Below are 57,671 nucleotides of genomic sequence, written 5' to 3' on the forward strand. Positions count from 1 at the left end.
GGTGACAGCGGTCGCCGAACCGATTGCGCTTGGCCTGCTCAAATCGCCTGGTGAACTCGGTGCCGATATCGTCGCCGGCGACGCTCAGAGCTTTGGTTTGCCCCTCGCCTTTGGCGGCCCCTATGTCGGTTTTTTCGCTGTTCGGCAGAAAGATGTGCGTGGCATGCCGGGACGCCTGGTCGGTGAGACCACAGACCTTGAAGGACAGCGCGGCTTCGTCCTGACCCTGGCGACTCGCGAGCAACATATTCGCCGTGAAAAAGCGACCTCGAATATCTGCTCCAACCAGGGCCTCTGCGCCCTGATGGCAACCATCTTTATGAGCCTGCTCGGTAAACAGGGCCTGCGCGAGATGGCTGAGCAGAACCTTGCCAAAGCTGCATATGCCCGTAAACAACTCTCAGGCATAAAAGGCTTCAGCCTGGTCTTCGATGGGCCTGCTTTCAACGAGTTTGTTGTCCGCTCCGAAGCGCCGGTCGCAGAGGTTCTGTCGCGACTTGAGGCGGCTGGGATTCTGGGTGGTATCCCACTCGGTGAGGATTACCCTGAAATGGCGGATTGTTTCCTGGTTTGCGTAACAGAGCAGAATCAGCGTGAAGAGATTGACGCGCTGGTCGCTGCACTGCAGGGAGGTGCAGCATGACAATCGTAGGTACCAGTGGGCTTGTCCTCAACGAAAAGCTGCTTTTTGAACATTCTGACCCGGGTCGCAAAGGCTACAGCCTTCCAAAGCTCGATGTGCCGGCGGCTGAACTTCCGAGCGATCTCTGTCGCGAAGAAATTGATGGCTTCCCGGAGCTTTCCGAGGTTGATGTCGTTCGTCACTTTACCCGACTGTCGACCTGGAACTATGGCGTTGATTCAGGCTTCTACCCTTTGGGCAGCTGTACCATGAAGTACAATCCCAAGGTCAACGAGGCCGTTGCCCGCATCCCGGGTCTGGCCGGCATCCATCCGGCAACGCCATCGCACCTGGCCCAGGGAACTCTGGAACTGATGCACCGTTTGCAGGTCGATCTGGCAGAAATTTCCGGTTTTGCCAAAGTAACCTTGCAACCGGCTGCAGGTGCTCAAGGCGAGCTGGCGGGTATGCTGGTGATTCGAGCCTGGCACGAAGCCCGCGGCAGCAAACGCAGCAAGGTTCTGATTCCTGATACGGCTCATGGCACCAACCCGGCGACCGCATCATTGACCGGCTATGATGTTGTGCCGATCGCTTCCGACGGGGTGCTCACCCTGGAAGAGGTTGAGGCGCACATGGATGATAGTGTGGCTGCTTTGATGGTCACCAATCCGAACACTCTCGGTCTTTTTGAAACCAACATTGAAGAGATCTGCAAGCTGGTCCACGAACGCGGTGGTCTGGTTTATTGTGACGGTGCCAACCTCAATGCGTTGATGGGCATTGCTCGCCCGGGTGATATGGGCATTGATGTGATGCACTTCAATCTCCATAAGACCTTCTCCACGCCACACGGTGGAGGTGGTCCTGGCGCCGGTCCGGTTGGTGTGACCGAGGAACTCATCCCTTATCTGCCTGGTCCGGGTGTCGAGTTTGATGGCGAGACGTATCAGATTGAAACACCCAAGACCGATTCCGTTGGCCGCATGCTGGCGTTTCATGGCAATGTTGGCGTTATGCTGCGTGCTTATGCCTATATCCGCAGCCTGGGCGGCGAAGGCTTAAAACACGCCAGCGAGATGGCGGTTCTTAACGCCAACTATGTGCGAGCCCGACTGGAAGGTGTTTATGACCTCCCGTATACATCCCGTTCCCTGCATGAAGTTATTTTTTCAGACAAAGACCTGGAAGGGGGTTGTCATACCCTGGATGTCGCAAAGCGTCTGATTGACTATGGCTATCATCCACCGACCATCTACTTTCCGCTGGTGGTGAAGGGCGCGATCATGATTGAGCCGACCGAAACGGAGAGCCAGGAGGTGCTGGACGAATTCTGTGACGCCATGATCGCCATCGCCGGCGAAGCTCGCGATAATCCTGAACTGCTCCTCCAGGCACCGGTTCGTTCGCGGGTGAGACGTTTAGATGAGACGACAGCCGCGCGCAAGCCGAAGTTGCGTTGGCAAGAGACGACGTGATCGAAGAGTTATGAATGCAATGTAACTAAAAATGGCCGGCCTGATAAAGGCCGGCCATTGCTTTTCTCACAAGTTGATAATTAAATCGAAACGCAGCTCGTTAAAGTAAAACTTATTTTGGATAGGTGCCGTAAACCTCAATGACACCTTGTTTGTCAAATAACAAAACCTCGTAAGGTTCAGCCTCTCTGCCGGGCATCTCCATGCCTGGAGAACCTATCGGCATTCCGGGTACACTCAGGCCGATAACCTCGGGTCTTTCCTGTAACAATCGAATCACTTCTGTCTTTGGGACATGTCCTTCCAATACGTAGCCATCAACGATGGCTGTATGGCAAGACTGGAGCTTAACCGGGACGCTGTGTCGGGTTTTGATCTCAGAGATGTTACGAACATCCTCAGAGGTCACGCGAAAGCCTGCGTCTTCAAGGTGTTGGCCCCAGCCGCCGCAGCAACCTCAGCCAGGGGCTTTGTATATTTCTATCAGAGGCTGTTGAGCCTGCTCTTCTGCCGACGTCGGTGATACCAATAAACAGGCCAGGCCGAAGGACAAAAGAAAAATAGATAGCAAGCGAGTCATTACCGATTCCTTTCCAGAGGCTTGAATATCAGAGGAATAACACATTTTTCAGGCAACAGCGATGCTGCCTAATATAACTATAGGCTATCCAATGATCAGACATCAAGTCGGCGGACAAAGGGCAGCATGCCTGCCCGGTGCTTTAGTAAATCGCCCCGGGTCGGCGACGGGAGGATCTGCTGACATTGCCGCTGAGGCGGTAATCGAAGAAGGCCATGACCTTCAACTCTTCATGTGGGTAGGCTCTTGGTAAGGGACCGTAGGTGGCGCCCTGGCGCACGGCAGTTATCGCTTCATCGTCCAGAACCCGATGCCCGGAACTCTCGAGCAGTTGCACATCGCTGATGTTCCCCCGACGATCTATGGTGATGCGTAGCAGGCAGGTTCCTTGCTGACCTCTCTGGACCGCAGAGCCCGGGTAGTTCCAAACATTGTAAACGTTGGTCCGGAACCTCCGCATGAAGGAGTGAAGCAAGTCCTGTTGACTGTCCATCCATACGGTATCGCCTCGTTCGACATCAGCTCGGTATTTGCGCCGCCAGTCACTTTCAATTTTAGACAGGGCGGCAGGTGAAATCTGTGTAAGGGTCTGCAGGTCGGGAACTTCCCGGGACGGATTCTTTTCGGGCTTCTGTTTCCAGCCGTCCGGCGTGAATGGTAACTCAAGATCAGGTTCGGTTTTTTTCTCGACGACTTCTTTGCGCGGCTTCGCTTGCTCTTTAGGGGGAGCCTTCGGAGCAGGTTTCGGAGAACGTACAATTTTTTCGCGATCTTCCGTGTCTTGTGCTTCGGGCGCCATCTCTTTTTCGACGACCTGATCCTTCTCAGCCAAACGTTTGGCCGGTTTCTCGCGAGGTTTCTCCAGCTCCTTGCGGATCGGCAGGTCGAGTTCACGTTCCTGCTGTTGGGGTGGACGTACCTCGACATATACCGGCTCCGGTAGGGCTTCTTCCGGGAACAGCTTGTCTTTGGGCAGTAGCAGCAAAAGCAGGTGCAGCAGCAGCGAAAGCAGTATGAACCCGGTAATGATTCGGTTTTGTCTTTGTTCGGACGTCATCTTCCCTCAGTAAATAAACATCTTATTGTAGTACACTTTCACTGGTTTCTGCCACCATGGAATAAGCGGATTCTCATAACTTTCTGACAGGGAAAGAAGTTGACGCCTTAGAAACCATCCGGTATATTTTTCATCTTTAATAAAATCAATATTGTACTTAAAGGAGCAGATTATGCATCTCGTAGACCAGATCAAAGCCAAGGCTCGCACGAGTCTCCAGACTGTTGTCCTTCCGGAAAGTTATGATGATCGTATGATTCAGGCTGCGGAGCTGATCACCAAGGATGGTTTGGCAAAAGTCGTTTTGCTCGGAGACGCCGCTGCTCTTGAAACAAAAGCCGGTGAGCTTGGTGTCTCTTTGGCCGGAGTGGACTTGATCAATCCGAAGAATGCCGCGCAACTCGATGATTATGTCGCAGAGTTGGTGAAGCTGCGTGAGAAAAAGGGGCTGACGGCAGAACAGGCACGTGAAATCCTGACCGGAGAAGACAACCTCTTCTTTGGTGCGATGATGGTTCGTAAAGATGATGCGGGTGGCATGGTCGCAGGTGCCTACAACACCACCGGTGATGTTCTACGTGCAGCCTTTCAGGTCATTGGCACCGCTCCGGGTATGAAGACAGTCTCTTCCGTCTTCCTGATGGTAACCAAGAACCCCGATTTTGGCGAGAACGGTGTCTTGTGTTTCGCTGACTGCGCGGTGAATCCGAACCCCAACGCTCAGGCCCTGGCAGAGATAGCTATCTCCACTGCGAGCAGCTGCAAAAGCTTCCTCGGTGTAGATGCCCGTGTTGCCATGCTTTCTTTCTCCACCAAGGGGAGCGCCAGCCACGAAGATTGTGACAAGGTTCTCGAAGCTCTTGAAATCGCCAAACAGCTTGCCCCTGATCTGCAGATTGACGGTGAGCTTCAGGCAGATGCAGCCTTGCTGCCCAAGGTCGGCGAGAAAAAAGCTCCCGGTTCAGCTGTGGCCGGCAAGGCCAACACCCTGATTTTTCCGACACTTGATGCTGGTAATATTGGCTATAAGCTGGTCGAGCGTGTTGCCGGTGCTGAAGCGGTTGGCCCAATAGTTCAAGGCTTGGCCAAGCCGGTCAACGATCTTTCACGTGGTTGCTCTGTCGATGATATCGTCTCGGTCTCGGCGATTACAGCAGTGCAGGCGCAGGGCTAGTCTTTCCTGCTCAGGCTTCTGAAATTATTAATATTTCGTTTTGTTTTAAGGGTTGATAGCTTGCTATCAGCCCTTAACTTATGGCATTTTGTGAAGATAAAATCACACCTTTTTCCGGGGGGAAAGAATGCTTCTTTACGAACATGAAGGTTTCATCGAAGCTGAAGCGAAAGAGATTCAGCAACTTTGTCGCTCAACTTTTGCCGTCTCCTTTGGCAGCGATGCCCAGAGTCAGTATGAATTGCAGGCCTCTCTCTGCGATTATCTGGATAAAGATGAACAGCGCTGTCGCGTTGCCTTCTATGCCAAAAGCCTGAAAAAAGCCCTGATCTTTACCGTCGCCGGTCCAGATAAAAAAGCCTTGTGGAAGTACGGGCAGGAGACCCTTGTTGAACTTGGCTTCCAGCTGGAGGACGTCAATCTGAAGCTCAGTTCTGCCATGCTTGAGGTTGTTCTGCGCGATGTTCCCGGTATTGCCTCTCCCGCTGAAGCACAGCTTCAACGAACAGAACACCAACGAATCCTTGCCGATCTTCAGGCCGCCTTTGACGAAAAACCCGAAAGTCCGCAGGGGAAAAGAGCCGCCCTCAAGCTGAGTACTGAAAAACGCATACAGGATCGGTCTGGCGCGCTGCGAGAACTTCTTGAAGAGTTATTCTCTCCCCAAGAATCTGCCGATAATGAGAAGACGACACTTCTGGCCCAGATAAAAGATCTTACTGCAAGGCTGGAAGAAGCAGAAACCGCGGCTGAGTCAGCACGCTCGCAAAAAGAATTCAGCGAGGCCATTACGTCTGCTGCGGAAAAGCGCATTCAGGACCTCGAGGAGAGCTTGGTTGATGTCGAAACGCAGTCTTCAGATGTTTTAAAACAGAAGCGCAAGATTGTCGCATTGAATGGTCGCATCAAGTCGCTTGATGCCGATTTGACTTCTGTCCGAGACGCTTTGGCTGCAGAGCAGCAGAAGCAAAAACAGTTTGTTGATGATGTCAAATCAGCCAATGAGCAGATTGTTGCTTTGCAGAATGATCTTAAAGAGTCTGAAGGCCTTCGAGAGGAGGCCTTTGCTCAGCTCGGAGAGCAGGAGTCTGAGGCGACGCAGCTTGATAAGAACTGCAGAGAGGCCGAACTCCGGATCAAGGCCCTTGATCTGGAGCTCAAGACTGCCGAGCAGAGGGCTGATGGTTTCAGTGAAGCCGTTAAACTCTCGGAGGCGTTGCAGTTTCAGTTGGATAAGGCAGAGGAACAGCTTAAGGAGACGATTGCTCTTAAGGACAGTCTCCAAGAGGAGCTTGCGGTTGCTGTTGAAAAGCAAGAGACTTTGCAGAAGAGTCTTGAGGAGGCTGAGAGCCTTGGGCAGGCCAATGCTGCCAAGCATGCTGAACTCCGGGAATTGGAAGGCCTCTATGCCGAATTGGGGCAGAAAAACGAGAACTTGAAAGAAGAACTCTCTTTGGCTCTTGAAAAGTATGATGGTTTGCAGAAGGGTTTCGAGGAGGTAAAGCGCTTGAGTCAGGCCAATGCCGCTGAGTCTGCCAATCTGCAAGAAACGGAAGGACGGTACGCCGAACTGGTCAAGATGAACGAGAGCCTTCGCCAAGAATTTGATCAGGAACTTAGTGTCCGCAAGCGTTTGGAGAGAGGAGCTGCAGAGGATGATCGACGTATCTCTGAGCTGCAACAGTCTCTGAAGCAGGCTGAGTCTGCCGCTGAAGAATTAAAGTCCAGACCGGGGGTTGCTGAGCCTGAATCCTCTGCAGCGCTTGACCAGGAGGTGAAGGCGCTGACTCTTCGTGTCGACCAGGAGAAAGCTGCGAGGGAGACTCTGGACAACGAACTTCAGGAGGCTCATAAGATCATTGATTCCCTTGAAAAAATGGTCCGTGAGACAGAAGCCAGCAGTCTGGAAGTGAGCTCCCGGGAGGCTTCCACAGGGCAGGACGATGACCGGGTTCAGGAGCTGGAAGAACGACTACGATCTCTGGAGGACCAACTGGAAGGGGAGACCCTTGTTAAGAAGGCTCTGGCCAAAGAGCTTGCATCGGTTGAGAAGAAGCTTGCTGAGCAGGAAGCTTTGCTGGCAGAGGCAACGACTCTGGAAAAAGGGCAGGGTGTCGTGGAGACGGCTGCTCCGGGTGAGAATGAAAAGGTATCAACGTCCTCTAAACCCTTACCTCATGAAGTGCGGCCCACGCCCAAGAAAGGTGCTTTCTTCCGCCCGGATTGGGATCTTCAGGGATTGCCCTGCAGCTCAACAGGTCAAGTCTTCAAGGCATGGGAAACCGTCTTTAATGTCCAGATGGCTATCGAGGGTTATCCCTCACAATACTGTATGGCCTTTATGGTTGTTCTGAAGCAGGGAAAGCAGAAGAACCTTTATCTGCTCTATCGGCTGAAGCAGAACAAACACACCCTGGTCTGTATTCCGGCGAAGAGACCTAAGGATGAAGACTCTATGCAAAAGGCGATCAAGAAAGGCCTGGACTTTCTTCGAAAGAGTGGTTTTGAGATGGACGAGATGACTGCAGAGCATATCGAGAGTACTTTGGGGAGCTATTGCCAGGATTCTGATTGATGTATTGAAACGGTTCTGCCGAAGGTGCTAAGAAAAAGTAAAGGCCAGGAATTATCCTGGCCTTTACTTTTTCTGAAAAGATGAGAACTTTGCTTTTACTTACGTTGGAACTCCGAAGAAGCAAAGCTGTACTTGAAGTTCATGTGATCTGTGTAGGTCCCTTCAAGGATGGCGACAACGTCCTCGGTGAAAACCAGTTCCTCGTCAGTCGGGATGACAAAGACTTTGACCGGTGAATCGGGAGTGGTAATCACGGTCTCCGTCTTACGGGTCATGGTGTTGCGATTCTTCTCTTTGTCGAGAATGATGCCCATGAACTCGAGGCCTTCAACAGCTTTCTCGCGAATCAGAGTCCCCATTTCACCGACACCAGCAGTGAAAACAACAGCATCAATGCCACCGATCGCCGCAGCGTAGGACCCGATGTATTTCTTCAAGCGATAAGCTTCGACCTCGAGAGCGAGCTTGCAGAGTTTGTCGCCTTCTTCGGCGCCTTCGATGACATCGCGGCGGTCAGTGTATTGACCGGTAATTCCCAGGATGCCGGACTTTTTGTTCAGAACGCTGTCGATCTCCATGGGGGTGAGGCCTTCCTGTTCCATGATAAAGGCCGGGATCGCTGGGTCGATATCGCCACAACGGGTTCCCATGACAGCACCTTCAAGAGGGGTAAGGCCCATCGACGTGTCTACGGAGACGCCATTTTTAATGGCAGAGTGGGAGACGCCATTGCCGATATGCATGGTGATGATATTACAATCTTTCGGGTCTTTACCAAGCATGACTGCGGCACGCTTGGACACATAGAGATGGCTGGTGCCGTGAAAGCCGTAACGACGGACACCATATTTCTTGTACCATTCATGGGGAAGGGGATAGGTGTAGGCTGGCTCAGGCATGGTCTGATGAAAGGCCGTGTCGAAGATCGCAATATGCGGAACGTCAGGAAGAACCGACTGGGCCGCTTCAATACCAGAAATGTTAGGTGGATTATGCAAAGGAGCGAGATGCTGAACTGCTTTAATGGTCTCCAGAACGGCATCGTCTATTGTTACCGAGCAGGTAAACTTCTCTCCGCCATGAACAACACGGTGGCCGACTGCTGATATCTGGGTTATTTCTTCAAGGACACCGTATTCCTTGTCAGTCAGGATTTTGATGATCAGGTGAATTGCAACCTTGTGGTCGGGACACTCGTATTCTTCACGATAGGTCTCCCGGCCGGGGACTTCGTGAATGATGTAGGAGTCGCCTATCGTGACGCGCTCGACCATGCCTTTGGCAATGACTTCTTTCTTCTCCCAGTCGTAGAGCTGGTATTTAACAGATGAACTGCCGCAGTTAAGTGCCAGGATATCCATAAGTTGTTCCTCCTCTTTAATGTAAGCATTTTTTAGGGCGGTAAAACAAAATACTGTTTTAAAAGCGTTTTTTTAGTCATGCTTAAATTTTTGTTAAGTCAGCTTTTATAAAGGGTTACAGGTGTAAAACGTGTTGTGAGAGGGTAATGTAAGGATTACTAAATTGCAAGTTTTTTAAGGAAAACCGGGTGTCTGTTTGCTCTGGACAGAATCATTTTCTTGCGGTAAACTCCCAAAAGTTTCTGAAACATAAATCTATCGAAGAGGAGGAATATTCCATGGCTTACACAATTAATGACGAGTGTATCAATTGCGCCGCTTGCGCAGACACCTGCCCGGTTGACGCCATCAGTGAGCAGGGTGACGTGCATGTAATTGACGCAGCAACTTGCACGGACTGTGGTGCTTGTGTTGACAGCTGTCCTGTTGCCGCAATCGAAGCTCCCTAAGTACCTCTGTAATACGAGTAAACAGAAGGCCGCCCCTGATGATTTCAGGGGCGGCCTTCTGTGTTTATAGCGATAGCCCGGATTAGCCGGCGCCCGGTTTGGAGTCAACCACTTCGACGTTGATGTTAGCAAGTCCGTCAGGAAGGTTTCGGAAGACGATGGTGAAAGGGATCGACGCTCCGGCGGCAACGTTCATGTTGGAAAGGCTGTCGCCGAACTGGTTGTTCATCGCCTCTTCGATGGCTGCAAATGACATGGTCTTAAGAGCGGTGTCATCAAGCTTGTTGCCGCAGAAGACGGTCTGCTGTAAGAGCGTTTGTCCTTGAGTATCGAGAAGGACACCCTTGATCGTAATCGCCGAGCGTGTTGCCGGGTGATTGTTGACGGCCGCACCTTGAATGACCAGCATCTGTCCTGCTTCGCCGTTCACATAGGAACTTCCGAAAACGTTGATGCCGATTCTGTCTCCCGGCGAGCTGACTGGAGCTTCGCCAATATATTCCTGCAGGAAAGGCAGATACTGGCCGATGGTGTTGAGGTTGATTGCACCTTCCTGGATAAACAGGAAGCCTGCCGCTCCACCCAGAATAACGAGCAGAAGAACCAACAGAACCAGAATACGCGAGAGAGAACTCTTCTTGGGCTGCGGTGGTGCTGGCAGCGGCTCTTCATCGTCATAGTCGTCTGCAGGTGGTCTGGAAGTCTCCTGGCTTGGGCTGAAAGACTCCGGTTCCTCTTTCTGTTCCATCGACGCGCTGGAGAAGTCATCATCAGAGTCAAAGCCGGGGGCTTCTTGCTCGGGAGTGTCGCTGGCAAAATCGATCTCGCCGAATTGCAGATCATCACTGCCGGACTGTGCCGCCGGACTTTCTGCTGCTGTCTCATTATTGTCAAACTGGGGCTCTTCAAAGTCGAAGGAGGTGTCCTCATTGGCCGTCTTCTCTTCCCACTCGGAAGAGGAATCGTCAGCGAACGGGTCTTCGTCGCCAAAAGAAAACTCGTCAGGCTCACTGGTCTCCTCGCTTGCCGGAGTCGGCAGCTCTTCCTCTGCGTCACCAAAGGCGAAAGCGTCGTCGCCAGAATCGTCAGCGAAGGAAAATTCGTCTGAAGGCTCCTGCTCATCCGTGTCTTCTGCCGAGGAAAAATCTATTTTGTCAACGGCCGAGGGCTCATCCGTTGAAAAGTCGATCTCATCACTGGATGCTGATTCTGATGCCTCCGGCTCCTCGTTGAATTCAAACTCCACGGCTCCATCGGGTTCACCTGTTTCACTGAAAGCGTCGTTGAAGGCAGTCGATTCGTCTAAGGAGCTCTCTTCCCGTGGCTCTTCTTTGGCCGGAGATTCCTCTTCTGCGGTGTCTTCCCCTGCTACGCTTTCTGTGTTCTGCAGCTGACTCGTGTCAACAAAGGTGAACTCGTCTGCCAACTCGTCATTTGCAACGGCATCACCCATTTCAGATTCCAGACCGCTGAAGTCGAGAGCACTGCTTTCTTCCTGGGCAGATTCTTCCGGTGGCGCCGCGTCCTCAGTTACAGACGTTTCAGAGGGGGGCTCTGCGTTGGTTGGAGAATCCTCGGCAGGAGACTCGTCAGCAACTTTCTCCATGTTGAACGAACCGTAGTCAACCGTCTCTTCAACAGGCTCCGGTTCTGGAGGCATCACAGTGAAGACCTCCTTGCACTTGGAGCAGCGGACTTTGGTGCCGCCAGCCTTGATCTTCTCATCAGCTAAACGAAAACGGGTTTGGCATGCTTCACACCGAACAATCATTCAGTTTCTCCCTCTATATTTCAGGTGCCCTCAACGACACGAATGTCGGGCAGATCTCGATATTTTTCGTCAAGGTCCAGACCATAGCCGACGATAAAGCCGTCATCCATGGAGAAGCCGACGTAGTCGACCGGTACCTCGGTAACCCGTTGGGCCTGCTTATCTATCAGGGTGCAAATTTTCAAACTGGCCGGTTGCCGGTTGAGCAACATTTCACGAAGTGACTCAAGGGTCAGGCCGCTGTCGACAATGTCTTCTACGACCAGGACATGTTTGTCCTTGATCGACATCTCAAGATCTTTGCGGACCTCGATGATGCCCGAAGACTGGGTTGCAGAGCCATAACTGGCAAGGCGTACAAAATCGATGACTGATGGAGTCTCAACAGCTCGGATCAGGTCGGCGATAAAGAGAAAGGAGCCTTTTAGGACCGCGATCATCAAGATTTCTTTGCCGCGATAATCTCGATCTATCTCAGCGGCAAGGGCCTTGATTCGTGCAGCAATATCATCCGCAGAAAAAAGGGGCGTCAGGGATAGCTTTATTTGAGGAGTATTAGAGGTTTCCATAATCGGCTATTCTATAGCAAAGCGGTTGATTTATGTCAATTTTTTAGGCTGATGAAGTTCCAGGACGGCAGTCGCAAAATCCTATGTTATAATCTGCATCAGATTATAACTCTGTAGATAATTCTCTTAAGAGTGTAACCTGCCGCCTTGCGCTGTTTTTGTATTTCATGTCAGGAGAAATTTGATGCGTACCATTGTTGTTCTTGTCAGTCTTGCCTCTTTGTATCTCTTTACGCCTTTCGCGTTTGCCGCTCCGGATTTACACGTTGAAACGCCGACTTTTAATTTTGGTGAGATCTACCAGGGCGATAAAGTCCCTCATGTCTTTGAGTTTACCAACCAGGGGGAAGATCCTCTGCTTATTGATCGTGTTCGCAGTTCCTGTGGCTGTACTGCGGTTCTGGTCTCCGAGAAAAACATTCCTCCCGGTGGCAAAGGCGAGCTGAAGGCCAACTTCGATAGTGCCCGCTTCCGTGGCGCCATTTCCAAAACCATTTATCTCTACAGCAACGATCCTGTGCGGCCAACCATGCAGTTCCATCTTAAGGGCAATGTTCTTGAAATTGTCGCCGTCGAACCTGCACAGATAAACTTTGGCAGGGTGGAGGCAGAAAACCCCGTGACCACCAAGGTTGTGTTGCGCAACCAGGGTCAAGAAACTTTGACCCTCGGTAAGCCCCATGCTACCGCGGCGGAACTTATGGTCAAGATGCCTGAAGTTGATTTTGTCAGCGGCGCTGAAGTGACTCTCGAGCTAAAGCTGACGCCCAAACCTGGCCAGGCCCGTTTCAGCGGGTATGTTCTGGTGCCTGTTGCCGGCGTCCCCAAGAACGAGCTCCGTATTCCTGTTTACGCAACGATTAACAAATAAGTTTCACAGGGACGGCCTCATTTTATCGTTTATGGGTTGAAAGAGCTGTCATGTGGTCTATAATTGCCCTGTTTTGTCCTCGGTCGGCTAGGGGATCAGCACTCTCACAATTTTGTTCAAGGAGCCTGCATGTCTACTCATGTCTCGCCACCACAACGGCGCAAATTTCTCTTTACCATGCTCGGTGGTCTCGGTGTCCTGATCGGCGCTGCATCCGCTTGGCCCATTTTCCGTTTCCTTTCGCCTGTTGCCAGTGGTAGCGGCAACGACCAGGTTGTTGTTCCGCGAAGTGAGATCGCGGCGGGAAAAGCTCATTTCTTCGACTATCGCGGCAAGCCGGCTGTTCTTCTGCAACCGACTCCGGGCAATTTTGTTGCCTTGTCGGCGGTCTGCACGCATCTCGGTTGCGTTGTTGCCTGGCAGGATCAGGCTGGGGAGTTTCTTTGCCCTTGTCATGGCGGCCGCTTCTCTGCCGATGGCCAGGTCCTTGGCGGCCCGCCACCAAAGCCACTCGAGAACCTAGTCGTCGAGCTTGATGGCGACCAGCTTAAAGTCGGATAGGGGGAACTTATGCAACCGATAAAAATGCTGGTCGATTTCGTTGATACTCGCCTCGGCGTCAAAGATCTTTACAACAAGGAACTGCATGGCTATCTGCTGCCGCGGAAAGTCAATGCCTGGTACACCCTTGGCGCGGTGCTCCTGGTCCTCTTCAAAATTCAGATTATTACCGGCATCCTGCTCCTTATGTTCTATGTGCCGGACTCGGAAAAGGCCTTCGCCAGTGTTCAGGCCATTATGAATGATGTGCCCTATGGCTGGCTCTTCCGTATGCTCCATGCCGTCGGCGCCAACGTCATCATGATTGCCCTGCTGCTGCACATGCTCTCTGTGCTCTTTATGTCCAGTTACAAAGGTCGCCGTGAGTTCACCTGGCTGACCGGGTTTACCATCCTAAATCTGACCATGGGGCTCTGCCTGACCGGCTACCTCCTGCCCTGGAGCCAGCTCTCCTTCTGGGCGACCACGGTCGCGACAGATGCCGCAGGTGCGATTCCGGTGGTCGGAGATTACCTGGTGGAATTCCTGCGTGGTGGGGCGACCGTTGGTAACCAGACGCTGGGTCGTTTCTTTGCTTTGCATGTTGTCGGCATGCCCCTGATCCTGCTTGGCTTGATCGGCGTCCATCTCTTCTGTGTCAAGCGTCGCGGTATTTCCGCACCTCCTTTTGGAGATGATTACAAGGCTTCTGAACCACTGCCTTTCTTCGAGCATGAGAAGCATAAGGACGGAATTCCCTTTTTCCCGAACTATTTTGTTAAAGATGCCGCTGTTATTTGCTTCTTTATCGCTTTCATGCTTGCGATCATCTTTTATGCTCCAGGCCTGTTCTTTCCCGAGTCTGCTTTCCAGCCCGCAGATCCGTTTGTGACTCCTCCGCACATCAAGCCGGAGTGGTATTTCCTCTGGGCCTACCAGACTCTGAAGATATTCCCCAGTGAAATTATCGGACTGGGTGTACAGGGTGCATTTATGACATTCCTGGCGCTGCTACCTTTTATTGATCGGAGCCCTGAGAGGCGGCCGGGCAAGCGTCCGTTGTTTATCACCTGCTACGTTCTTACCATCCTTGTTTTCGTGGCGATCTCTGTCTGGGGGCATTACTCATGATTCGCACATATAGTTCTCTTTTTGTCCTGATGCTTTTTACGCTATTGGCGGCTCCTGCACTTGTGCTGGCAGCTGACACCGTGTGCATCGATTGTCACGGCGGTCAGCCTGGCCCTCTCGGTGAGCCGGTTGGGCAATGGCGCACCAGTGTCCACGCTGAGAACGGCATCTCCTGTCACGACTGTCATGGTGGCGACCCCACCGATTACGCTATGGCAATGAGTCCCGACAAAGGTTTCATCGGCGCTCCGGAGTATGCAGATGTCCCAGATTTCTGTGGCCGTTGCCATGTGGGGGTTGCCGATGCCTACAAAGGGGGCGCTCATGGACAAGCCCTTGAAGCTGGCGCGGCGCAATGCGTCGTCTGTCATGGCAATCACGAGATTCAAAGGGCAAATCTCGACCTGATCAATGAAGAGGCTTGTTCGCAATGTCATTCGTATGAGCGGGCCGCTTTGATTCGCTTGGCTCTGGTTGAAACGGATACGATGATTACTGCCACAGAAGGAGATCTTGAACGACTCTACCGTCTCGGTTTCGCGGTTGATGAGATGGAAGATGGACTTTTCAACCAGCGCAACAGTTTTCACCGCATCTTCCATGGTGTTGACGTTGAACGAGTACGAGCGGAGACTGCCGACGTGCAGGCCGAAGTCGGTAAGATAAGAAGCGAAGTCGCAGAGATCGATACAACGATCCAGGAACGTAAACTCTGGGGAAGCGTTGTGCTTGGTCTCTTTATTCTTGCCGGAGTGATCTTCCTTCTGGTGAGGAAAGCTTACGAGGAAGAAGAGCGCAGCGGATAAGAAGCTGCGAGTATAAAAAAGCCAGGGGCGCTGCATCGTGAATGCAGCGCCCCTGTTTGTTTGAAAAGGTCTCTTTGCAAAGGAACTCTAGCAGTCTTTCGGACAATCAATAACCTGGCTGCTAGGGAAGGAAGTTGTTACTGAGATCGTTGTAGGCGCGCTTGAGATTGAGCTGGATCAACTGCTCGTAGCCATCCATCTGGTGATACTGAGGCAGGTCGAAGTTTGCCAGGGTCTGTTCCAGGGTCTCGCCGCGCTCAATGTGTTTCAGGACTTCCGTCAGGAAGTCGCGAAAGAACTGACCGAACTCATAAACATCTTCACTGTCGCCGACCGGTCCATAGCCGGGGATAATCTGTTTAGCATCAATCTGCTCCAGGAAGTCGAGAGCTAGCAGCCAGTCGGTCATGTAGCCGTTGCCCATATAGCCGACACTGTTAATATAAAGTAGATCGCTGGCGAACAGAACTTCGGCTTCGGGGATGAAAACAACGATGTCCCCATCGGTATGTCCTTTACCGATATTGGTCAGTACGACCGAGACGCCGCCGGGCTTCAAGGTTAAGCCTTCGTTGAAAAACATCGTCGAATACTCCGGCTCGCGAACTTCAGAGTCGATGTTTTTCCAGGTTTGCCAACTCATCAAAACGTCTTGGTCCGGCGGAAAATCGAAATCAACATAGGTGTATCCGGCGTGATGGTGAGCCAGGATAAAATAACGAATCGGTTTCGTGGTACGGGCTGCGATAGCTCTGCGCAGGTCGTTGATGACCTCTTTGGTCATGTGAGCCCCTGCGGCAACAACATACTCTTTGCCAACGACAAAGATCGCGTTGGTTGTCGCACTGCCGCCGGGTTTGGCGATAGCCGCAAAGACGCCGGCAGACAGCGGCTCAATCTGGAAACTGTCTTGCACTGAGACGACTGCGACTGCCGATCCGATTGGAGCTGGTTTCTTCTTGGGTGTCGCTGCCAATGAGCCGGTTGTCAGCATATATGTTAAGATCAGGATGATCAGTAGTATTCGACACATATGGAGCATAATAGCAGGGATTTGTTTGTTCCGGCAACTGTCTTGATGAGCTTTGATTACCCGTTGCAAAAACCTACGAAGCAGTGGTATAAACCATCCCCTGTGCGCGATTAGCTCAGCTGGATAGAGCGCTGCCCTCCGGAGGCAGAGGTCACAGGTTCGAATCCTGTATCGCGCGCCAATAAAAACGAGAGGTTGGCCAGTTTTTGGCTGACCTTTTTTGTTGTCGTTTTTCTGTAAGGCCACAGTAAGGCCGATAGGAAAGAAAATACTTCTGAGACGGCTATGGGCCAACCACGTTTACTGTGTGTAGATACTTGATCTTAACCTCTCTATGCATTGCATCTCTCTTGCAAAGCAAAAGAAGCTTTGCAGCTGAACAACCCCGTCTGGTTTAGGGGCCTTTATATCCCCGAGTTTTTCGTTGCTCGCTACGCTTTTGCCATGGATGAGAGGTTCTGTTTGAGAGTTATTGTTGTTTTGTTCTCCAATGATTAAGACGATAACCGTTGATTAGTAGTTTGGTAGGCCTACCTGACGATTGACATACAATGAGAACATAATACGATAGCTCTATTTGATGAGAATTAGAACGCATCTGACGGTAGAAGGTGATCAAAATTACCCGGATTTAACGTCTGCCAGAAGGGTGATGGGGGGGATAACAAGTTGCCGGGGGTACTGCTTTGGGGCCCCTTCATATATCTCAGCGATGTTCTGTTGAAAAGGTGTATGGCACTATACACAAACAATCACTGGTGGGAGAGAAGTAATTTATCTGCCTCAAATATCCCTAGGTGATGTAGGAACTAGTTGCGAGAGGATTTACAATAACAGTATCTTTGGGCTTTGCGGTTTTACTGTTAATTGTGACTTATAAGATAGTTAAGTGTTTGCTGTTGAAACCTTTTTGATAAAAAACTTTTTCTGAAGCCAGAAAGCGACATGGACCAAGCCGATCAAAGCAGGGACCTCAACCAACGGGCCGATAACAGCAGTAAACGCAACAGCCGAATCTAGTCCGAAGACAGCAACGGACACGGCGATTGCCAGCTCAAAATTGTTGCCGGATGCAGTGAAGGCTACCGTAGTTGTTTTGGGATAGTCAGCGCCTACCTTGACTCCCATCCAAAAGCTAACCAAAAACATTATGACAAAGTAGATCAACAGAGGGATGGCAATCCTTACCACGTCGAGGGGGATGGAAACGATGAGTTCTCCCTTGAGGCTGAACATCACAACGATGGTAAAGAGCAACGCCACCAAGGTAATTGGACTGATTTTAGGAATGAACTTTTTCTCGTACCAGTCACGTCCACGACTCTTCAACAAGACAAATCTTGTGATCATACCAGCTACAAATGGGATACCGAGATAGATAGCGACACTTTCTGCGATCTGGGTGATAGAGACTTCCACAACGGCGCCAGCTAGACCGAACAGTGGCGGAAGTACCGTTACGAAAAACCATGCATAGATCGAATAGAAGAACACCTGGAAGATTGAGTTAAATGCGACTAGCCCGGCGCAATACTCAGTGTTTCCTTTGGCCAGTTCGTTCCAAACGATGACCATTGCAATACAACGAGCAAGACCGATCATGATCAATCCAACCATATAATCCGGATAGCCATGCAGAAAAACAATGGCTAGGATGAACATCAATATTGGGCCGATCACCCAATTTTGAAACAACGAGACGCCTAGAATCCTCTTGTTCTGAAAGACTTCTCCCAATTCCTCGTAACGGACCTTGGCCAATGGCGGGTACATCATAAGAATCAGGCCAATCGCGATCGGGATGTTGGTCGTGCCCACCGAAAAGGAATTAACAAAACCCTTGATACCAGGGGCTAACCAACCCACACCAACACCGATGAACATGGCAAGGAAGATCCAGAGTGTTAGATAGCGGTCAAGAAATGAAAGCTTCTTAGTTAGCCCGTGCTCCATAACAACCTCACTGTAAAGATAATCTAATGCACTCTAAAAATTTATCCCATAAAGCTTTACAGTCAAATCCTTGCCAAAAGCCAGGTAAAGAGTAAATGGCCACACTTTGCCAGGTGGCCATAGTTTTGTGTATTAAACAGCTTACTGAATACCTATATCAATAAGAAGCCATATTCCGTCTTAGAAGTCGTAACAAATAAAAAGGCCCCGCCACAATTTGGTGACGGGGCTAAGGTCAGGATACTGATTTATTAGAAAACAAAGGATACGAAACCACCAACTGATAAATCACTTTTATATTTTCCTTCTAACTCAAAGGACATATTTTCTGTCCTCCAAGCTAACCCACCGTAGGCTCCAAGGTTATGGTTCTCATCAATGTCCGTATCGTCTGACACGCTTGCGAAGCCATTTGAAACTTTTAAATCTAAATTTGCTGTTGATATGTAGGCTACAGGGCCAAAATAAAAAAGAGCATTATTAGCTTTTACCTGAACAGGAAAAGCTAATTCAGCATCTACAACATTTTCTATAGTAGTTGTTAAATCAAAAGCGGTTCCGCCCAAAAGAAGCGTTGTACTGTCATCGAAGGAATCGATATACGAGACCTGTAGTACTCCACCAATCCCAAAGACTTGGCCTTGGAAGAACTCATTTCTCATCCCGACAGCAAACATGAGCTCTTCATCCGCATCAAAATCCAAGTCGTCATCGTCTTCAAGGTCTGCAACACCAATTCTCGCAAAGACTTCATAATTCGGTGTACTCTCATCGCCAAAGACTGCTCCTATGTGGGCATAAGCTTGATTTTGTTCCATCTCAACATCTCCGCCACCGTCGACGTCCCATTCAGATTGGACGTAACTGTAACCTACACCAACATTTGGAGATGCGACGCCACCTGAAATGTTTACTGCCGGCGTAGCTGGCCCAATATGCTGAGCGTTAGCAAAAGATGCACACGAAACGACAACCAATAAAGTTAAAACCAACCTTTTCATGTTTTTTCCTCCTTAGATTTGTGAAACCATCACCCCAAAAAACCATGTGTACGCTGTGTCTTCAGTCTCATTCATCAAACATTTCGGTTCAATCACGAAACAAGTAATTCGTTAACTACACATTAAAGCTTGCGGCACAAAAAACCGCCGGTCAGCACAAAGCCAACAGCAGCGGTTCAGGTTCTCTTTATAGGTAGTCCTGCAAGCCTGTAGATCATTTTCATCCCCCGACAAAAACATCAAATAAGATTCTGTTAATCTACTCGCCGATAGGCAGTAAGTAAAGGGTTATTTATTGTTTATCCTCTTGCATTGTTTTGAGGTCTCCAGATTCAATAAAACACGAAATTCTTGCTGACTCTGCATTCCAGTAAAAAAGGTCACCAAAGCGTAAACCCTGGTGACCATAATTTTGTGGATTAAAGAGCTTACTGAATACCTCTATCAATAAGAAGCCGTTTTTCTTCTCGTAAGTCGTGAATTGTAAAAAAAGTGTCTGATCTTCATGGATAACATGGATGCCTTGTTTGGCAGGATTCGCATGTCCATGTTTTGTTCTTATTGCGGGTCATTTTTTCGCCACACTCTGGGCAGCGGAGATCTCGATGTAAATACCCAAAAGCCGAAACACAAATGATTAAAAGAACAAATACAGCAAGAATAAAACCTGCAACTCCCAAAAGATCACCTCCCTCGGAAAAGGCAAAGAAACAGCACAAACACTGCAACCAGGACAACTATGACGCCGATTATATCTTCCATTTAAAAATCTCCTTTTTTAAAAAAATAGGCTCAATAGAATAATTTTCACATACCCTGCATTATAACAAAAAATCCCCGCAGCCAAAGGATGGGGGAAGAGGTCTACGGGGAATGTCATTCAGGAGGCAAACAATTATCTGTTTACCCACCTATATTTTATCACTTTTCCCAACTCCTCATATATCCTTTCATTAAGTTCGACAACATAGGAATGCCCCCGGTCATAAGAAGGAGGGGCTTTCGTGTTTTATCAGTAGCTATCTATGGGATACACACCCAATTATATTCACTCACAATTTTGGATTTGTATTGCTTATATCTGGCCTAGAAAATCCTTGAACGCTTGTCTCGCTGTTATCGGGGCATCATTTGAGAAAACACCCTCGGCATAAGAATCCGTAAGTTCCACGGTGACATAAACATCTTCTGCCGCTACTATTTTTTCTATAAAGGACACATCTACAAGGTAATCTTTTGAAGACCAATTAGATGGAGCAACGTAAAAACCAGAACCAGTAAAACCCTCTGAAGTTTCAATGTCTCTCAACCTGTCAATTGAACTCAAACTCAAAGTTTCACCATCGATATTGAAATGCAACGAGGGATCATCATCAAAGATATGAGAACCACGTACCACTGCAGTAAGAATCAGTTTTTCGTTAGGCATTTTTGAACTTTTGAATAAAGCTAGTTTGATTATTGAACTATAAAGCCAGGCGGGCTCCATAATAAGCTGTTTTGAACCATCAAAACTGGATGTAGCTTGCGTGATGTGTCCTGGCGACTGCGTTCCACATGAAGCCAAAGTAACGACTGATAATATCAAACAGATAAGAAAGGCTCTTGCTATAATCATGCTCGATTTTCCTGCATTCCTGTAACGCAAATGCTTACTTGCAGTCATATCTTATGAGACAAGTAGCAGACAGTTTTAAGTAATTAACCTTCCAGCTTTCTTGCTATGTAGACCCCATAACTGTAATACGACTTGTATTTCTCATATAGAGCGATTTCAGTTTCTTCAGCAGAGACTATAGCCTGCGCTTCTTTGCTTTTGCCGTTCCTCTTGAGAAAATCACCAAAGGTTCTCTGCATGGGGCGATAATAATTATCTAGCCAGCAGTGTTCCGGCAGCAAAAAGTAAGCAATCGGTGAATAGCCGTTGTCTTCCAGAGCTTTAATCTTTGATGATGCAGTATTGATTTCTGGATATTCTTTTTCCCAGTGCGCTTGAAGCTCACAGGGTCGGCTGTTTGTACTCCAAGTAATTTCTGATACAACCAGCATGCCCCCAGGCTTGAGAAAACGACTCCACTCCTTAATGCCCTGCTCAAACCCCATATTGTAGATAGCGCCTTCAGACCAGATCACATCATATTCTTCATCACAGAAAGGCAAATCCTCCATGGAGCAAACAAGAGGATGTATTGAGTTTTCCACTTCTGCTGTTATGGAGTTTTCTTTCAAGACATCAATAAAATCTGGCAGAAAATCTACGGCAGTCACTTGAGCGTTTAACTGTTTGGCGAGCAAAATTGCTGAAGCACCAGTTCCACAACCAATATCAGCAATCTTTAATTTTTTCATCTTATCCAGCATGGCCAACGCAATGGCTTTTTCCGTTTCTTTAGCACCGCCAGGTCCTTGCCGATTCGCATGCTTATGAAGATCAATTAGAAGATCAAGCTTTTCCATTTAGGGGCATTCTCATCCTGAAAGGGCCTAAGCTTTTAGTCGTGTCAGACACCTGCCTTTGACACACTTAAAAATTCTCAGAAATCCTCTCACATTGTTTTGATGCCGTCAAACTTACAGAAATGCGAAATTCTTGTTAACCCTGACATATAGGAAAGGCCACCAAGGATCGAACCCTGGTGCCATAGTTTTGTCTTCCTGAATGTCTCTATCAATAAGAAGCCGGTTTTCTTCTCATAAGTCGTGACATTTAAGACAGCGCCCAACAATAGCATTTCATCTTCAGGGATGGTTATGCGAAGGATCGGTTGAGGGACGGGGCTGAAAATTCACAAACATTATTGTAAAGAGGAGATATCGTACTTGTTTTCTTTTAGGTGTTTGAATATGAAATTCTTTATTTTTGTTGCGGATGGAACTTCATTCTCATCTAGTGGATTTGTATGACCTTCGATCTCACTTGAGACAATCTGGCCATCCTTTAAAGAGAGACAATAGAACCTGTCTCTAATGATGACCGACACCGCATGCAAACTATAGAAAGGTGCATTGTAGTTCGACGCCATAGACAACCCATTTATCCAATCCCTTTGTTTGACAATGGTTGAGATAATGGGTTTCTTTATCCCTGCATCACTGAGGAGAAGGGGTTCTCCGTCGAGCCAGCCCGGCACCTCTAAGCCCAAATAATCAAGGATCGCTGGGGCGATGTCGATAATCTGGACATTCTTGGTTACAAGACCACGGTGCTGCTGATTAGGGAAACGTATTATAAGGGGAAGTCTCTGGTTTGCTTCCCATTTTTTTCCATGATCTGAGGTTAATATTATAAGTGTGTTCTCATACTGGCCAATCTTTTTAAGGTGCTGTACGACTTCTCTCACATTATCATCAAAATCTAAAATAGCATCATCGTAAAAATCATCCATCCACTTGTTGTCTTGCTCTTTGCCAGCTGAAAAAGTTGAATGTCGGGGGAAAAATTTGGGCCCATGGGTGCCCATTAAGTGCATATGTACGAAAAAAGGTTCCGGAGAATCTTCGATAAAATCAAAAAACTGCTTAATGCGTTCTGAGTCTGGAATACTCTTTTTCTTTTGTGTAACCATGCTAAAAGCATTGACCATATTTTTGATTCTAAAAGTGTGGAATAGGCGACCTTTGATTCGTTCCAAGGTTTGTTCAAGAAAATAAACCTCTGCCTCAAATATTTTATTAATTTTTTCGAGAATTGGGATAGTAGTTTCCTCATTAATTGTCCGCCCATTAACCATATGGAACGCTTCCCTCATGTTTAGGTCATAAGCATCACCATAATGTCTGATGCTGATATCTGCACTGCGATACCCTTTTTTGCGAAGCACACCAGGGAGGTGTTGATAGATGTGAATACTAGTGAAAATGTCCGGATTGTAGATGACTTTTGTGTTGGTTGGCAGCTTGCCGCTTAATAATGAACCAATGGAACCTGGACTATTTGAATTGTTAGTAAAATTGTTTTCGAATAGCAGTGATTCGGGCAGAATTTTTTTTATGAAGGGCGTTGTGTTTCGATGATAACCATAAGCCGACATATGGGTCGCATTCAGACCGTCGGCTGAAAGAATTAGGATGTTGGGAAATTGGTCGAGGCCTTCCTTCAAGGTCGAGTGAGTTTCCACTTCTGTATTATCTGGAACTTTTGCTAACAGATAATTTGTTACAGTAATTACTGTCGAAAGTGTGACTAATGTGCCAACAAAAAAGAAGGCTATGCGCCCCTTTGTGTTCCATAAATTCGAATTGAGCCATCTGTGAAGAGTTTGGTTTGAACAAACGAAGAGGAGAATAATTAGCAGAGCATAGATGAAACGGATTATACCTCCCGATAAGCCTACATTAAAACCAAACAGTGTGTATGTGAAGTTTTCGAAAAGTAGAAAGGCTGTCGCGGCAATTATCAATGCGGGGAGGAGAAGGGCGGTATGTCTGAACAACTTTGCACGCCATGACTTTCTTGTCGTGGTCGTAAGTAACCCAATGAAAAGTAGAGACGGTACGGTTACTAAAACCAGAAATAAAGGTGCTGTTGCCAGTACCTCAATGCTTTGTAAAATACTAAAACGAGTCAAGAATGATGGCTTCGTAATAAAGAAAAGCCATTCCATGAAAAGGTAGATATAGCTGGCCAGTATCGTGAGTAGCGTAATTCTTGCAAACTCATGTCTCATAAAAATTCCACCTGCTCTTATAATATCTCTGCAAAGTAAAGAATCCGAGTTCGTGATTCAAGAATCTCACTGCGTTGTATTGTGAAAGAATTTTTAAGGCAATTTTCGAAATATTCGACTTCATACTCGTCATGATTGCTTTCCTTGTTGCAGAGCAACTTCTTAACCATGACATCATCCTTGGTCACAAACTCTATCACCAGAGAGGTGTGCAGGCTCGCTAGCCACTGAACAAACTCTTGCAGCGGAACATTCGCTCCAATTACGATGTGGTGAATTAATGCTAGACATAGGGTGAGCTCAGGCTTACCACGTCTGGCTAGAGACTTTCTTTCCTGGCCCCGCCATCCTAAGTTTGGTGATGGGTCAGCAATATTAGCAACAAGTGGAAGGATGTTCTTGGCGTCATCATCATTTAAGGAACGATAAAGATGATCAATCGCCAAATGGTCGAAATCCAACGCGACCACGCAATCTGCATTTTCCGCGGCGATTTTCGAGAATGTTCCGGTGTTGCAACCGATATCCCAGACAAGCGGCCATCGGCGCAATGTTACGATCTCCCTTACAAATTCGGTTTTTCTACGATGATCAGAATCGCTATAGCTGTGGGTATTGGCATAACTTGACCATTCCGAGTTGGAACGCTTCCATTCCAGTCCCTGTACGAGCTTTTGAATCCGCTGTACGTTGGCCTCAATAAGTTTCTTATTGAAACATGCTTTCTGAAGTTCGACCTTTATATCTCTATCAGCATCTCCGTAACGATTTTGAATTTTGGCCTGAAGAAAGACGTTCAAAAAGATCCCGGGCCGAAGGAGATCCTTCGTGGACATAAGGTTATTAAATTGTTCAGGGGCAATCCCATCAATGCTGCCTCGGAGCCATGGATGAAAGGCCACGTCCTTGTAGGCCTGGAGAAAAAGAGGGTAGAGGAATAATTGGCAAAACTGCCGGTAACCGACCCAAGGGTCCCCTGGTTGAAGTATCTCAAAAGATGGGATGTCAATGAATACTGGTGTAGTACCGATCCATTGGACATTAAATGCAGATGAGTCCTTTAGAATCATATCCTCATCGAGAGCCGCGAGTAACAGTTCAAGGTGCAGCAGCGCAGCATTTTTTAGCATGCTAAAGGACCATTCGTAAGGATAAGAAACAAACGGGACTGCTTGATGTTTCAATACCGCTGCCCAGTCCTGAATAAGGTCTGGCGGAAAGCCCTCATCAGTCGGGTCAACTTGGGTCGTTCCCACAAGCTTCCCGGCAGCAAGAAAGTGCGGAAAAAGATTTGTCGATGACAATCTTTCCCAGTCGCAAAGTGCTTTTTTGCTCAGTCCACGGTAAATGTTGCCTCTACAATAAAACACTCTGCCGTTAGAGTCCCTAAAGGAGCTGGGTTCGACTTGGTAGTCGGTCATATATTCAAGCCCTTAATCGTGCGAAGGTGGATATATCTCAAGGGGTGCCAGCTCTGACATAAAAAGTTCTGACAGGCTTACAGCTCTGTTTTTTCATCCCCGGCATTCTTGTGTTTACTGAATTGGAAAAGTGTTTTGAAACGGTTCCAGAAAAGCTTTACGAAAATAGCTATGCCGGCAATGCCACCAAGTATTACCTGAAGAATCAAGCTCCCCGCGCCTGGATCCAAGTATGCATGGGCAGGGCAGGTTGAAAAAATGATCATATAAAACATTAATGTGGCGATTCCTGTTTTTCTCATTTATTTCCTCCTTGTTAGTATGTCCTACAATCAAAGAATCATCCCGATGATGGGGAAAAAAAGAAATTCAACAGTATGGCAGCCCATAACCAAAGCCACCAAAAGCTACGTTAACCTAACTTTAGTTTCCTCCAGAACAGTAGGCTCAAATCCAGTGAATCAAACAAAAAAACCGCTGGTCAGCAATAAGCCGACAACAGCGGTTGAAGTTTGATGAGTCTTGTCCAGTAAGTCGTTCGATCATCCATCCCCCATAGGATACATCAAAATTGCCATACAAATTATACTCGAGAAAAATTAGCCGTCAAAGGGACGAGGTTCTTATTATCCCTCCTACATTGTTTTGAGGGTTTGAAATTGGTTGAAATGCGAAATTCTTACTAACCCTGCAATTCAGTAAAATCTTCCGATCCTAGATAAACTTTCATGACCACTCCCACAGCAGCGGATGGGCAAAGACAGCTATTAAAGGGAGGCTATCATGGGCATGAGAGTAGGTTATGCAAGGGTTAGTACCGTTGGCCAGAAACTGGAAGTTCAAATGGACCACTTGTCAGATTGTGAACGCATCTTTCGAGAGAAAGCCTCGGCCAGTTCGACCAAAAATCGTCCTGAACTAAAAAATGCTCTCGACTTTGTTAGGGAGGAAGATGTTTTCGTGGTCACAAAGCTTGATCGCCTTGCTCGATCCGTAGTTGATTTATCAATAATTGTTCAGCGACTTGAAGAGAAGAATGTGGATCTCGTTGTCATGGACCAGGGGATCGACACCACAACCATCTACGGCAAACTTCAATTCAACATTCTCGCAGCTATTGGTGAATTTGAGCGAGGATTGATCAGGGAACGCTCACTGGAGGGCCGAGAGAAAGCCAAAGCTCGCGGTGTTGTCTTCGGGGCGAAACCAAAACTTACACCTCAAGAGATAGTCGAACTTGTAAATGATTACGAAACGCCAGGGTGTAGTAAACGTGAGATTGCCGAACATTATGGCATCAGCACATCCTCTGTATATCGACTATATTATGAGAACAGACAGGCATTGTCTGCATGAACACAAAAGGCCACCCGACGATGATCCGGTGGCCTTGATTCTGTGGATTAAAGAGCTTACTGAATACCTCGATCAATAATAACCCGATTTTCGTCTTATAAGTCGTGATTTACAAAAACATTCATCGTGGGTGCTTGAGTCCGGATTGATCCCCGAACCAGCCGGTGCAGGTACTGGAATGAAATAATGTTACTCAAGTAGACTAGAAAGAAGGTCAATCCCCGACGGGATTTCTTCAATGGGGATTCCACCGAAACCGATCAGCAGCTTGTTGTGCTCTTTTTTGCCATCTACATAAAAATCTGAAAACGACAGCAACCTGCATTCCCGTTGCTTCGCTTGACTGATAAATTCAGTCTCATCCTTAATCCTATCCGCTAACTCCAAGACAATATGAAGTCCAGCGCCTTGGCCGATTACCGTTACCTTATCTCCGAAACTTTGCTCAATCGCTCGAAGCGTTAAGTCGTGTTTCTTTTTGTAAAATATGCGGACACGTCTCAAATGCTGCTCCCAATGTCCCTGCTCCATGAAAGAAATCATCGCCCGTTGAGTTAGGAGAGGAACAGGAGAAAGATAATTTTTAAACTTCTTCTTGTAGGTATCTGCCAACCGAGCAGGAAGAACCATGTAGCATAAGCGTAACGCCGGAGAGAAAACCTTTGAGAAGCTCCCCAGATAGATAATGTTCCCTTGAGGATTCAACCCTTGGAGAGACGAAATTGGTCTTCCTATATATCGGAGCTCACTGTCGTAATCATCCTCTATAATAAACTTTTCACCCATATCGGCCCAGGAGATGAGCTTTAATCTATCAGCGACAGGCATGACGTAACCGAGCGGCATCTGGTGTGAAGGCGTTATATAAACAACCGTGCTCTCGCTTGATTTCAGTATATTTGGATTGAGGGTGGAAGAACCTATATCTATTGGATTGATTCTGAAACCGAGATTTCTGAATACATCTTGCGGTAGATGGTAGCCGGGATTTTCAGTAGCGATGGAACTGTGGTCATCCCGAATTAACTGGGCAACTATCTCCAGGTTCTGTTGCAATCCTGAACTAATAACTATTTGATCCGGGCTACAGTGAACACCGCGAGAACGCTCCAGATAAAATTGAATGTTGCAACGTAACCCCCATTCGCCTTGAGGTTCGCTGTACTCAGAAAAACTACCTGCTTCCGTGCGAACGGCGTCAATGAGACATCTTCTCCAGTGAGTTGTAGGAAAAACTTCAGGGTCGAGGCGAGCCGGATGGAAATCAAATCGATAACGCTCTGCCAACTTTGGGTGAAGATCCTGCTTCGGATAAGACACAGTTGTCGCAGTCGCTAGCTCCAGTTCAATGTCTGAGACAAAGTAACCACTCCGCGACTTGCTGTAGATGTACCCCTCCGCACACAGTTCTTGGAAAGCCCCTTCAATTGTATTGCGGCTTGCTGACAACTCTTCCGCTAAGTCCCGAATTGAAGGAAGCTTAGTATGCGCTGGCAACTTTCCTGACAATATTTTTTCTTGAATTTGAAGGAAAAGTTGCTGGTAGAGCGGAGTGGAATCTGTATTGTTTAAATTAAACATGATCTGATTACGGGCAATCTGTCCTCATAGTTTTTTTGTGAATTGTACCTTTTGATGGGGACAGCAATCAAGTACCCTTACACCATCTTTAATAACAAACTATTTAGTAAAGGAGAACCCATTATGATTTCTGAAAAACTACTCGAAATTCTCAAAAAGGACGGAATTGTTTCGATTGCAACGCAGGGTAAAGATGGCCTTCACATGGTCAATACCTGGAACAGTTATGTCCAAATATCACCGGAAGGGCGTTTTCTGATCCCAGCCGGATATATGCATAAGACAGAAGAAAACATCAAGCATAACCATGAAGTTGCCATCACTACAGCAAGTAGTAAGGTTAAGGGACTGCACGGAGCGGGCGCAGGTTTTTTGATTAAGGGGAAGGCCGAATTTGTAACTTCCGGGCCAGATTATAACATCTTGAAGGAGAAGTTTAGCTGGCTAAGGGCAACGCTCGCTGTCACAATTGATTCCGCCACCCAAACCTGGTAACCCTTACTCAAAAAGAGAATTTTCACTGAAGGAGTATAAAAATGGATGTTACTGAAAAGGTTCTCGAAGTTATGCGTTCTGAAGGACAGCCTCTCAATGCAGGCAAGATCACAGAACTTAGCGGACTTGACCGCAAAGCAGTCGACAAAGCAATGGCACAACTAAAAAAAGAAGATAAAATCGTCTCGCCTAAACGTTGCTACTGGACTCCAGCTTAAACCACATTTTCCTTCATATGAGAAAAGGCCCACCGTTAACTAGTGGCCTTTTCGTTTGAATTAAAGTGTCTCTAAAAGGAGCAAGAGGGCGTTGGTTTGAATCTAGCCTATCGGTTACTATTTATACTCTCACCTTGTTTTGACTAGCAGTGATACACAGAAATGCATAATTGCTGCTTAAGCTTCATTCCAGTAATGGCCACACCAAAATAATGCACTTGCCCTAATGCTATATGGCTAATATTCAGCCAAGTTCTAGTTAAATAGCTAGAACTTATAATAAGAACAAATCCTCTTTACCCTGTAAGAGGTTAATTAATAGAGGCAAAGCCCTGTTGGCCTGCTTGTTGCTAATCTATTAAAGAAGAAACTCCGATAAAGGCAAAGTCAGGGTAACCTGATGACGCAAAGCCACGGGTCCTAATTGAGGATAGCCGAGTTACCAGGAGGCCAATAATGAGAAAACAGTAAAAGCCATCCGCATTTATTAAAGTGGGTGGCTTTCTGTTTTGGTCGGCATGCTAATTCTAAAGGGGGAATCATGCGTAAGTACAGTTTCTAAATACTATTGACGTTTGTTTCTTTTTTCTGTTGTGCTTTTAGTGAGGAAAACTACAACCATAAATTTAAGACAGAATATCAAACATCTGCAGGAATCGTAATTTTTGACCATGAAGTCCATTCCATGGATCGCCTGAATGATTGCCATGCATGCCATAGCGCATTGAAAGCTTTTGGTGGTTCTATGACTAAACTGTTGGCGCATAGTTATTGTCAAAATTGTCATGAATCCTCAAAAGGGCCAACCGAATGCAACGGTTGCCACCATCAAAAAAAGATAGCAAGTAAATAGCTTGGTGTTTAAATCGGACGAAATATGCTAACTTTTACTCCAAAGGATTCGGGAGCTGGGGGAGCGGCTCGAATCCAGTTACCCTCCTTACTATTAATCCTCTCGTATTGATTTGGGTTGCTCAGATTGGCAGAAATGAGAAATTCTTACTGCCCCTGCAATCCAATAAAAAGGCCACCCATTCCCAGGTGGCCATTATTCATTATATAAGTCGTGACATATAAGAACAAAATCAGGTATCGACGACCTTGCTAGACAGCCCCCCTTGACGCCAGAACTACCAAGGTAGATAATTACAGTTGTAAGGTCTCGATAAAACCAAACTTGCTGAAAAGCAGGGACGGAAAGCGGCGGATCTCACTTCTTAAACACTTCCAGATGGCCGAGCTACCGAAGGACAAATTCTAACGGTGCGCTCGGTTTTATTTTTGATGCGGGCGCAAAGGAAAGGACTCTGCCATGAAAAATCTTGCCAAGGTATTGCTCTTCAGTATTCTCATCTCTTTGTTTGCCTTAACAACCCCTACAGCAGTTATTGCAGGAGGCTATGGGACAGCTAATGTTTATCTAGAGGATAAAGGCTCAATTGATATTATGGGAAACGACGGCATTGAGTTTGCCTACTCACCGATGACGGTCAGTAGCGGTCTTGCATCTGCTTCTTCCAAGAATACTAATAGCGAAGTTATTGAGTTTGATTACTCACCTAGAAAGAGCAGCAGCATTGGTTCTGTACTCTCGATGAAGAAAGACAGTGAAGACATCGAGTTCGACTACTCACCGAGGCCGGTGAAATGCGGGACCTCATATTGCTAAACAGGGAACATAGGGGCTAGAGGCAGACGTCTTATAAGAAGGCCACCAAGGATCGTCCCCTGGTGGACATAGTTTTGTGTATTAAACAGCTTCCTGAATGTCTCTATCAATAAGAAGCCGTTTTTCATCTCAGAAGTCGTGACTTTTAACAACTAGGTTGCATTCTATACTTTTTTGGTTATATTTTGGGGGTGTTTTTGTTTTCGTAGAGCTCTCTGGCCACTAAGTGAAATTGGTGGCTCCTGAAAATTTTAGTAGAGAGGTAAGTTTTATGCATTTCATTGTTATGTGTGGGGTTTTCGCTTCGTTTTTAATCTCTACACAAACTATTGCCGCGCCCTTGCCAAACTCTGGAAGTCTGTATCGCCAAATCAAAGACGATTCTTTGCGCGACATTGGCAAAGGTAAAAAGCAACCTGAAACAGAGATCTCAGTTCCAGACCAAATAACCTATGATGATACGCATCAACTGCACGTCAATGGTTTTAAGATTGTTGGCAACACGCGTCTGAGTAAAAATGAACTTCATCATGTAATGCAACCCTTTACAAATCGCCTGCTTAACACATCGGCGCTACATGAAGCGGCCAACACCTTGATGAGATATTATCGAAATCAAGGCTATTTTGCCGCTAAAGTCTACATCCCACCGCACAGTATTCACGAAGGAATCGTCATTTTACATGTCTACGAAGGCTATCTGGAAGATGATGGTATAGAACTGGAGAATAGTGGTGATCGCGTCAAAGACGATATCATCACAAAACTTTTAACGAGCACCCTAAAGCCGGGAATTATCATAAAAGAGGATTATGAACGTGCCATTCTTTTAGCTAACGACCTCCCTGGCATTACTGCAAGGGGGGTCCTGTACCCAGGGCGTGAGGTTGGTGCTGCAGGATTTTTATTGCAAACTCATGATGAAGATGTCTTTCAGGGCAACTTAGACTATGACAACTTCGGTGATTATTACACTGGCGAGAACCGTTTTGGGACAACACTGTATTTCAACAGCCCAACTAAAAACGGTGAGGAGTTGGTTTTCAGGTTTGTGACTACTGGCGAATACTCTAATTTTGGTTATGTTGATCTAGCTGTTCCCGTTTCAGATAATGATATGCGTATCGGCGCATCTTTTGACTATTATAAGTATAAACTTGATCATGAATTTCGCGATGTAGGCGCTGAGGGTGATGCTTTTAGTGCTCGGGTTTATGTAAAATATCCCTTTGTGCGTACGCGACATAACAACGTTCATGGTGAAGCGAGTTATATCTATACCAGGATGACCGATGAGTCAGATGCAGGAGAGTTAGCAGATCGCGTAGTGCATACAGGAGTATTCGGTCTTCACGGAGATCATGATGATGATTTTGTCTCAAATGGAGTCACCTATTTTGATTCTTCTCTAACGGTTGGCTATCTCGACTTAGATGGCAATGATGGTTATGAAAATTTCGATGACATGACGGCTGAAACAGCCGGGAGTTTTGCTAAATTAAACGTTTCATTATCAAGGCTACAGCATCTCTATGGAAATCTTTCGTCCAATATTTCTGTTTCAGGCCAAATTGCAAACAAAAACCTAGACACCTCGCAAAAATTCTATCTTGGGGGCCCTTATAGTGTGGGTGGATATCCAACGGGTCAGGCAGGTGGAGATGATGGAGCGCTGTTAAATGCAGATCTGAGGTATGATTTTTATGATCTCCCCTGGAAAGGGAATCTCCAACTCAGCGCCTTCTATGCATATGGCTGGACTAAACTTCACAAGGACCCCTGGGATGGCTGGGAAGGGAATAACGATTTCATAAAGAATGATATTGTACTTCAATCTGTTGGACTTACTTTGACTCAAACATGGAGCGACACTATGGTGATCCGTGCAATGTTGGGGCGACAAATTGGTAATAATGACACGAAATGGCCAGATACTGGTGAAGCCAGAGATCGTTCGGATAGTGACTATCGTTTCTGGATAAATACGATTTTTTATTTTTAGGAGCTTGCCATGAGAAAAGTTGCGCCTTTGGCACTATTGCTGTTCTTATTGATGAACAGCATGCTCTTCGCAGGACTTTGTACGACGGGGAGACACACCGGTAACCCACACTGCCAGAGTCACACCTCAGACAGCGGAAGGGCCCCCAGCGGGACCACGACAGGGATTGGATCTACCGGAGTAACACCAGACACTTCAACAACCAACCCACACACTGGAACAATTACTCCAGATCATCACAATGCTTACCTTGTTCCGCCTCAACCGATACCAACGCCAACAGCAACACCAACGCCGGTGCCGCATCAAGTGCCTCAACCAACACCTGGGAAAATACCGCAGTTGGTTCCATCGCAGGTTGTAACGGGTACGTACGCTAAAGGGCCTTCAGGCTATGCTCCTGTTCCACCTCAACCGATACCGACGCCAACGGCAACACCAACGCCGGTGCCGCATCAAGTGCCTCAACCAACTCCTGGGAAAATACCGCAGTTGGTTCCATCGCAGGTTGTAACGGGTACGTATGCTAAAGGGCCTTCAGGCTATGCTCCTGTTCCACCTCAACCGATACCGACGCCAACGGCAACACCAACGCCGGTGCCGCATCAAGTGCCCCATCCAACTCCTGGGGCAATACCGCAGTTGGTTCCATCGCAGATTGTAACGGGTACGTATGCTAAAGGGCCTTCAGGCTATGCTCCTGTTCCACCTCAACCGATACCGACGCCAACAGCAACATCAACGCCGTTACCGCATCAAGTGCCCCATCCAACTCCTGGGGTAACACCGCAGTTGGTTCCATCGCAGGTTGTAACAGGCATAGTTAGCCCTGGAGCAACCTCACAAGCGTTATTGCCTAAAACACAACCAACGCACTACATCGGAGTCGTGAGCAAAGGCACTCAAATGCCTGTAACCTCTGGAAGGCACATCGTTCAAACGAGTTATGGGTTCAATGTAATCGAGCCTGGCATTCAAAATAAGCAAGTAGCCGTATATCGAAGTAATGATGCAAGAGAAATGCTCTACAAAGACACCATCAAAATGGACAATACAGGTTTTTTACTTATAGACTTGGGCATACGTGATCCGGACTATATTAAATAAGCTCTTTGAGTTTTTCATTTTGAGAACCTGAATAGTTTTCAGTTCGCTCAGATCTCACATCTGAGAAGAACGTCATCTTTCCAACTGGTAAGTTAGCCTAATTATCTTGATTTTTAAGCATCATTTTGACGAAGAGGAGATTGATGATGAGTCATGATTACTATAATTCCTCCTGCATTGCTGTAAGTCACGCAGTTTGACCGAAAAAAATATTCTCACGAACCCTGTCCTACGAGCAAGGGCACCAAGGGTCAAATCCTGATGGCCATCATTTGTTGTATTAAAGAGCTCCATGAGTACCCCTCAATCGGGGAAAAAGCCATGGCCGTGAATGGGGCGCGGGGTTGAATCTTGAGTATCTCTGGTAAGGGTCACAGCAAAAAAGCCGGGCCAAAGCCGACAGTCCCGGCCGGTCGAAAAGTCCCGGTCGTGAGGAAGATCTTGAAATTCAAGATTTTCCTGGCAAGCCTGGTTCTGCTTGTGTTGGGATTCACGAGCCTGTTCCTTGAAAGCACCTTCTACCAGTATCTGGACAAAGACGGCGTTTTGCATGAGAGTTTTTTTCTGCCCCTTGGATGTCTGAGCCTGATCGCTGGTGGATTTGGTCTGCTTATTATGGGGATTAAACTCATCTGGACTTATTTCCAGAGGAACAACAACGGCTCACCCTAGAGCGACAAGATCCGACTCGCCAGGTCTGTCACTGAAATGATTTAAAATATGAAATTTCTTGTCATCATAATGTGCCTTCTCATGCCCCTGCAGGCACATGCTGCATGTGCGGTCCTTCTTCACGGTCTTGCTCGTTCCGACAGCTCAATGGAAAAGCTGGCAGAGTCTCTAAGGCAGGAGAACTTCCAGACCGTAAATGTTGACTACCCTTCTCGAGATTACCCTATTGAGATCCTGTCTGAAGCAACGATAGCTCCGGCTCTGGAGCAGTGCTCCGACGATAAAGGGATCAATTTTGTCACGCATTCGCTGGGCGGCATCTTGGTTCGACACTATCTGAGCAATCACGAGATTCCAAACCTTGAACGTGTTGTCATGCTCGGGCCGCCCAACCAGGGCAGTGAAGTCGTGGATAAATTGAAAAGTTTCCCAGGGTTTCATTTCATAAATGGGGATGCCGGGATGCAGCTCGGCACAGGAGAGCTGAGTATTCCAAACCAACTCGGCAAAGCTGAGTTTGATGTTGGTATTGTTGCCGGTACGAAAAGCATAAACTGGATTTTGTCATGGATCATACCGAGCACTGACGACGGCAAGGTTTCTGTCGAAAGGACCAAGCTGGAGGGGATGAATGACCATATTGAAATGAAAGTCACTCACCCGTTTATGATGAAGAATGATGACGTGATCGCTCAAGTTGTCCATTATTTGAAGAACGGGACATTCAAACGCCAGTAAGCAGAGCATAAGCAGAAAACGCCTTGGATCGGCCCGGTGACACAATTGTCTCTGAGAGTTTATCGTGTAAGCTAGTTGATAAACACTTAACTTTTCCCAGTGGTGATTTCGATGACAACAAGGCCCTCCAGGCTGTTTTCATATTTCATTTCAATGCTGCTGCCAATTTCCCTCTACGCTGGTTGCAGTGCGCCCCCGCAGTTTGTTCTGATGGAGACCCCTGCGATCTACCATGAGGCTGCGGTTGATCCCTTTGCCCATCTTGATGAAACGCAGCATGAGACGGCCCTGTCCGTGTTCTATGTGACCAACCGGAAGCCGCAACAAATCGAGACAGGAGGGCTCCCCTACGGCAACGATAAGGGGCAAAGACTCCATCTGGGTCATTCTGTGCTGCGCTTTGGAGATGAGAACTTTAGCTGGTCAGACCTGTATCTCGCCTCGACTTCAAAGCAACGGGAGTCTCCCGTTCACATCACTCTGGAGAGCTTTGAAGAACTAGCGACCTTGCCGGAAAGTTTCCAGGCCAAAGACAATGTACCTCTCTCTGCGGAACAGAAAAAGTTTGCCACAGAGATCAATGCGCAACTGGCCGCAGCGGAAGATAAGGAAATTATGGTCTACGTGCACGGCACAAAGGTCGACTTTCTGAATTCTGTGGCCATGACGGCGGAAATCGACCATTTCACCGGGCGGGATTTTGTTGGCGTTGCATTCTCCTGGCCGTCCCATCAGAACATCCTTTACTACCTGTTCGGGGTCGACGTGACTCGCGCCCGGGATTCCAGCCAGGCCCTGCGCGCGCTGCTGGAGTTTCTCGCCGAGCATACGACAGCAAAACATATCAACCTGCTCTCCTATAGCGCCGGAGCTCGCGTCGCTTCAAAAGCCCTGCATGAGTTACGTACTTCATACAACTCTCTCGACCAGGATGCGGTTAAACAGAAGTTTCGCCTTGGCTCTGTAATCTTTGCGGCCGCCGATGTTCCCTTGCACACCTTCCAGGAACGACTCCCATCAGTCAGTGCTCTTGCTAAGCAGGTCGTCGTCACAGTCTCCGATCATGACCCGGCCTTGCTGGCCGCGGAAAAATATATGGATGGCGGGGTTCGCATCGGCGAAGAATCGGCATTGACGGAAGAACTAGCCGTGGTTGAGTCTTTGGGGGTCGAAAACTTCGAGGTGATTGACCTGTCGCTCAACCAGGAAGGGAGAGGCTTTGATATTATCGGTCATCACTACTGGTATCGTCACCCCTGGGCCAGCAGTGACATCGTCCTGTTACTGCGGACCAACCTGCCATCCCATCTCCGCGGTTTAAGTTCCGCCGAACTGGAAGGTGTTTTTTTCATGTCACCAGAGTACCCCAACGAAGTACGCGAAGCGACCAGGCAAGAGCTCGGCAGTCGATGGTTTGGCGGCGAGAAAGAAAAATAAACGACTGTTTTTGCAGCCGCACGGCAGAGTCAATGAACATGAATACCCGAATCTTCCTAATGACAGTCACATTTGTTTTATCCGCAACCAGCCTGATTCTTGCCTCACCGTCCTTCGACTGCAGCAAAGCCGCCGGCGAAGTGGAACAACTGATCTGTCGCGACCAACCGTTGGCTAAGCTGGATCAAAACCTGGCCGAGGTTTACGAGTCCGCAATGAAACGCCTGCCGACGGATGAGCATGCCAAGACACGAGCGATGCAGCGAGGCTGGATCAAGGGTCGAAACGATTGCTGGAAGGCCGAGGACGTAAGGGGCTGTGTTGAAGTTAGCTACCAGACACGTATCGTCGAATTGCAGATTACAGGTGGTCTGCTGATGTCTCCCAATTACACGACCCTGATCTGCAACCAGCAACAGAGCATACCGTTCACGACCGTATTTTATAACCAGACGATTCCGCCCAGTGCTGTCCTGACCTGGGGCAATGATCAGGTCATCGCCTTTATTCAACACAGCGGCAGCGGCGCACGCTATGCCGCACCGGGCGTTGAATTCTGGTCACATCAGGGTGAGGCCACGGTTGACTGGTTCGGCACCCGGCTACTCTGTCTCCCTCACGGTGGCGCAACCACAGCCTTGCCCGGGGAGACCCTCTCTTTAAAAGCTTTGCGTAACGCCAATTACCGCGGCTTTGAAGGTCTTGCCGCCGAGATAACCCTGCAAAATGGCCGCTGGGAAGGCGAGCCGTATGTCGCTGGAGGCGCCACTCTGCCCCAGGCACAGATGGTTGAGGATCTTTACCTCAGCGGAGATCTCGATTTGGATGGCAGCCCAGAAACAGCGGTCCTGATCAATTATGCCCCCGGCGGCACCGGAGATTTTTTATACCTGGCCATCATGAAGAAGTACGAGGACATGCCGAATAACCTGGCAACATTGTCCGTTGGAGACCGGGTCCGGATTCGTGACTTTTATCTCAAGGGTAACCGCATCCATATTGACCTGATTCAGGCCGGCCCCGATGATGGAATGTGCTGCCCTGGTGATGCGCTGACGCGAATCTGGACCTTTGACGGGCAGCGTCTGGAAGAGCAACCTCTTGAGCGGGCGGCTGAACGTCTGTCTCCCGAGCTTTTGCAAGGCCAGCTTTGGCGCCTGACGCGTTGGCGTAATGAGGAACCGGTTGCTTCCGCTATCAACATAACCTTGAGCTACAAAGGCGGTCGATTGATCGGTTCTTCCGGCTGCAATAATTATTTTGCCAATGTCGCCAGCGGTGAGAGGCCCGGCGACATCACGGTTACAGCTGTGGGTTCCACCCGCAGGGCCTGCGCAGACCCGGTGCTTTCTGCAGCAGAGCAACGATTTCTTGAACTTCTCTCACGAGTGGGACACTTTTCCTGGGCTGCAGGCAAGCTGACCATCAGTTACGGGCAGGGTGAGGATTGGGGTGTCATGTTCTTCGCAGGCGCATCTGATATGAACATGCAATAAGCGGCTGTGTTCATGCTCTCCCGGGGTCTGGTGTCTTAAGCTAGATAACTCTCGATATCCACCTCGTCAATCTGGTCGGGGGCAAGATATTCCTGTGCATATTCCAGATAGATGCCACTCCTTAAAAACAGATCAAACAGATCACCATCGATGTGCTGGTCTTTTTTAAAGAAACTCATGACGCGGATTGCATCGCTCAGTTTCTTGGGCTTTTTATAGGGCCGGTCCGATGCAGTCAGGGCTTCAAAAATATCGGCGACAGCCATCATCCTGGCTGGCAGAGACATCTCCTCTTTGCTTAATTTCTTCGGATAGCCCTGACCAAGCATTGTCTCGTGATGGCTTCCTGCGATCGCCGGAACCTCCTTGAGATGTTTCGGATAGGGGAGCTTTTCCAGCATCATGATTGTCTGCACGACATGATCGCCAATCTTGTAACGCTCTTCGGGAGTCAGCGTTCCCCGTTCGACCTTGAGATTGTATAGCTCTCCCTGGTTATAACGGTACTCGGGGACCTTCATCTTGAATCCCCAGGGATTGTCCTCGGGCATCTTTTCGTTTTCCGTGCGTTCGATCAGATGGTCAATTCTGTCGGCAAGCAGGTATTCCTCAACCGGGAGCGGCGCTCGTGGCAACCTGTCCTTGCGCTTCTCCTCCTCCCAGGAGATACCCACACGGTCGTCAAGTGTCCGCGTCCAGGTCCTCTTGGCGATTTGCTCCAGGCGCTCAACCTGTTCTGGGGTGACCATCTCGTCGCCGAGATTGCAACCCGCGACAAAGGTGAACTCTTCATCAAGCTGACTAAGTTCCTGGTCCAGTTCTTCCCGCAAGGACTTCCTGTCAGCGCCGTCAGCGACCTGTTCCCAGTACTTGATCTGCATATCTCTTTTCAGGACTTCAAAACGGGTTCGCACTTCGTGAATGCGGTCGTAGATCGTTTCAAGCTTGGTTGCCTTGTCGACAACGTACTCGGGCGTGGTCACCTTACCGCAGTCATGCAGCCAGCCGGCGAGGTGCAGAGCCTCCCAGCCATCTTCATCAAGCTGGAAGTCCTTGAAAAAGCCCTTGTCATGGCAGGCAGCCTTTGCCAGCATCTTGACCAGAACGGGAACCCGCTGGCAGTGGCCACCCGTATAAGGTGACTTTGCGTCTATCGCTCCGGCAAGCAGGAGTATAAATGAGTCGAGCAAGCGCTTCTGCATCTCCAACAAATGTCTGCTTTCCAGTGAAACCGAGGCAAAGCCGGAGAAGGTGCGCACAAAATCCATGCGACCAACGGCCGCTTCACTTTTCAGACTCTCATCCGTCGCTTTGTTCAGCTGGCAGAGCAGACCAATCACCTCGTTCTTACGGTTGCAGAGAGGAAAAGCGGTGACCGCCAGCGTCTCAACATCAAGGACTTTAAAAAGGACGCTCAAGTCGCCATGGTCGATCTTGCGAAGATTCCATTGACTGACATTGCCTTGCCTGGCGGCTTCCGCCAGGGGCTGCTCGCCATCAACAGCGTATGACGGCAGGCCTGTGAGGTCCGCTTTTCCCTTTCCCTGGTCATAAAAGGCGACGGGTGTCAATGCATTGGTGGCGTCATCAACCAGCCAGGTCAAGACGCCATCGGCTTCACTGACATGCAATGTTTCTTCGGTAATTTGTTCGAGCATGGCTTGAAAATTCTGCTCGCTGGCCAGCGATTTAATCAAGGCAAGAAACCTGCTGATGGTACTTTTCATCATCTCCATCGAACGAGCCAGTTCGTCGACCTCCTTGATCTTCGACCGCAGAGGCAGCGGCCTGTTGAAATCAAATCGACTGATCAGGACGGCTTCTTCAGCGAGCTTGTTTAAAGCCTGTGAAATCATCCTGGCGACAACTGAGACCAGTGGAATAGAAACGAGTAAAATTGCGAGGGTAATAAGAAGGGAGATTTTAACCCTCCTGTTGACATCGGCTAACAGCTCATCACGCGGGGAGAGCATCACCAAGGTCAGGTCTTTTCCCTCGACACCACTGACATTGAACGTGCGAACAGAGCCATGCCAGTCTCTGCCTTCGTCTGAGAAGCTCAGTGGCCCCGGTTGCAGCAGCTTGTTGGTATTTACGAAAGTAAAAACACGACTGCCCAATTCATCAAGTTTGGCAATTTTGAACTGTTCATCGTCTTGAATGATAATGTTTTTTTCAGGCTGGTTATAACCCAGCACGTAGCCATCGGCGCTCAGCAGAGCGATCTCGGAGCCTGGCGTAGGCAGGTATTCTGCCAGGGTCGCAGAAAGTTGCTGTAAGGTGACATCTGCGGCAATAACCGTCTTTTTGCCGGCGGGGGCATAGAAAACGGTTGTGCCAATTTCTTTGAGAAAATAAAACAGGTAGGGCGCTACAGCGGCGACGCGATCTGTTTTGACGGCCTGAAGGTACCAAGGCCTCAGTCTGGGGTCATACTCCGTGACTTCGGGAGCTTTACGCCATAATTGCGCCATTGACTCATCAAAAAAAAGTCTTTCCAGAAATCTTTGCCCGGTTGCAGAATCCGTCGTAATGTTATCAACCGTAAATGCCGTGTTGTCCGGCGCATCAAAAAGGCTGCGGAGCCGACGGGATGGTGTTGGGCGGACAATGAAATAGTCACCATTTTCATAGCCGACCTGCAGCCCGGCGACCTCCGCGCGGTTGCTCATAGCCGTAGTCATCAAAGGCAACTGCTGCAATCTCTCGTCAAGGGTTAGCGCATCCATGATAGGCGTCATGGAAAGCAAGCTGACCGTATCGAACACAGGTTTGTAGGTGTGTTGAAAATCTTTGGCAAGAGAAACCAGGGTGTGGTCATACTCCTGCTCAACTTCGCTCAAAATTATTTTTTTTGTATCGCTGTAGTTGTGCCAGGCAAGAATCCCTCCAATAAAGATTATGACGGCAATAAAAAGCGCATTGATGGTCAGGTAGAAGGTCGGGCGGTAATTTTTATCCTGTGTCATTTAAGCCCCCTGGTGAAAAATATTCATTTAATCTTATGATTTTTAGAATATCAGGTTATTGCGCCCGGTCTAGCGATCCTCTTGCCAAACCGGCTGCGCCCAGAGGAAATTATGGGAAGAGCGGGTCGTTATGGACTTTCTCATCCTCTTTAGGTTATCTTGCTTAAATATTACTAAAAGGGTGTTTAATGGCAAGTGGGAGAACGTTTGCCGAGACTCAAATGGGCGCCCTGAGCTTTTTTTCTGTGATAGCCACTACCAAGCTGAGGTTGTTATGAATATCTCTCAGATGAAAGACGTTTTGGCCGAAATCCTGACCAAAACGAATTTGACCCCTTGCGTTGTTGGTCATCGCGGGGTCGGCAAGAGTGCCGGTATTACCCAAGTCTGCCGTGAAATAGGTCGTGATTATGTTGCCTTGCGTCTTGGCCAGATGGAGGTCGGCGACCTGGTTGGCATCCCCTACCGCGAAGAAAAAGTCATGCACTGGTCGCAACCATCGTGGTGGCCAGTCTCTGGCGCCCCCGCAACCATTGTGCATTGTGATGAGCTGAATCGTGCCCAGCAGGAAGACACCCTGCAAGCGATCTTCCAGTTTGTGGAACCTCCTGTTAAAGGTGAGCAGCGTCGCTTGCACACTCACGTACTGGATCAAAAGCATAAGGTCGTGGTGTCCATCAATCCGCCGGACGGCACCTACCAGGTAGCGACTCTGGATCGAGCCCTGCTTGATCGCATGGTGATGATTTACGTTGAAACCGATTACAACTGTTGGGCCCGCTACGCTAAAGAACAGCAGTTCGATGAAGCGGTCCAGCAATTCCTCTCAGCCTACCCGAATCTTCTGGCAAAGCCCGGTGCGGCCATCGATATGCAGATGGAACCAACCGAACGAGCCTGGGAGATGGTCAGCACGCTGCGCCGATGCTGTCGTTTCCCGGCAGATTTGGAGATGGAGATTTATGCGGGAATTGTGGGTCAGGAAGCCGCGGTGAGCTTTTTGCGTTGGTCCCGTGAGCAGAAGGAACGTCCGGTAACCGCCCGGCAGGTTCTTGATAGCTGGAGTGACGTCGAAGTCCAGGTGAAGCAACAACGTGATGACCTGCAGGCGGTCACACTCAATGATCTGGTGACGACTCTCGAAGTTGACGCGGGGCTGACCCTGGGCCAGGAACAGAACCTGGTCGCTTACATCGATGCGCTACCGCGTGATTTGAAGTTTGGTCTGGTCAAGGCGTTGCTGAAAAATCCCCAAGTGGCCGAGATCCTCTGCAAAGACGATTACGATGCCGTGATCCTTGAAACCATTGAATGCATCAGCTGCGAGGCGTCTTAGGAAAACGGTGCGTGGGGCGCGGTCCGTGGCTCGTGGAAAATCTTTAAATCTTATGGAACGGCATGAAATCAGGTGCCGTGTGCAATTATGGTTCATGAGTGATGAGCGCTGAACTGATCAGTTTTCCGGACAGGCAACCCCTCCCAGACAGCCCTCCTCGGGTTCTCGAAAATGCTGTTGTCCGTCTGCTTAAGCAGAAACCTTTTTACGGTCATCTCCTTCTGGGGTTTCGGCGACGAGTTGTGCAAGATCAATGTGGCCTGGGCGTGACTATCAGTCATGGCACCCCCATCCTCTCCGTTGATCCCGAAACCCTTGCTGCTTACTCTGCCGACGAACAGGTGGCCCTGCTTGAACATGGCATCAAGCATCTGTTGCACCTGCACCCGGTTCGTGGTCGCGGTGTCCATCGCCTGACCTGGGATGTGGCTACGGATCTGGCAATCAATCCTTCCATCGCCAATATGCCTGAGGCCGCTCCGAGGCCTGAGAGATTCAAGCTGGAGACAGGCCTCGCTGCAGAAGAGTACGCTCGCTTGCTGACCAGGCCCTTTGATATAGGTAACCTGGAAGGGGAAGGTCTTGGCAATGCCAGCCTGGAAGCCTTCGGTCAAGATGATGAGAGTGGCCAATCAGATGCGGACCAGAGTTCTTCGACGCCCGTCGATGATCACAGCTTATGGAACGAGGCCGACAGCACTCCCGAGCGTCTTGCCGAACAGGTGGTTCGCGATCTGGTGCGTGAGGCTCATCGCAAGGCTCATGGCGAAGTCCCCGAAGACATCACTGGCCTGATTGAGGGCTGGTTGGCGCCACCGGAAATTCCGTGGCAGCAGATCTTGCGTCAGTTTATCGGCACGGCCGGTCGTATCGGTCGACAGAGCAGCTGGCAGCGTCAGCATCGGCGTTTCCAACACAACACGCCGGGGGTTCGCAAACGCCGGCAATTGAAGCTGTTGGTTGCTATTGATGTCAGCGAATCGACCGATGAGGGGCCTCTGCGAGAGACTTTCGCCAGGGAACTCCTGCAGATTGCACGGGGGCGTGACAGTCACATCACGGTTCTCTATGCCCATAGCCGAATCCGCCGTATCGATCAGTTCCGCAGCATCCAGATGACCGCAGAAGTTTTCCACGGTGGTGGTTTTACCGACCTGCGCCCGGTTTTTGATTATGCGAAAGAGATGCATCCATTGCCGGCGGCTGTGATCTACCTGACAGACGGCTATGGCCCAGCGCCCGAGGAGATGGAATTTCCAACCTTGTGGGTGTTGACACCTGATGGGCAGAAGCCGGTTTCGTGGGGGGTGGAGTTAAGACTCAGTTCTGAGCGTTAACGGGACGCGATACTGAGAACGTGAAACTTGGGGGCGGTGTCTCTTTGATGGTTAACCACGAAGAGCGCGAAGTTCACGAAGGGATTTAGCTTCGTGGGCTTCGTGACCTCTGTGGTTAAAATGTGAGGATGCAAAAATGAATCAGCCAAAACCGATGACCGAGGAATCGATCAAAGAACTTTTAGAGAGCGCCGGCGCCAGGGTGATGTCGCGTGGTGGACGCACAGACAGCTACAGTGCCCCGCGTGAATTTTCCTTCGAGGCCAAGGGGGCTTTTGCAAATGGCCTGATGCTGCATGTTGTTGCCCGCCAGTATGATTACCGCGATCCCTGGGAAGCGACCGGGCGAATCAATGAGATGGTTGATGTGACTCTGCTGCGGGATGGGACTTATTCAGAATTGCCGAAAGGTTATGACTGGTTTCAGGGCAAAGACGAGGAAACAGGTGTTGACGAAGAGGGGCTGAAAAAGATTGTTGCTTGCGTCAAAGATCTCAACCCGAAGCTGTTCACGTTGCAGAAACTCACAGGGGATCTTTAAAAGACCAACGCAAAGACGCAAAGGGTCATTGTTCTTGCTTTTTGAAGTGGTTTTCTTTGCGGGCTTTCTCTACCCCTTCGCGCCTTCGCCTAAAGCGCCTAATTTTGGTGCGTTAAATGTCATTGGTTTATAGGGTCGTTATTTTATAGTCAACATCCCCGGATGATCCCCGACAACCCGACCAATATGGATCGCATTACAGCCAGCCGCCTCAAGTTGAACCTTAAGCTGCGATAACTTGTCTTCCGCTACACAGATCATCAGGCCGCCAGAGGTCTGCGGATCGGCGAGAATGTCCACGATCACAGGAGCGACCCGTTCACGATTGACCACGCTTGGCATATAATGCTCTCGATTACGATAACTGCCGACCGGCACCAGGCCGATTTCAGCAAGATCTATAACTTGGGGATAAACGTGCAAAGCAGAGGCTTCGATTTCGAGGCCGACCTGGCTGGCGTCTGCCAACTCCTGAGCGTGACCGAGTAAGCCGAAGCCGGTAATGTCGGTGCAGGCATTTACACCCACCTTGAGCATGACTTCCGAAGCCGCGCGGTTCAAGGTCTCCATGCCTTGAATGGCCTCTTTCATCTGCTCTTCCTTGATGACCTCGCCTTTTAATGCTGTTGCCAGAATACCGACTCCGAGAGGTTTGGTCAGCACTAGAACGTCTCCAGCTTTTGCTCCGGCCGTGGTAATCAGGTTCTTCGGATCAACCAGGCCGGTTACGGCCAGCCCGAATTTCGGCTCGTCATCCTCAACAGTGTGGCCGCCGACAACAATCGCTCCGGCTTCGTGCACCTTCTCTGCTCCCCCTTTAAGGATTTCGACCAGGACGTCCTCTTCAAGGCAGGCCGGGAAACCGACCAGGTTCAGCACCGTGAGAGGCTTTCCGCCCATGGCATAGATGTCGGAGAGGGCATTGGCCGCAGCAATGCGCCCAAAAATGCGCGGATCGTCGACGATCGGGGTGAAGAAGTCGACCGATTGCACCAGGGCACAGTCCGGCGCGATTTGATAAACACCTGCATCCGCAAAGGGAATCGACGCGGTGAGGAAGTTCTTGTCTTCAACCGTTGGTAGCTGGCGCAGCACCTGCGCCAATGGCCCGGGGGCCATCTTGGCGGCTCAACCGCTGGTTTTGGACAGGTGAGACAGTTTTACGCTCATTGTGTTCGCTCCAAACTTGGGACGAGGGACGTGGTCCGCGGGACGAGAAAAGCTTTCCGCGCTCCGCGTACCTCGTACCGCGTTCCGTTATTTAGGTAATTGCCAGGCGACGCGTTCGTCACCTTTACGCATAGTGTACTTGAGGCTATCGAAGAGTTCCAGAATTGCCTGGGTTTGTTTGCGGGCGCTGCCGATCAGGTCGCGGAACTCGCCCAGGGTCAGGGTCTCTTTTGAACCGAAATGATTGACCAGAGAGGTGAGCGCTTTCTGGTAGGCCGCCTTGTGCAGGAATGAATCATCGTTGAGGCGAATCAGGACGCCGTTGGCAAAAAGGAACGCGAGTAATGATTCCACCTGTGTATCGGGAACTCCTGCCAGAGCCAGCATATCGACGCGGCCTTTGGCCTCAACGCCGGCATCCAGGTAAACTTTTTCAAGCTTTTGTAACAGCTGCTCCTGCTTTTCGGTCGGCTGAGCGGTAAAGTCGATTCTTGCAACCCACTCTCCGCGTTGTACCAGTTGCGACTCATCAACGAGTTCGCCAAGGAGTTGTTCAAAAGCTTTCGGCGCAACCTTCGCAGGCAACGCAGATTTGAGGGTTGCGTGCGGAATGCCGGGTTGCAGAGCATTGTCCCGGTGATAGTTGTCAACCGCGTCCAGAAGGGTGCGTTGCCAGGCCCGTGCGGTTTCCATGGTCACCCATTGGTCACCGATCCTGGTGACTTGCGAGGCTTCGGTGAGGCTTTCCAGGAGAGCTGTAATCTTCTCCCTGCCCAAGCCCGAGGCCTGTTCCAGTTCCTTTAGCTTGACACAACCGAGCTCGGCAAGTTTCTGGACAATAAAAGAACCCTCTCCCGATTCCAGCTCTTTCAGGGCGTGCATCACCCCATCACGGAAGCGTTTATGTTTCACCGGTGTGGGGTCGATGATCTGGCCGCCGCCGATCGTCGCCATCGGTGAGTAGGAACGAACGATGAAGCGATCCTGGCGATGGGCGACCAGGGGGCTGTCGAGATGAAATTGAGCGAGCACGCTTTCGCCCTGCTGCATTTCGTCGCGATCAAGCAGCGCCACGCGGGCGGTGACCTTGGCGGTTCCCATATGCAGATGAACGGGGTCGCGAAACTTGAGTGGGCGCGGTGCTTCTTTGAGCAGATTGAGCCGGGCATCGAAACGCTCGGTCATGGTAAAGAATCCGGGGGTTGCCACCACGGCACCTCGGGTCAGGTTGCTGCGTTCCAGTCCAGCAAGGTTGAGTGCCACACGCTGACCGGCTCTGGCCACCTCTGCTTTTTCACCGTGAACCTGAACCTCACGGACCCTGACGGTTTCGCCGGGCGGCATGACTTCAACCGTGTCGCCGACCTTGATTTTTCCTGAGAGGAGCGTACCGGTGACCACCGTACCGAAGCCGCTGATCGTGAAATGCCGATCGATCGGCAGGCGCGTCGGACCCTCTTCATCGCGCGGTGGCAACTCTTTGAGAATCTCCTGAATCGTCTGTCGAAGCTCTTCAAGCCCCAGTCCCTGCAGCGCGGACACCCGGCAACAAGGTGCTTTTTCCAGAAAGGTTCCGGCGAGAGTCTCGCGAACCTCTTCTTCGACGATGTCGATCCAGTCTTCTTCCGCAAGGTCACACTTGGTCAGCACCAGGATGCCGCGTGGGATCTGCAGCAGTTGCAAAATCTGCAGATGCTCGCGGGTCTGCTGCATGACCCCTTCATTAACATCGACGACCAGCAGGACCAGGTCGATGCCGCCGATTCCGGAGAGCATGTTGTGGATGAATTTCTCGTGACCGGGAACGTCAACGACCCCGGCCATGCTGCCATCTGCCAGTTTGAAGGGTGCGAAGCCGAGATCGATGGAGATGCCACGTTCCTGCTCTTCTTTCAGGCGGTCGGTATTGATGCCGGTGAGCTTATTGATCAGGACCGTCTTGCCGTGGTCAACGTGACCGGCCGTGCCGATGATGTGGTAGCGGGTTGAGTCGTTCATAAGTAGTCTGTCCGTATCAATTGTTTCTGGGGCTGTAATAAGTCATTCAACGCGGAGGTGCGGTGACGCAGAGGGAAACTTCAGGTAAAGGTTTTCAGCGTCACCGCGCCTCCGTGTTGAATAATATCATCAACAGAAAATCTGCTTCAGGGCCTTCAAAAGCAAGGCTTCATCCTCCTGGTTCAGGGTCCGGGGGTCGATCAGGAACCGATCGTCCTGAATGCGCCCGATAACAGCCGGCTCACAACTGCGTAATCGCGTTGTCAGCTCATTGAGAGAGATTTGCTTTGGCGCCAGAGCGATGACGCATCCGGGCAGCTCGGCAAGAGGCAGCGCGCCGCCACCCACGGTTGCCGTTGTTTCGATGATGCCACAGTCTGCTTTGTCGCCAAGATGAGTCAAGAGATGGGGCAGGAGGTTTTCGCAGCGGTACTGCAACTCCTCGACCGGCAATGACAGCATTCTCAAGGTGGGGATTTGCTGCAAAGCTTTCCGGGGATCAAGATAAAGCCTGAGGGTCGCTTCGAGGGCCGCCAGGCTCAGCTTGTCACTCCTCAGGGCGCGGGCCATGGGGTGCTTGCGGACCTTGTCGATAACGTCTTTATTGCCGACGATGATCCCTGCCTGGGGTCCTCCGAGCAGCTTGTCGCCGCTGAAGGTGACCAGGTCGATGCCGGTTCCCAGTGCTTCCCGTACCGTTGGCTCGCGTGGCAGTCCATAAGGGGTCAGGTCCATCAACAGGCCGCTACCGAGATCTTCGAGGACCGGAATGTTTTGTTGATGAGCAAGTTCAGCCAGCTCTTCGCCGCTGACCGCTTCGGTGAAGCCCAGGATCCGGTAGTTGCTGGTGTGGACCTTGAGAATAAGCGCCGTCTCTTTGTTGATGGCGTCAGCGTAATCCTTGAGATGAGTCTTGTTGGTGGTGCCCACTTCAACCAGTTCGACACCACTGGCCGCCATAATGTCCGGGATACGGAAAGAGCCGCCGATCTCGATCAGCTCGCCACGTGAGACGATGGCACTCTTGCCACCGGACAGGGCTGCCAGGGCGAGCATGACCGCGCCGGCGTTGTTGTTGACCACCGTCGCTGCTTCGCCACCGGTCAGCTTGCAGATCAGTTCTTCAACATGGGTGAAGCGTTTGCCGCGTTGGCCTGCATCGAGATCATACTCAAGGTTGGAATACCCCTGGGCAACCTCTTTGATTGCCTGCAGCGCTTCGTTGCAGAGCGGCGCCCGACCGAGGTTGGTGTGCAGAAGCGTGCCGGTAACATTGATGACCTTGCGTAAAGAGGGCTTGGCCATCAACGCGACCCGAACGGCGACCCGTTCGGCAACGGCCTCAATGTCCAGGTCGGGCAGGGGGGCCTTTTGGTCAAGAAGCTGTTGGCGCAGGTCGTCGACAACCTGCTGGGCGGCCTCAAGAATCAGAAGGTGGGGTTGAGTTTCCTCAAGCTTGGAGAGGATTCTGGACCCCAGCAGCCTATCGATTGCAGGCAGAGTGCGCAAGAGTGCGCGGCGATCAGGCATGGGTCACCTCCAGATGTTTTACGTCGCAGAATTTACGGGTCTGTTTCAGTCTTGGGAAGGAGGGGGGATGTCGCGCATCATGACGTTGATCTTGCCGGCGGCAACAGCCATGACGATCCCCTGGATGGCGCCGATTTCTTCGTCTGTAATCTTCTGTTCCCTGGCCACGCCAAGGTAGTATTCGACTCATGGCTGGCATTCCCGGGCCATGGCGGCAGCCAACCCTATCATCGCTGTGGTGCGAGAATCGAGCTGCTTTTCGTTGCGAACCGTGTCGTAGAAATCGCAGTAGGCTTTATGTTGTTCGGCTGGCAGCATTATTTCATGACCTTTTGATGCGTCATCTGTTGGTTATGTTTCCCTGTAGTTTGTGTAACAAATTGCGTTCCAACTTTCAACTAATATTCACAAAAGTGATTGACGAAGTCCCTCTGCCGTAAGGATGGGGCAAGGTGGTGATGACCTGTGCAAACTGGGCCTGATGATTGCATCAACGTGGTCACAGCAATATTCTGGGGTACTTTTAAGCCTTTTCAAGGTCAAGGATGATTAAATGGAGGACATGGCGCTCCTTTGAGGGCATGAGTTCAGCGGAGCACCCTATACTTAGAGGGACAATAATGGTCTTTTCACTGTTGCTAAACTGTGATATTTTACCGCGTTATTGTGCCCTTTGCAGGGAAAGGGCGTAAATTGTTCTTTGGGGGAAGACGCTTCTTATCGCTTTGATGCTAAAGCGAAACAAACATCTATCCTGTGTGAATCCTCCTTTTACCTTTCATTACATCGAAAAGCTGACGTTTATGATTTGGAACTGCAAGGAAATTTTTCTGATTGCAAGGAGCAGGGTTGTGCTTGCTAGTCTCAGGTGGTGTGTTTGCTGTTCACTCCTTTTGACTCTGCAATTTGTTGCGTCTTCATTTGTTTCGACCTCTGCTGCCGAAGTGCAGTTGGGCACCGATGATTCGACATCATCAACCCGTGCATCTTCGAGTCGGTCTGAGTCTTTCGTCAGTCCCCTCACGACACCAACGGGGATTGTGATGGGTTTTGTCCTGGGGGTGGGTGAGCTTCCGGAGTTTTCAAAAGATTTGGAGGCCGTTGGTTTTTATCTGCAAGAGCAGTTATCCCTGCCGGTCAAGATGCGTACTTTTGGAAGCGATGACCAGCTATACAACTGGTTGTCGCGTTTTAGAGAGGTTGATGTCGCCTGGCTCAGTGAGGATTTCCTCAAGAGTCTCCCTGTCGGAGACGTTTCCTCTCTGGCTCAAAGCCCAAGGCCTTCTGGTCTTTTCCCCTCGGGAGAGCTCGTCGCTCACCCCGGCTTTGATGGTGAACTCCGTCAACGGATCAGTGATGTCTTTTTGAGTATGGATCAAACATCTTCGGGGCGGGAGTTGTTGGCTCGACTTGAAATTGAACATTTTGTTGCGTCATCTCAAAGAATGCCCTCGAAGGTGGCAGAGGCGGTTGTGCCGGCGGGAGAGCCTGGTTCCCCCCTTGATGAAGTCAAAGGCATACCGATGTCGGTGTTTGTTGCCGGTCGCGCAACGCAGACCGGGCGCACGCCAGAATCTCGAGTCCTCGAGTCCGAGGACGACGTGGAGCTTAATGCTCTGGTTCGCTCCCCTGCTGCAGAAGATTTTGTCGAGCCTTTAGAGCCAGCGAGCTCTTCAAGAGCACCCGACGTGTTAATTGCTTCTCCCCCATCTCGGGACACCATTGATTCCGAACGTGTCTCGATCGGTTTTATTGTGGATGATTGCGATAATTTATCGCCATCAAAAAATATGCAGAAATTCAGTTTCTACCTGCAAGAACACCTCTCAATCCCCGTTCAGGTGCGCAACTTTTGCACGGAAGATCAGTTATATGACTGGTTAATTCGTTTCAGAGAGGTTGATGCTGCCTGGTTCAGCAAGCAATTCCTCGATGAACTCCCCGTTGGAGAAATTTTTTCCCTAGCAGAGAATCCAAGTCCTTCTTCAGTGTTTCCTTACGGAGAACTCGTCGCTCGTCCAGGGGTTGAAGATGATCTTCGCAAGCAGATAAGTGGTGCTCTGCTGAGCATGGAGCAAACCGCCCCGGGGCGCCAGTTGTTGGCCGAGCTTGAGGTCAGTCGTTTTGTTCCACCACCTCATCGGCAACCGTCTCCAGAGCGAAAAGAGACCGTGCAGCGGGACGATTCTGGCGACTATCTCGCGATAAGCGACAATGCATCGCACCTCTCGGAATCGAAGAGTTCTGACGTTTCACCGCCACTTTTGTCCAGTCCTGTTCCTGCATTGGCAGAAACCCCGTCGATGCCGGTGACTTCTGCTGGGCAAGCAGAGCAGGTTGTCAGCAGACCAAAAGCTCAATCAGTTGAGCTTTTGGAGCAAGAAAAACTTGCACCAGCAAACTCCAGTTCAAAGGCGTCTTCACCACTTCGAAAGACTGATGGGGCCGGGCAGGTTTTGATCGGTTTTGTCGCCGATGATGGTGCTCTGGTTCAATCTTCAAAAGCCGAGGAGAAAATCGGTCGTTATCTTCAAGCCCAGCTGTCCGTACCTATCAAGATGCGCAGCTTCGATACGGAAGCTCAGCTGTATAGCTGGTTGACTCGATTCAGGGAAGTCGACGCGGCATGGCTCAGTAAAACATTCCTCGATAAACTACCTGTTGGTGAAGTCTTTCGTCTGGCTCAAAGCTCAAGTCCTTCATCGGCTTTGCCTTACGGCGAGTTGGCTGCCCATCCAGGTGCGGATGGTGAACTCAGGAAACGGATAGGCGCTGCTCTGCTGGGTATGGAGCGAACCTCTGCTGGTCGCGAGCTTTTGGCTGAGCTTGAAATCAGTCGTTTTGTGTCGTCATCTCAAAAAGAGGCCTCTTCAGAAATGGAGGAACTGGCGCCGCTCGGTGAAACAGAGCCCGCTCGTGCGGTGAATACCGATAAATCGCAGGCCTCAGAACAGAATGAACCCGAGGCTGCCCCGGCAGTTTTGCTCAATGCCGTTCCTGCTTCGGTTGAAACCCCGTCGGTGCCGGTGGCCGGTGCCGGTCAAACAGCTCAGGATCTCCGCACACAAGAATCTGTATTCGTCGAGCCTGAGAATGTTGAAAAGACTGCTGATCTGGAAGTACCTACTGTTCGAGAAGACTCTGGCGAGTCTTCAGCTCCAAAAGATTCTTCTCAATCAAGCACTATCCCAGAGATCTCTTCTTCAGCACAAAGTGTTGAAGACTCCAGGCCGGTTGCAGATGGTTTGAATGTGCCGGGGGAGCGAAGCTTGGCGGGGTTGGTTGGTCGGTCTGAAATTTCAGTCCTCGCAGACGCCGAAGGGCAGTTTGTGAAAAGCATGGCGATCAATCAAGTGTTGGAAGATGAATTCGCCAACCAGGTCGGAGAAACAGACCTTCAGGAGTCGATCAGCGCCGGTCGAAGTTTTAGTCGCGAAAGTCTTGCTGCTTTGGCGCGTGTTGAACAGGCGGAAGCGCAAACCGGGCAGGCTCTCGCCCAAATGCTGCCTTCCGTTACACTTCGGGCAAATCGTGGTTATGAGACCTCTGAGCCTTCCGTTGTCGTGGATGAAACAACCGGGGAACTTATCGACTCTGATAAGCACATTCGGACTGATACTGCGCTTACCATTCGTCAGCCTTTGTTTGATCTTCCCATCTTTCTGGATTGGCAACGTCGCAAGGTCAAAGAACAGGCTCGCGACGAGGGTTATCGGGGCAATGACGGCGATGCCTATCTCTCCACTGTCAGCTCCTACCTTTCTCTGGTCTCCAGTCGTTTGCAGGCTGATGTGACGCGCGACTTTGAAAAACAGCTTGACGAGCTACTGACCTATATCGAAAAAAGATCCGAAGCTGGAGCAGCCAGCGTTTCTGACATGACCCGTGTACTCGCGCGCAGTCAGGCGACTGTGTCCTCCCGATTGGAGCTTGAGTCTGCCCATGCTGCGGCGGGGTCTGAATTTGTTCGGCTGACCAACCTTGTCCCTGAGAAGGTTCGGCTCCCGGTCGTTGAGGACGTTGGCGCCTCGTTGCTGCCGGAATCCTTTGATGAAGCTGTTGCTGTTGCTATGAAACACAACCCTGATATTGCTGCGCTCACCGCTGAACTTGAGGCTGCAAAAATTGACCAGCACTCAGCAAAGGGCCGCTATCTGCCCCGTGTTGACGCCGAGTACACGGACACCTATTCCCGTGGCGCAGGTGGTGCTCCCAGTGAAGACGACCAGAGAGACAAGCGCCTCATGCTGGTGTTGAACTGGGAGCTTTTCAGCGGCGGAAACGACTACAATTTTCATCTTGAAAAAGTAGCGCGACACAAAGAGTTGCAGTACCGTCTGGACGATCAGCGTCGTAGCGTTGTGCAAGCCCTTTCAGCCAATTATGCTGCTCTTACATCAACGAGGGATCGGATTAAGTCCGGGTACCAGGAGTTGGAGTCGATCTCCATTGCGTCAGAAGCCATGTCAAAAAGGATGCTTTCCGGAAACCAGTCTCTACTGGATCTTCTGGATGTCTACAACCAGCACTACCAGGTTCGTGCCCGCTTGGTCAGCTTGCATACTCTTGAGATGAACACGGTGGCGCAGTTGGCTCGACTGACACTCGGCACTCCGTGGGCGAAGTCTGAAAGAAGGTCTTCTCAGGGTGAATGAAACCAACTTTAACTGATATCAAAGTCTTTTGTGTAAAGGTTCTAACAGTTAACCTCGTTCGTCACTTTGTCGCGCAAAGCAAAATAACATCGGCGCCACTTGGAGATAGCTGCAGTTGAAACAATGGGTTAAGTGAAACTCAAGTGCGTAACTAAGGGTGGATAATCAATATGGCATCACGTCATGAAGATAACGATGGCTCAGATATTTTCTGGCCCGGCTATGTAGACGCTACGACCAACCTGATCCTTAACCTCCTCTTCCTCTTGACGATTTTGATGGTCGCTGTCTTCATGTTTGCTCTCGAACTAGGGCGTTCCAGCCCGACTAAACCAGAAAATCCACCGGTGGTTTCTCCCCTAGAGGATCCGGAAGCTATTCCTTCGGGCACAACTGACCCAGTTCAGGAAAATATTGCGTTAAGGCGTGAAGTTCTGCGTTTGAAAATGGAGCTTGCAAAGAAGGTCCCAGAGTCTGCTCAAGCAGGTGGTGTCGTTGAAACTGTGGAGGGTACCTCCCCTTTGGCGATACCGCAGAATGGCCTGGATAAGACCTTGGCTAGTGAGACAGAAATTATTGTACGGTTCATGGGAGAGTCCATTGAATTTATGCCTGCAGAACACGACCGCTTGCTCGAGGTATTGAAGCCCATTGCCGAAGCAGGGAAGGCAAGTATTACCGTTGAAGTCCCCGCGGGCTTTTCAGAAGCTAAGCGTATGGGGTTCTATAGAGCGATGTCGGTGCGAAATTTACTGATTGAAATGGAACTTCTCCAGGAAAACATTGATGTTTCGGTGGTTGAAGGAAACAACAAGGCCAACGCCTCAATCGTCAGGGTCAGGCCGCGTCAATAAGACTTATGCAACTTTCCATATTTCATAAGGTACGTAAAGCCTTTGCTGACTTGTCGCCCCGGGTCGCCTTTGTCTTGCTGTTGCTGTTTAGCAGTATCGGTTTATTCGTGTGGGCTGGAATTGCAGAAGTCGATGTTATTGTGCGCACTGAGGGACAGATCATTCCAGCCGGAAAATCGCAAATTGTGCAACATCTTGAAGGCGGGATTGTTCGTAAAATTCTGGTGAAGGAAGGTCAGGTCGTTGTTGCCGGAGAACCTTTGATAGAGTTAGCCGATGTACAGACCCGCTCAGACCTGGGGCAGGAACAGTCCATGCTTGATGCCTTGCGTGGCCGTGAAGCCCGTTTGATGGCTGAGTTAAATGGGACAGACACGATTACCTTCCCCGACACGCTGAATGACCCCAATGTGATCCGTTCGGAGACCGCTGCCTGGCAGGCGCGTCGTGCTCAACTTGACGAAGAGGTTCAGGTCTTGCAGGCGTTAAGTCTGCAAAAGAAGAGCGAGTTGGCGGAAATAAATTCGAAAAGAGAGAACCTTCTTGAAGAGTTGAAATTGGCGATGAAAAAGCATCAGGTTATTGATGACCTGAGAAAAAACAACGCTGCCTCTGAACTGGAAGTTCTTGAAAGCCAGATCCGCATACAAAAGCTCAATTCGCAAATAGATGAAGCCATAAATGCTGCTCCGCGCTTACGGGCTGCCCAGTCAGAAGCCGAATCGCGGGTAAAAGAAGCCGTTGCCCGTTTTCAGGCGGAAGCGTCTTCGGCATTGACTGAAGTGCGTGAGGATCTTGAAAAACTAAGTCATGAGATTGGTACCAGCGTCGACCGACTCGACAGGAATGTCGTCAGGAGCCCGGTTGCGGGTTTTATTAATAAATTGAATATCTCGACCATTGGCGCCGTCGTACGTCCTAGCGAAATATTGTTGGAAATTACGCCTAGCGATGAACGCTTTGTCATTCAGACCCGATCAAATCCAAACGATCGCGCCCATCTCCGCCGTGGCTTGCCGGCGCGAGTGCGCATTGGAGCCTATGATTACGCAACCTATGGCACCTTTGAAGGTCATGTGACCGAGGTCAGCTCCGATACTCTGGTCGATGAGAGAGACAATCACTATTACCGTGTGAATATAGAGGTCGATGTGTCGACGATCATGTCACGTGCCCGCCAGCCGGGTGTGCTGATGCCTGGCATGGCTGCAAGCGTTGATATTGCCGTTGGTAAACGAACGGTTCTGTCGTACATCCTTTCTCCTTTGTTGAAGTTTCGTGATGGGGCGTTTCGTGCCAATTAAGCTTTTTATACCAGTTGTTTGTGGAGTCTGACCGGCCTTTTGCCAACAAATAAACCTTAGAGAGAGAGTGTTATGTTTAAACAACTCAAAATTTACTACATTCTTATATCACTGCCTTTTGTTTTGCTGCTGACTGGCTCCGCAGTTTTTTTTGACGCGATTCAGATGACCATAACCCGCAATCCTCATCCACAAATCAACTATACCATTTTCATTATTATCCTTTTCGGGGGCTTCCTGATCCTTATCAATGCCCGCCAGTTGGTAAAGGAAGCCAGGACAGTGGTGGATTTTTCCAGAGCTATCCACGCGAAAATTGATTTGGACGCTCTGCAGGAAATAGCCAGCAAATATACGGGCGCTGTTGCTTGCTTGTTTCAAATGGTCGCTTCATCGACCGGCCGCTCCATCTCTCATCAGGAACAGGTCGCCATTGAGAATGAACTGACAAACGCACGGTCCGGTCTGCAACGTCGTAATGCCTTGCCCCAATACCTGACCGGTTTGTTGGTCGGTATGGGACTGCTGGGAACATTTATTGGTCTGCTCGCAACTCTTAATGACATTTCAACCCTGATCAGCAGCTTTGCAGAAATTGATATGAAAACTGCGAGTCCCCTCGTTGTCTTCCGTACCATGATTGAACGGATGAAAGCCCCGATGCAGTCAATGGGGATTGCTTTCTCGGCCTCTATGTTCGGCTTGCTGGGATCAATCATCCTCGGCTTGATGATGGTCGGAATCCGCCGTTTACAGGGGGATATCTTCTCCTTGCTTCATTCGGAAGTTGCTCGTCACATCGAATTTGCTCTTTCCTTTGAACCCGCTGTCTCCGCCGGCTTGACCGGAGGAGTGGCGGTGCGCAGCGGAGATGAATACAAAGTTCTGATTCGCATTGAAGAAAGATTGGCCGAGGCGGCACGCCTGCAGCAGCGTAAATTGTCATCTGAAATAGACGATTTTCAAAAACAGCGCGCTGATATGTTGAGGGCTTTAACCGAGCAAACCGAAGCAAGCAATAACTTTCGTGGTGAATTACAGGAACTGGGCAGGCAGCTCGGCACTATTGTCAATATTATGGAGAAGGGCAACGGTGAGGTCTGTAACCAAATTTCTGAGTTGACAGTTCATATGGCTGGAGACGCCAAAGAAACGCGTAAGCTGTTGGCTATGCAGGTGGATGAGCAGAAGGGCTTAAAGGAAACACTCGACTCTTACAATATTGAAGAAAGATTGTCTTTGGCGGAAAAATTGCATGAGCAAAAGCTGGCTTCCACAGAGAATACGCTTCAAGAACAACGCTCTGACATGTTGCGTACCCTTGCCGAGCAGACCGAGGCGAACAATGGTTTCCGTGATCAGTTGCAACAGCTTGGGGGCAAACTCGGCAGCCTTTTCGATGTGATAGAGAAGGGCAGCGGTGAGGTTTCCAGTCAACTGTCCGAACTGACGGTTCATCTGGCTAATGATGCAAAGGAGTCACATATCCTTCTTACCGATGCGAGTAATAACTTCCGCACTGATTTGCAGCAGCTTGGCAGCCAGCTGGGCAGCATTTGTAATCTTATCGAGAAGAGTGATGGTGATGTCAGTCGTCAGATTTCCGAGCTGACAGCGCGACTTGCTGTGGATGCCCAGGAGTCCCGGAGCCTGCTCGCCAATCAGGTGGATGAACAGAAAGGCCTGAGAGAGACTCTCGATTCATACAACATCGAAGAAAGGTTAGCAGAGGCGGCACGCGTTCAACAGCGAGCATTGTCATCTGAGATTGATGACTTCCAAAAGCAACGAGCTGACATGCTCCGTACCTTGAATGAACAGGTTGAGGCCAGCAATAACTTCCGCAGTGAATTGCAGCAACTGGGCCGGCAACTCGAGACCATCTTCAATGTTACGGAGAAAGGCAACGATGAGATCTGTAGCCAGGTTTCCGAGTTAATGATTCATATGACCGCGGATGCCAAGGAGTCGAACAGGCTGCTTGGCTTGCTGGTGAGTGAACAGAGTCACAAAGATGACGCAGATTTGCAGACTTAGAAAATGATTCTGGTGCCACTGTAACGTGGCGTCAGCTCTTCACAGTTGGCCAGGTTGTCCCGTGCCTGATTGTGGAATATCGGTAGAAATAGAAAATGGGAGTTGTTATG

Annotated in this window: 49 protein-coding genes, 1 tRNA gene and 2 riboswitches (2 of these 52 running past the window's edge); of the genes, 27 read left to right on the forward strand and 23 right to left on the reverse strand. The window is 49.6% G+C overall.

From position 1 onward, the window contains the following. Positions 1-643, forward strand: partial view of an aminomethyl-transferring glycine dehydrogenase subunit GcvPA gene (gcvPA, locus tag P9J64_06175; GenBank protein MDG5467912.1) — the end only. Its footprint begins 707 nt before the window's first position; 643 of the gene's 1,350 nt are visible here — the last part of the coding sequence; the start codon falls outside the window, past its left edge; its stop codon occupies positions 641-643. Next, the gene (gene gcvPB / locus P9J64_06180; GenBank protein MDG5467913.1) at positions 640-2,100 is read left to right on the forward strand and encodes an aminomethyl-transferring glycine dehydrogenase subunit GcvPB; all 1,461 of its coding nucleotides are present in this window, start codon (positions 640-642) and stop codon (positions 2,098-2,100) included. The genes gcvPA and gcvPB overlap by 4 nt, the downstream gene beginning before the upstream one ends. Positions 2,101-2,212: 112 nt before the next feature. Here gcvPB and P9J64_06185 read toward each other — a convergent pair whose 3' ends face one another. Beyond that, positions 2,213-2,509 (reverse strand): DUF411 domain-containing protein, encoded by a 297-nt coding sequence (locus P9J64_06185; protein MDG5467914.1) that lies wholly within the window; start codon positions 2,507-2,509, stop codon positions 2,213-2,215. A gap of 313 nt (positions 2,510-2,822) precedes the next feature. Beyond that, the gene (locus tag P9J64_06190; protein MDG5467915.1) at positions 2,823-3,737 is read right to left on the reverse strand and encodes a TonB family protein; all 915 of its coding nucleotides are present in this window, start codon (positions 3,735-3,737) and stop codon (positions 2,823-2,825) included. Positions 3,738-3,909: 172 nt separating this feature from the next. Here P9J64_06190 and pta point away from each other — a divergent pair, with 172 nt between their 5' ends. Then, the gene (gene pta, locus P9J64_06195; GenBank protein MDG5467916.1) at positions 3,910-4,911 is read left to right on the forward strand and encodes a phosphate acetyltransferase; all 1,002 of its coding nucleotides are present in this window, start codon (positions 3,910-3,912) and stop codon (positions 4,909-4,911) included. Between the two features lie 127 nt (positions 4,912-5,038). Continuing rightward, positions 5,039-7,486: a hypothetical protein gene (locus P9J64_06200; GenBank protein MDG5467917.1), complete on the forward strand. Its 2,448-nt coding sequence runs from the start codon at positions 5,039-5,041 to the stop codon at positions 7,484-7,486. Between the two features lie 95 nt (positions 7,487-7,581). On the opposite strand, the gene P9J64_06205 is transcribed toward P9J64_06200, so the two are convergent. Next, positions 7,582-8,847 carry an acetate kinase gene (locus tag P9J64_06205; protein MDG5467918.1) on the reverse strand — a complete coding sequence of 422 codons (1,266 nt, stop codon included), beginning with the start codon at positions 8,845-8,847 and terminating at the stop codon, positions 7,582-7,584. A 278-nt stretch (positions 8,848-9,125) separates the two neighbouring features. On the opposite strand from P9J64_06205, the gene P9J64_06210 reads away from it, so the two are divergent. Next, positions 9,126-9,296 carry a 4Fe-4S binding protein gene (locus P9J64_06210; protein ID MDG5467919.1) on the forward strand — a complete coding sequence of 57 codons (171 nt, stop codon included), beginning with the start codon at positions 9,126-9,128 and terminating at the stop codon, positions 9,294-9,296. 82 nt (positions 9,297-9,378) lie between these two features. Here P9J64_06210 and P9J64_06215 read toward each other — a convergent pair whose 3' ends face one another. Further along, positions 9,379-11,067, reverse strand: a complete 1,689-nt coding sequence (locus P9J64_06215) for a DUF3426 domain-containing protein (GenBank protein MDG5467920.1) — start codon at positions 11,065-11,067, stop codon at positions 9,379-9,381. Between the two features lie 20 nt (positions 11,068-11,087). Continuing rightward, complete coding sequence (hpt, locus tag P9J64_06220) at positions 11,088-11,636, reverse strand: hypoxanthine phosphoribosyltransferase (protein MDG5467921.1); 549 nt, start codon at positions 11,634-11,636, stop codon at positions 11,088-11,090. A 184-nt stretch (positions 11,637-11,820) separates the two neighbouring features. Here hpt and P9J64_06225 point away from each other — a divergent pair, with 184 nt between their 5' ends. From P9J64_06225 to P9J64_06240, 4 genes are all read left to right on the forward strand, one after another. Further along, positions 11,821-12,507, forward strand: coding sequence for a DUF1573 domain-containing protein (locus P9J64_06225; GenBank protein MDG5467922.1), 687 nt, complete (start codon positions 11,821-11,823; stop codon positions 12,505-12,507). A gap of 129 nt (positions 12,508-12,636) precedes the next feature. Beyond that, positions 12,637-13,068 (forward strand): ubiquinol-cytochrome c reductase iron-sulfur subunit, encoded by a 432-nt coding sequence (locus P9J64_06230; GenBank protein MDG5467923.1) that lies wholly within the window; start codon positions 12,637-12,639, stop codon positions 13,066-13,068. 9 nt (positions 13,069-13,077) lie between these two features. Further along, positions 13,078-14,178, forward strand: coding sequence for a cytochrome bc complex cytochrome b subunit (locus P9J64_06235; GenBank protein ID MDG5467924.1), 1,101 nt, complete (start codon positions 13,078-13,080; stop codon positions 14,176-14,178). Beyond that, positions 14,175-14,984 carry a cytochrome c3 family protein gene (locus P9J64_06240; GenBank protein MDG5467925.1) on the forward strand — a complete coding sequence of 270 codons (810 nt, stop codon included), beginning with the start codon at positions 14,175-14,177 and terminating at the stop codon, positions 14,982-14,984. Before P9J64_06235 ends, P9J64_06240 begins: the two co-directional genes overlap by 4 nt. A 121-nt stretch (positions 14,985-15,105) precedes the next feature. On the opposite strand, the gene P9J64_06245 is transcribed toward P9J64_06240, so the two are convergent. Next, on the reverse strand, positions 15,106-16,017 hold the full coding sequence (locus P9J64_06245; GenBank protein MDG5467926.1) for an MBL fold metallo-hydrolase: 912 nt from the start codon (positions 16,015-16,017) through the stop codon (positions 15,106-15,108). A 104-nt stretch (positions 16,018-16,121) separates the two neighbouring features. Between P9J64_06245 and P9J64_06250 the strand changes: the two genes are divergently transcribed. Then, positions 16,122-16,198: transfer RNA gene (locus P9J64_06250), tRNA-Arg, on the forward strand. A gap of 704 nt (positions 16,199-16,902) precedes the next feature. Here the strand turns inward: P9J64_06250 and arsB are convergent. From arsB to P9J64_06285, 7 genes are all read right to left on the reverse strand, one after another. Then, positions 16,903-17,970 carry an ACR3 family arsenite efflux transporter gene (gene arsB, locus P9J64_06255; GenBank protein ID MDG5467927.1) on the reverse strand — a complete coding sequence of 356 codons (1,068 nt, stop codon included), beginning with the start codon at positions 17,968-17,970 and terminating at the stop codon, positions 16,903-16,905. Positions 17,971-18,221: 251 nt separating this feature from the next. After that, on the reverse strand, positions 18,222-18,971 hold the full coding sequence (locus P9J64_06260) for a hypothetical protein (protein ID MDG5467928.1): 750 nt from the start codon (positions 18,969-18,971) through the stop codon (positions 18,222-18,224). A gap of 1,075 nt (positions 18,972-20,046) precedes the next feature. Further along, positions 20,047-20,637 carry a hypothetical protein gene (locus P9J64_06265; protein ID MDG5467929.1) on the reverse strand — a complete coding sequence of 197 codons (591 nt, stop codon included), beginning with the start codon at positions 20,635-20,637 and terminating at the stop codon, positions 20,047-20,049. 35 nt (positions 20,638-20,672) lie between these two features. Next, positions 20,673-21,428: a class I SAM-dependent methyltransferase gene (locus P9J64_06270; protein MDG5467930.1), complete on the reverse strand. Its 756-nt coding sequence runs from the start codon at positions 21,426-21,428 to the stop codon at positions 20,673-20,675. A gap of 338 nt (positions 21,429-21,766) precedes the next feature. Then, positions 21,767-23,638, reverse strand: a complete 1,872-nt coding sequence (locus P9J64_06275; protein MDG5467931.1) for a sulfatase-like hydrolase/transferase — start codon at positions 23,636-23,638, stop codon at positions 21,767-21,769. Between the two features lie 17 nt (positions 23,639-23,655). Next, positions 23,656-25,059 (reverse strand): class I SAM-dependent methyltransferase, encoded by a 1,404-nt coding sequence (locus tag P9J64_06280; protein MDG5467932.1) that lies wholly within the window; start codon positions 25,057-25,059, stop codon positions 23,656-23,658. 77 nt (positions 25,060-25,136) lie between these two features. Further along, positions 25,137-25,325, reverse strand: a complete 189-nt coding sequence (locus P9J64_06285) for a hypothetical protein (protein ID MDG5467933.1) — start codon at positions 25,323-25,325, stop codon at positions 25,137-25,139. 517 nt (positions 25,326-25,842) lie between these two features. Between P9J64_06285 and P9J64_06290 the strand changes: the two genes are divergently transcribed. Beyond that, the gene (locus P9J64_06290) at positions 25,843-26,415 is read left to right on the forward strand and encodes a recombinase family protein (protein ID MDG5467934.1); all 573 of its coding nucleotides are present in this window, start codon (positions 25,843-25,845) and stop codon (positions 26,413-26,415) included. Positions 26,416-26,604: 189 nt separating this feature from the next. Here P9J64_06290 and P9J64_06295 read toward each other — a convergent pair whose 3' ends face one another. Beyond that, complete coding sequence (locus P9J64_06295) at positions 26,605-27,996, reverse strand: PLP-dependent aminotransferase family protein (protein ID MDG5467935.1); 1,392 nt, start codon at positions 27,994-27,996, stop codon at positions 26,605-26,607. Between the two features lie 123 nt (positions 27,997-28,119). Here P9J64_06295 and P9J64_06300 point away from each other — a divergent pair, with 123 nt between their 5' ends. The 4 genes from P9J64_06300 (at position 28,120) to P9J64_06315 (ending at position 32,380) form a co-directional block, all read left to right on the forward strand. Then, a complete protein-coding gene (locus P9J64_06300) occupies positions 28,120-28,491 on the forward strand; it encodes a pyridoxamine 5'-phosphate oxidase family protein (protein ID MDG5467936.1) in 372 nt (123 codons plus the stop codon). 41 nt (positions 28,492-28,532) lie between these two features. Next, the gene (locus P9J64_06305) at positions 28,533-28,709 is read left to right on the forward strand and encodes a MarR family transcriptional regulator (GenBank protein ID MDG5467937.1); all 177 of its coding nucleotides are present in this window, start codon (positions 28,533-28,535) and stop codon (positions 28,707-28,709) included. A gap of 370 nt (positions 28,710-29,079) precedes the next feature. Then, positions 29,080-29,156, forward strand: a riboswitch (cyclic di-GMP riboswitch). 713 nt (positions 29,157-29,869) lie between these two features. Then, a riboswitch (cyclic di-GMP riboswitch) is annotated at positions 29,870-29,957 on the forward strand. Between the two features lie 64 nt (positions 29,958-30,021). Then, on the forward strand, positions 30,022-30,378 hold the full coding sequence (locus P9J64_06310; protein MDG5467938.1) for a hypothetical protein: 357 nt from the start codon (positions 30,022-30,024) through the stop codon (positions 30,376-30,378). Between the two features lie 271 nt (positions 30,379-30,649). Then, the gene (locus P9J64_06315) at positions 30,650-32,380 is read left to right on the forward strand and encodes a ShlB/FhaC/HecB family hemolysin secretion/activation protein (protein MDG5467939.1); all 1,731 of its coding nucleotides are present in this window, start codon (positions 30,650-30,652) and stop codon (positions 32,378-32,380) included. A gap of 223 nt (positions 32,381-32,603) precedes the next feature. Here the strand turns inward: P9J64_06315 and P9J64_06320 are convergent, their stop codons facing one another. The 5 genes from P9J64_06320 to P9J64_06340 form a co-directional block, all read right to left on the reverse strand. Beyond that, the gene (locus P9J64_06320) at positions 32,604-32,732 is read right to left on the reverse strand and encodes a hypothetical protein (protein ID MDG5467940.1); all 129 of its coding nucleotides are present in this window, start codon (positions 32,730-32,732) and stop codon (positions 32,604-32,606) included. Between the two features lie 24 nt (positions 32,733-32,756). Continuing rightward, positions 32,757-32,882, reverse strand: coding sequence for a hypothetical protein (locus tag P9J64_06325; protein MDG5467941.1), 126 nt, complete (start codon positions 32,880-32,882; stop codon positions 32,757-32,759). Positions 32,883-32,906: 24 nt separating this feature from the next. Then, positions 32,907-33,032 (reverse strand): hypothetical protein, encoded by a 126-nt coding sequence (locus tag P9J64_06330; protein ID MDG5467942.1) that lies wholly within the window; start codon positions 33,030-33,032, stop codon positions 32,907-32,909. 24 nt (positions 33,033-33,056) lie between these two features. Next, positions 33,057-33,182, reverse strand: a complete 126-nt coding sequence (locus P9J64_06335) for a hypothetical protein (protein MDG5467943.1) — start codon at positions 33,180-33,182, stop codon at positions 33,057-33,059. A gap of 608 nt (positions 33,183-33,790) precedes the next feature. Next, the gene (locus tag P9J64_06340; GenBank protein ID MDG5467944.1) at positions 33,791-34,039 is read right to left on the reverse strand and encodes a hypothetical protein; all 249 of its coding nucleotides are present in this window, start codon (positions 34,037-34,039) and stop codon (positions 33,791-33,793) included. Between the two features lie 168 nt (positions 34,040-34,207). Here P9J64_06340 and P9J64_06345 point away from each other — a divergent pair, with 168 nt between their 5' ends. From P9J64_06345 to P9J64_06355, 3 genes are all read left to right on the forward strand, one after another. Continuing rightward, a complete protein-coding gene (locus tag P9J64_06345) occupies positions 34,208-34,897 on the forward strand; it encodes an alpha/beta hydrolase (protein ID MDG5467945.1) in 690 nt (229 codons plus the stop codon). Positions 34,898-35,050: 153 nt separating this feature from the next. Beyond that, on the forward strand, positions 35,051-36,334 hold the full coding sequence (locus tag P9J64_06350; GenBank protein MDG5467946.1) for an alpha/beta hydrolase: 1,284 nt from the start codon (positions 35,051-35,053) through the stop codon (positions 36,332-36,334). Between the two features lie 59 nt (positions 36,335-36,393). Next, on the forward strand, positions 36,394-37,830 hold the full coding sequence (locus P9J64_06355; protein MDG5467947.1) for an META domain-containing protein: 1,437 nt from the start codon (positions 36,394-36,396) through the stop codon (positions 37,828-37,830). Positions 37,831-37,865: 35 nt separating this feature from the next. On the opposite strand, the gene P9J64_06360 is transcribed toward P9J64_06355, so the two are convergent. Next, entirely contained in the window at positions 37,866-40,799 is a 2,934-nt protein-coding gene (locus P9J64_06360) for an HD domain-containing phosphohydrolase (protein MDG5467948.1), read from the reverse strand. Positions 40,800-41,073: 274 nt separating this feature from the next. Between P9J64_06360 and P9J64_06365 the strand changes: the two genes are divergently transcribed. The 3 genes from P9J64_06365 to P9J64_06375 all read left to right on the forward strand — a co-directional run bounded on the left by P9J64_06365 (position 41,074) and on the right by P9J64_06375 (position 44,013). Continuing rightward, the gene (locus tag P9J64_06365; GenBank protein MDG5467949.1) at positions 41,074-42,135 is read left to right on the forward strand and encodes a hypothetical protein; all 1,062 of its coding nucleotides are present in this window, start codon (positions 41,074-41,076) and stop codon (positions 42,133-42,135) included. A gap of 101 nt (positions 42,136-42,236) precedes the next feature. After that, positions 42,237-43,472 carry a VWA-like domain-containing protein gene (locus P9J64_06370; GenBank protein ID MDG5467950.1) on the forward strand — a complete coding sequence of 412 codons (1,236 nt, stop codon included), beginning with the start codon at positions 42,237-42,239 and terminating at the stop codon, positions 43,470-43,472. Positions 43,473-43,608: 136 nt separating this feature from the next. After that, positions 43,609-44,013, forward strand: a complete 405-nt coding sequence (locus tag P9J64_06375) for a hypothetical protein (protein MDG5467951.1) — start codon at positions 43,609-43,611, stop codon at positions 44,011-44,013. 138 nt (positions 44,014-44,151) lie between these two features. Here the strand turns inward: P9J64_06375 and selD are convergent, their stop codons facing one another. The 3 genes from selD to selA all read right to left on the reverse strand — a co-directional run bounded on the left by selD (position 44,152) and on the right by selA (position 48,711). Further along, on the reverse strand, positions 44,152-45,132 hold the full coding sequence (selD, locus tag P9J64_06380) for a selenide, water dikinase SelD (GenBank protein MDG5467952.1): 981 nt from the start codon (positions 45,130-45,132) through the stop codon (positions 44,152-44,154). Positions 45,133-45,270: 138 nt separating this feature from the next. Beyond that, entirely contained in the window at positions 45,271-47,181 is a 1,911-nt protein-coding gene (gene selB / locus P9J64_06385) for a selenocysteine-specific translation elongation factor (protein ID MDG5467953.1), read from the reverse strand. A gap of 129 nt (positions 47,182-47,310) precedes the next feature. Continuing rightward, entirely contained in the window at positions 47,311-48,711 is a 1,401-nt protein-coding gene (gene selA, locus P9J64_06390) for an L-seryl-tRNA(Sec) selenium transferase (GenBank protein ID MDG5467954.1), read from the reverse strand. Positions 48,712-48,762: 51 nt separating this feature from the next. Here selA and P9J64_06395 point away from each other — a divergent pair, with 51 nt between their 5' ends. The 6 genes from P9J64_06395 to P9J64_06420 all read left to right on the forward strand — a co-directional run. Then, the gene (locus tag P9J64_06395) at positions 48,763-49,047 is read left to right on the forward strand and encodes a hypothetical protein (protein ID MDG5467955.1); all 285 of its coding nucleotides are present in this window, start codon (positions 48,763-48,765) and stop codon (positions 49,045-49,047) included. Positions 49,048-49,604: 557 nt separating this feature from the next. Then, on the forward strand, positions 49,605-53,366 hold the full coding sequence (locus P9J64_06400; protein ID MDG5467956.1) for a TolC family protein: 3,762 nt from the start codon (positions 49,605-49,607) through the stop codon (positions 53,364-53,366). A 170-nt stretch (positions 53,367-53,536) separates the two neighbouring features. Next, positions 53,537-54,220 carry a hypothetical protein gene (locus P9J64_06405; GenBank protein MDG5467957.1) on the forward strand — a complete coding sequence of 228 codons (684 nt, stop codon included), beginning with the start codon at positions 53,537-53,539 and terminating at the stop codon, positions 54,218-54,220. A 5-nt stretch (positions 54,221-54,225) separates the two neighbouring features. Next, entirely contained in the window at positions 54,226-55,524 is a 1,299-nt protein-coding gene (locus P9J64_06410; GenBank protein ID MDG5467958.1) for an HlyD family type I secretion periplasmic adaptor subunit, read from the forward strand. A gap of 72 nt (positions 55,525-55,596) precedes the next feature. Next, positions 55,597-57,561: a hypothetical protein gene (locus tag P9J64_06415; GenBank protein ID MDG5467959.1), complete on the forward strand. Its 1,965-nt coding sequence runs from the start codon at positions 55,597-55,599 to the stop codon at positions 57,559-57,561. A 107-nt stretch (positions 57,562-57,668) separates the two neighbouring features. Further along, a protein-coding gene (locus P9J64_06420; GenBank protein ID MDG5467960.1) for an Ig-like domain-containing protein crosses the window boundary here: on the forward strand, positions 57,669-57,671 show its 5' end (the start). The gene runs 14,817 nt beyond the window's last position; 3 of the gene's 14,820 nt are visible here — the first part of the coding sequence; it begins with the start codon at positions 57,669-57,671; its stop codon lies off the right edge, out of view.

It is taken from the genome of Deltaproteobacteria bacterium IMCC39524 (genome assembly GCA_029667085.1).
Lineage (GTDB): Bacteria > Desulfobacterota > Desulfuromonadia > Desulfuromonadales > BM103 > M0040.

Excerpts from the sequence above, each read along its gene's own strand:
- P9J64_06315 (MDG5467939.1), top strand. The coding sequence starts at position 30,650 with ATGCATTTCATTGTTATGTGTGGGGTTTTCGCTTCGTTTTTAATCTCT.
- P9J64_06310 (MDG5467938.1), top strand. The coding sequence starts at position 30,022 with ATGAAAAATCTTGCCAAGGTATTGCTCTTCAGTATTCTCATCTCTTTG.
- P9J64_06405 (MDG5467957.1), top strand. The coding sequence starts at position 53,537 with ATGGCATCACGTCATGAAGATAACGATGGCTCAGATATTTTCTGGCCC.
- P9J64_06215 (MDG5467920.1), bottom strand. The coding sequence starts at position 11,067 with ATGATTGTTCGGTGTGAAGCATGCCAAACCCGTTTTCGTTTAGCTGAT.
- P9J64_06200 (MDG5467917.1), top strand. The coding sequence starts at position 5,039 with ATGCTTCTTTACGAACATGAAGGTTTCATCGAAGCTGAAGCGAAAGAG.
- P9J64_06210 (MDG5467919.1), top strand. The coding sequence starts at position 9,126 with ATGGCTTACACAATTAATGACGAGTGTATCAATTGCGCCGCTTGCGCA.
- P9J64_06325 (MDG5467941.1), bottom strand. The coding sequence starts at position 32,882 with ATGGAACCAACTGCGGTATTTTCCCAGGAGTTGGTTGAGGCACTTGAT.
- P9J64_06350 (MDG5467946.1), top strand. The coding sequence starts at position 35,051 with ATGCTGCTGCCAATTTCCCTCTACGCTGGTTGCAGTGCGCCCCCGCAG.
- pta (MDG5467916.1), top strand. The coding sequence starts at position 3,910 with ATGCATCTCGTAGACCAGATCAAAGCCAAGGCTCGCACGAGTCTCCAG.
- selB (MDG5467953.1), bottom strand. The coding sequence starts at position 47,181 with ATGAACGACTCAACCCGCTACCACATCATCGGCACGGCCGGTCACGTT.
- P9J64_06205 (MDG5467918.1), bottom strand. The coding sequence starts at position 8,847 with ATGGATATCCTGGCACTTAACTGCGGCAGTTCATCTGTTAAATACCAG.
- hpt (MDG5467921.1), bottom strand. The coding sequence starts at position 11,636 with ATGGAAACCTCTAATACTCCTCAAATAAAGCTATCCCTGACGCCCCTT.
- P9J64_06300 (MDG5467936.1), top strand. The coding sequence starts at position 28,120 with ATGATTTCTGAAAAACTACTCGAAATTCTCAAAAAGGACGGAATTGTT.
- P9J64_06320 (MDG5467940.1), bottom strand. The coding sequence starts at position 32,732 with ATGGAACCAACTGCGGTATTTTCCCAGGTGTTGGTTGAGGCACTTGAT.
- P9J64_06375 (MDG5467951.1), top strand. The coding sequence starts at position 43,609 with ATGAATCAGCCAAAACCGATGACCGAGGAATCGATCAAAGAACTTTTA.
- P9J64_06305 (MDG5467937.1), top strand. The coding sequence starts at position 28,533 with ATGGATGTTACTGAAAAGGTTCTCGAAGTTATGCGTTCTGAAGGACAG.
- selA (MDG5467954.1), bottom strand. The coding sequence starts at position 48,711 with ATGCCTGATCGCCGCGCACTCTTGCGCACTCTGCCTGCAATCGATAGG.
- P9J64_06240 (MDG5467925.1), top strand. The coding sequence starts at position 14,175 with ATGATTCGCACATATAGTTCTCTTTTTGTCCTGATGCTTTTTACGCTA.
- P9J64_06355 (MDG5467947.1), top strand. The coding sequence starts at position 36,394 with ATGACAGTCACATTTGTTTTATCCGCAACCAGCCTGATTCTTGCCTCA.
- P9J64_06225 (MDG5467922.1), top strand. The coding sequence starts at position 11,821 with ATGCGTACCATTGTTGTTCTTGTCAGTCTTGCCTCTTTGTATCTCTTT.
- P9J64_06415 (MDG5467959.1), top strand. The coding sequence starts at position 55,597 with ATGTTTAAACAACTCAAAATTTACTACATTCTTATATCACTGCCTTTT.
- P9J64_06230 (MDG5467923.1), top strand. The coding sequence starts at position 12,637 with ATGTCTACTCATGTCTCGCCACCACAACGGCGCAAATTTCTCTTTACC.
- P9J64_06285 (MDG5467933.1), bottom strand. The coding sequence starts at position 25,325 with ATGATCATTTTTTCAACCTGCCCTGCCCATGCATACTTGGATCCAGGC.
- P9J64_06235 (MDG5467924.1), top strand. The coding sequence starts at position 13,078 with ATGCAACCGATAAAAATGCTGGTCGATTTCGTTGATACTCGCCTCGGC.
- P9J64_06275 (MDG5467931.1), bottom strand. The coding sequence starts at position 23,638 with ATGAGACATGAGTTTGCAAGAATTACGCTACTCACGATACTGGCCAGC.
- P9J64_06360 (MDG5467948.1), bottom strand. The coding sequence starts at position 40,799 with ATGACACAGGATAAAAATTACCGCCCGACCTTCTACCTGACCATCAAT.
- P9J64_06260 (MDG5467928.1), bottom strand. The coding sequence starts at position 18,971 with ATGAAAAGGTTGGTTTTAACTTTATTGGTTGTCGTTTCGTGTGCATCT.
- arsB (MDG5467927.1), bottom strand. The coding sequence starts at position 17,970 with ATGGAGCACGGGCTAACTAAGAAGCTTTCATTTCTTGACCGCTATCTA.
- P9J64_06290 (MDG5467934.1), top strand. The coding sequence starts at position 25,843 with ATGGGCATGAGAGTAGGTTATGCAAGGGTTAGTACCGTTGGCCAGAAA.
- gcvPB (MDG5467913.1), top strand. The coding sequence starts at position 640 with ATGACAATCGTAGGTACCAGTGGGCTTGTCCTCAACGAAAAGCTGCTT.
- P9J64_06265 (MDG5467929.1), bottom strand. The coding sequence starts at position 20,637 with ATGACTGCAAGTAAGCATTTGCGTTACAGGAATGCAGGAAAATCGAGC.
- P9J64_06245 (MDG5467926.1), bottom strand. The coding sequence starts at position 16,017 with ATGTGTCGAATACTACTGATCATCCTGATCTTAACATATATGCTGACA.
- P9J64_06370 (MDG5467950.1), top strand. The coding sequence starts at position 42,237 with ATGAGCGCTGAACTGATCAGTTTTCCGGACAGGCAACCCCTCCCAGAC.
- P9J64_06330 (MDG5467942.1), bottom strand. The coding sequence starts at position 33,032 with ATGGAACCAACTGCGGTATTGCCCCAGGAGTTGGATGGGGCACTTGAT.
- P9J64_06345 (MDG5467945.1), top strand. The coding sequence starts at position 34,208 with ATGAAATTTCTTGTCATCATAATGTGCCTTCTCATGCCCCTGCAGGCA.
- P9J64_06365 (MDG5467949.1), top strand. The coding sequence starts at position 41,074 with ATGAATATCTCTCAGATGAAAGACGTTTTGGCCGAAATCCTGACCAAA.
- P9J64_06270 (MDG5467930.1), bottom strand. The coding sequence starts at position 21,428 with ATGGAAAAGCTTGATCTTCTAATTGATCTTCATAAGCATGCGAATCGG.
- selD (MDG5467952.1), bottom strand. The coding sequence starts at position 45,132 with ATGGCCCCCGGGCCATTGGCGCAGGTGCTGCGCCAGCTACCAACGGTT.
- P9J64_06335 (MDG5467943.1), bottom strand. The coding sequence starts at position 33,182 with ATGGAACCAACTGCGGTGTTACCCCAGGAGTTGGATGGGGCACTTGAT.
- P9J64_06340 (MDG5467944.1), bottom strand. The coding sequence starts at position 34,039 with ATGCAAAACGCCGTCTTTGTCCAGATACTGGTAGAAGGTGCTTTCAAG.
- P9J64_06410 (MDG5467958.1), top strand. The coding sequence starts at position 54,226 with ATGCAACTTTCCATATTTCATAAGGTACGTAAAGCCTTTGCTGACTTG.
- P9J64_06190 (MDG5467915.1), bottom strand. The coding sequence starts at position 3,737 with ATGACGTCCGAACAAAGACAAAACCGAATCATTACCGGGTTCATACTG.
- P9J64_06295 (MDG5467935.1), bottom strand. The coding sequence starts at position 27,996 with ATGTTTAATTTAAACAATACAGATTCCACTCCGCTCTACCAGCAACTT.
- P9J64_06280 (MDG5467932.1), bottom strand. The coding sequence starts at position 25,059 with ATGACCGACTACCAAGTCGAACCCAGCTCCTTTAGGGACTCTAACGGC.